This is a genomic window from Paenibacillus sp. y28, assembly GCF_037137075.1.
In the GTDB taxonomy this organism is placed as follows: Bacteria; Bacillota; Bacilli; order Paenibacillales; family NBRC-103111; genus JBBBNV01.
In genome coordinates this window covers 1-57671 of sequence record NZ_JBBBNV010000023.1, presented here as the reverse complement: position 1 = coordinate 57671, position 57671 = coordinate 1, and the positions used below count along the sequence as shown (strand labels likewise).

49 protein-coding genes, 1 pseudogene, 2 CRISPR repeat arrays and 2 riboswitches (1 of these 54 running past the window's edge) are annotated in these 57671 nt (G+C 54.8%); of the genes and pseudogenes, 35 read left to right on the top strand and 15 right to left on the bottom strand.

The features are described from left to right. From WBG83_RS17075 to WBG83_RS17065, 3 genes are all read left to right on the top strand, one after another. On the top strand, positions 1–570 hold the 3' end of the coding sequence (locus tag WBG83_RS17075; RefSeq protein WP_336746454.1) for a DUF2264 domain-containing protein. Its footprint begins 573 nt before the window's first position; 570 of the gene's 1143 nt are visible here — the last part of the coding sequence; its start codon lies off the left edge, out of view; its stop codon occupies positions 568–570. Positions 571–721: 151 nt separating this feature from the next. Further along, positions 722–3325 carry an Ig-like domain-containing protein gene (locus tag WBG83_RS17070; RefSeq protein WP_336746453.1) on the top strand — a complete coding sequence of 868 codons (2604 nt, stop codon included), beginning with the start codon at positions 722–724 and terminating at the stop codon, positions 3323–3325. A gap of 173 nt (positions 3326–3498) precedes the next feature. Further along, on the top strand, positions 3499–4401 hold the full coding sequence (locus WBG83_RS17065) for an alpha/beta hydrolase family protein (protein ID WP_336746452.1): 903 nt from the start codon (positions 3499–3501) through the stop codon (positions 4399–4401). A 174-nt stretch (positions 4402–4575) separates the two neighbouring features. Here WBG83_RS17065 and WBG83_RS17060 read toward each other — a convergent pair whose 3' ends face one another. Next, entirely contained in the window at positions 4576–5256 is a 681-nt protein-coding gene (locus WBG83_RS17060) for a hypothetical protein (protein ID WP_336746451.1), read from the bottom strand. Positions 5257–5586: 330 nt separating this feature from the next. On the opposite strand from WBG83_RS17060, the gene rocD reads away from it, so the two are divergent. The 6 genes from rocD to WBG83_RS17030 all read left to right on the top strand — a co-directional run bounded on the left by rocD (position 5587) and on the right by WBG83_RS17030 (position 12161). Further along, complete coding sequence (gene rocD, locus WBG83_RS17055) at positions 5587–6801, top strand: ornithine--oxo-acid transaminase (RefSeq protein ID WP_336746449.1); 1215 nt, start codon at positions 5587–5589, stop codon at positions 6799–6801. 35 nt (positions 6802–6836) lie between these two features. Further along, complete coding sequence (gene pruA, locus WBG83_RS17050) at positions 6837–8387, top strand: L-glutamate gamma-semialdehyde dehydrogenase (RefSeq protein WP_336746448.1); 1551 nt, start codon at positions 6837–6839, stop codon at positions 8385–8387. Between the two features lie 234 nt (positions 8388–8621). Then, a complete protein-coding gene (locus WBG83_RS17045; RefSeq protein WP_336746447.1) occupies positions 8622–9548 on the top strand; it encodes a proline dehydrogenase family protein in 927 nt (308 codons plus the stop codon). Between the two features lie 18 nt (positions 9549–9566). Next, on the top strand, positions 9567–10475 hold the full coding sequence (gene rocF / locus WBG83_RS17040; RefSeq protein ID WP_336746445.1) for an arginase: 909 nt from the start codon (positions 9567–9569) through the stop codon (positions 10473–10475). Positions 10476–10650: 175 nt separating this feature from the next. Continuing rightward, entirely contained in the window at positions 10651–11580 is a 930-nt protein-coding gene (locus WBG83_RS17035) for a cation diffusion facilitator family transporter (protein ID WP_336746444.1), read from the top strand. A gap of 320 nt (positions 11581–11900) precedes the next feature. Then, positions 11901–12161, top strand: a complete 261-nt coding sequence (locus WBG83_RS17030) for a YqkE family protein (RefSeq protein ID WP_336746443.1) — start codon at positions 11901–11903, stop codon at positions 12159–12161. 239 nt (positions 12162–12400) lie between these two features. On the opposite strand, the gene WBG83_RS17025 is transcribed toward WBG83_RS17030, so the two are convergent. From WBG83_RS17025 to WBG83_RS16995, 7 genes are all read right to left on the bottom strand, one after another. Further along, entirely contained in the window at positions 12401–13636 is a 1236-nt protein-coding gene (locus tag WBG83_RS17025; protein ID WP_336746442.1) for an aminopeptidase, read from the bottom strand. A 241-nt stretch (positions 13637–13877) separates the two neighbouring features. Then, complete coding sequence (locus WBG83_RS17020; RefSeq protein ID WP_336746440.1) at positions 13878–15617, bottom strand: sensor histidine kinase; 1740 nt, start codon at positions 15615–15617, stop codon at positions 13878–13880. Next, positions 15614–16327 (bottom strand): response regulator transcription factor, encoded by a 714-nt coding sequence (locus tag WBG83_RS17015; RefSeq protein WP_336746439.1) that lies wholly within the window; start codon positions 16325–16327, stop codon positions 15614–15616. Before WBG83_RS17015 ends, WBG83_RS17020 begins: the two co-directional genes overlap by 4 nt. Before the next feature lie 169 nt (positions 16328–16496). Beyond that, entirely contained in the window at positions 16497–17663 is a 1167-nt protein-coding gene (locus WBG83_RS17010) for a stalk domain-containing protein (RefSeq protein WP_336746438.1), read from the bottom strand. 548 nt (positions 17664–18211) lie between these two features. Further along, the gene (locus tag WBG83_RS17005; RefSeq protein WP_336746436.1) at positions 18212–19108 is read right to left on the bottom strand and encodes a fumarylacetoacetate hydrolase family protein; all 897 of its coding nucleotides are present in this window, start codon (positions 19106–19108) and stop codon (positions 18212–18214) included. A gap of 87 nt (positions 19109–19195) precedes the next feature. After that, complete coding sequence (locus tag WBG83_RS17000; RefSeq protein ID WP_336746434.1) at positions 19196–19969, bottom strand: SDR family NAD(P)-dependent oxidoreductase; 774 nt, start codon at positions 19967–19969, stop codon at positions 19196–19198. 68 nt (positions 19970–20037) lie between these two features. Continuing rightward, positions 20038–20814: an IclR family transcriptional regulator gene (locus tag WBG83_RS16995; RefSeq protein WP_336746433.1), complete on the bottom strand. Its 777-nt coding sequence runs from the start codon at positions 20812–20814 to the stop codon at positions 20038–20040. Positions 20815–21228: 414 nt separating this feature from the next. Between WBG83_RS16995 and WBG83_RS16990 the strand changes: the two genes are divergently transcribed. The 3 genes from WBG83_RS16990 to holA all read left to right on the top strand — a co-directional run bounded on the left by WBG83_RS16990 (position 21229) and on the right by holA (position 24489). Continuing rightward, positions 21229–21777, top strand: coding sequence for an RNA polymerase sigma factor (locus WBG83_RS16990; protein ID WP_336746432.1), 549 nt, complete (start codon positions 21229–21231; stop codon positions 21775–21777). Continuing rightward, positions 21774–23171: a zf-HC2 domain-containing protein gene (locus tag WBG83_RS16985; protein ID WP_336746430.1), complete on the top strand. Its 1398-nt coding sequence runs from the start codon at positions 21774–21776 to the stop codon at positions 23169–23171. The genes WBG83_RS16990 and WBG83_RS16985 overlap by 4 nt, the downstream gene beginning before the upstream one ends. Before the next feature lie 286 nt (positions 23172–23457). Next, positions 23458–24489, top strand: coding sequence for a DNA polymerase III subunit delta (holA, locus tag WBG83_RS16980; protein ID WP_336746429.1), 1032 nt, complete (start codon positions 23458–23460; stop codon positions 24487–24489). Positions 24490–24746: 257 nt separating this feature from the next. Here the strand turns inward: holA and WBG83_RS16975 are convergent, their stop codons facing one another. Further along, complete coding sequence (locus WBG83_RS16975; protein WP_336746428.1) at positions 24747–24920, bottom strand: hypothetical protein; 174 nt, start codon at positions 24918–24920, stop codon at positions 24747–24749. A 46-nt stretch (positions 24921–24966) separates the two neighbouring features. Beyond that, positions 24967–25233: a 30S ribosomal protein S20 gene (gene rpsT, locus WBG83_RS16970; protein ID WP_336746427.1), complete on the bottom strand. Its 267-nt coding sequence runs from the start codon at positions 25231–25233 to the stop codon at positions 24967–24969. Positions 25234–25437: 204 nt separating this feature from the next. Here rpsT and gpr point away from each other — a divergent pair, with 204 nt between their 5' ends. The 10 genes from gpr to WBG83_RS16920 all read left to right on the top strand — a co-directional run bounded on the left by gpr (position 25438) and on the right by WBG83_RS16920 (position 36568). After that, positions 25438–26466, top strand: a complete 1029-nt coding sequence (gpr, locus tag WBG83_RS16965; RefSeq protein ID WP_336746426.1) for a GPR endopeptidase — start codon at positions 25438–25440, stop codon at positions 26464–26466. 169 nt (positions 26467–26635) lie between these two features. Beyond that, positions 26636–27880: a stage II sporulation protein P gene (gene spoIIP / locus WBG83_RS16960; RefSeq protein WP_336746424.1), complete on the top strand. Its 1245-nt coding sequence runs from the start codon at positions 26636–26638 to the stop codon at positions 27878–27880. A gap of 79 nt (positions 27881–27959) precedes the next feature. Next, positions 27960–28361, top strand: coding sequence for a hypothetical protein (locus WBG83_RS16955; protein ID WP_336746423.1), 402 nt, complete (start codon positions 27960–27962; stop codon positions 28359–28361). A 230-nt stretch (positions 28362–28591) separates the two neighbouring features. Then, positions 28592–28782, top strand: a riboswitch (cobalamin riboswitch). 170 nt (positions 28783–28952) lie between these two features. Next, the gene (locus WBG83_RS16950; protein ID WP_336746422.1) at positions 28953–29720 is read left to right on the top strand and encodes an energy-coupling factor ABC transporter permease; all 768 of its coding nucleotides are present in this window, start codon (positions 28953–28955) and stop codon (positions 29718–29720) included. Continuing rightward, entirely contained in the window at positions 29717–30001 is a 285-nt protein-coding gene (locus tag WBG83_RS16945) for an energy-coupling factor ABC transporter substrate-binding protein (protein ID WP_336746421.1), read from the top strand. The genes WBG83_RS16950 and WBG83_RS16945 overlap by 4 nt, the downstream gene beginning before the upstream one ends. After that, positions 29998–30795: a cobalt ECF transporter T component CbiQ gene (gene cbiQ, locus WBG83_RS16940; protein ID WP_336746420.1), complete on the top strand. Its 798-nt coding sequence runs from the start codon at positions 29998–30000 to the stop codon at positions 30793–30795. The genes WBG83_RS16945 and cbiQ overlap by 4 nt, the downstream gene beginning before the upstream one ends. A 1-nt stretch (position 30796) precedes the next feature. Continuing rightward, positions 30797–31690, top strand: a complete 894-nt coding sequence (locus tag WBG83_RS16935; protein ID WP_336746418.1) for an energy-coupling factor ABC transporter ATP-binding protein — start codon at positions 30797–30799, stop codon at positions 31688–31690. A gap of 122 nt (positions 31691–31812) precedes the next feature. Then, a riboswitch (cobalamin riboswitch) is annotated at positions 31813–32008 on the top strand. Between the two features lie 173 nt (positions 32009–32181). Next, complete coding sequence (gene metE, locus WBG83_RS16930) at positions 32182–34458, top strand: 5-methyltetrahydropteroyltriglutamate--homocysteine S-methyltransferase (RefSeq protein WP_336746417.1); 2277 nt, start codon at positions 32182–32184, stop codon at positions 34456–34458. 392 nt (positions 34459–34850) lie between these two features. Next, positions 34851–35927 carry a rod shape-determining protein gene (locus tag WBG83_RS16925; RefSeq protein WP_336746415.1) on the top strand — a complete coding sequence of 359 codons (1077 nt, stop codon included), beginning with the start codon at positions 34851–34853 and terminating at the stop codon, positions 35925–35927. Positions 35928–36130: 203 nt separating this feature from the next. Beyond that, positions 36131–36568 carry a hypothetical protein gene (locus WBG83_RS16920; RefSeq protein WP_336746414.1) on the top strand — a complete coding sequence of 146 codons (438 nt, stop codon included), beginning with the start codon at positions 36131–36133 and terminating at the stop codon, positions 36566–36568. A 191-nt stretch (positions 36569–36759) separates the two neighbouring features. On the opposite strand, the gene WBG83_RS16915 is transcribed toward WBG83_RS16920, so the two are convergent. After that, a complete protein-coding gene (locus WBG83_RS16915) occupies positions 36760–37218 on the bottom strand; it encodes a DUF6630 family protein (protein WP_336746413.1) in 459 nt (152 codons plus the stop codon). 19 nt (positions 37219–37237) lie between these two features. Continuing rightward, complete coding sequence (locus WBG83_RS16910; protein WP_336746412.1) at positions 37238–38215, bottom strand: hypothetical protein; 978 nt, start codon at positions 38213–38215, stop codon at positions 37238–37240. Between the two features lie 302 nt (positions 38216–38517). Here WBG83_RS16910 and WBG83_RS16905 point away from each other — a divergent pair, with 302 nt between their 5' ends. The 3 genes and pseudogenes from WBG83_RS16905 (at position 38518) to WBG83_RS16895 (ending at position 41601) form a co-directional block, all read left to right on the top strand. Continuing rightward, positions 38518–39489, top strand: a complete 972-nt coding sequence (locus WBG83_RS16905; protein ID WP_336746410.1) for a serine hydrolase domain-containing protein — start codon at positions 38518–38520, stop codon at positions 39487–39489. Positions 39490–39749: 260 nt separating this feature from the next. Then, the gene (locus WBG83_RS16900; protein WP_336746408.1) at positions 39750–40538 is read left to right on the top strand and encodes a nucleotidyltransferase domain-containing protein; all 789 of its coding nucleotides are present in this window, start codon (positions 39750–39752) and stop codon (positions 40536–40538) included. 211 nt (positions 40539–40749) lie between these two features. Continuing rightward, a pseudogene (locus WBG83_RS16895) lies at positions 40750–41601 on the top strand (phosphotransferase enzyme family protein). A 265-nt stretch (positions 41602–41866) separates the two neighbouring features. Here the strand turns inward: WBG83_RS16895 and WBG83_RS16890 are convergent. Continuing rightward, positions 41867–42733, bottom strand: a complete 867-nt coding sequence (locus WBG83_RS16890) for a VOC family protein (protein ID WP_336746407.1) — start codon at positions 42731–42733, stop codon at positions 41867–41869. A gap of 310 nt (positions 42734–43043) precedes the next feature. Continuing rightward, on the bottom strand, positions 43044–43292 hold the full coding sequence (locus WBG83_RS16885; RefSeq protein WP_336746405.1) for a hypothetical protein: 249 nt from the start codon (positions 43290–43292) through the stop codon (positions 43044–43046). Positions 43293–43354: 62 nt separating this feature from the next. Here WBG83_RS16885 and WBG83_RS16880 point away from each other — a divergent pair, with 62 nt between their 5' ends. From WBG83_RS16880 to WBG83_RS16835, 10 genes are all read left to right on the top strand, one after another. Further along, positions 43355–43870, top strand: a complete 516-nt coding sequence (locus tag WBG83_RS16880) for a dioxygenase family protein (RefSeq protein WP_336746404.1) — start codon at positions 43355–43357, stop codon at positions 43868–43870. Positions 43871–43873: 3 nt separating this feature from the next. Continuing rightward, positions 43874–45136 carry an RCC1 domain-containing protein gene (locus WBG83_RS16875; RefSeq protein ID WP_336746403.1) on the top strand — a complete coding sequence of 421 codons (1263 nt, stop codon included), beginning with the start codon at positions 43874–43876 and terminating at the stop codon, positions 45134–45136. Positions 45137–45139: 3 nt separating this feature from the next. After that, positions 45140–46786: an MFS transporter gene (locus tag WBG83_RS16870; RefSeq protein WP_336746402.1), complete on the top strand. Its 1647-nt coding sequence runs from the start codon at positions 45140–45142 to the stop codon at positions 46784–46786. Positions 46787–47207: 421 nt separating this feature from the next. After that, positions 47208–47971: direct repeats of the CRISPR family, unit length 32 nt; unit sequence GTCGCACCCTGTATGGGTGCGTGGATTGAAAC. A 336-nt stretch (positions 47972–48307) separates the two neighbouring features. Beyond that, a complete protein-coding gene (gene cmr1, locus WBG83_RS16865; RefSeq protein WP_336746401.1) occupies positions 48308–49768 on the top strand; it encodes a type III-B CRISPR module RAMP protein Cmr1 in 1461 nt (486 codons plus the stop codon). Next, complete coding sequence (cas10, locus tag WBG83_RS16860; protein ID WP_336746400.1) at positions 49738–51741, top strand: type III-B CRISPR-associated protein Cas10/Cmr2; 2004 nt, start codon at positions 49738–49740, stop codon at positions 51739–51741. The genes cmr1 and cas10 overlap by 31 nt, the downstream gene beginning before the upstream one ends. Further along, the gene (locus WBG83_RS16855) at positions 51719–53077 is read left to right on the top strand and encodes a type III-B CRISPR module-associated protein Cmr3 (protein ID WP_336746398.1); all 1359 of its coding nucleotides are present in this window, start codon (positions 51719–51721) and stop codon (positions 53075–53077) included. Before cas10 ends, WBG83_RS16855 begins: the two co-directional genes overlap by 23 nt. Positions 53078–53079: 2 nt before the next feature. Beyond that, entirely contained in the window at positions 53080–54036 is a 957-nt protein-coding gene (gene cmr4 / locus WBG83_RS16850) for a type III-B CRISPR module RAMP protein Cmr4 (protein ID WP_336746396.1), read from the top strand. After that, positions 54033–54443, top strand: a complete 411-nt coding sequence (gene cmr5, locus WBG83_RS16845) for a type III-B CRISPR module-associated protein Cmr5 (RefSeq protein ID WP_336746394.1) — start codon at positions 54033–54035, stop codon at positions 54441–54443. The genes cmr4 and cmr5 overlap by 4 nt, the downstream gene beginning before the upstream one ends. Continuing rightward, entirely contained in the window at positions 54440–55252 is an 813-nt protein-coding gene (cmr6, locus tag WBG83_RS16840; protein ID WP_336746393.1) for a type III-B CRISPR module RAMP protein Cmr6, read from the top strand. The genes cmr5 and cmr6 overlap by 4 nt, the downstream gene beginning before the upstream one ends. Further along, positions 55249–56178 carry a DUF6602 domain-containing protein gene (locus WBG83_RS16835; protein WP_336746392.1) on the top strand — a complete coding sequence of 310 codons (930 nt, stop codon included), beginning with the start codon at positions 55249–55251 and terminating at the stop codon, positions 56176–56178. Before cmr6 ends, WBG83_RS16835 begins: the two co-directional genes overlap by 4 nt. A 232-nt stretch (positions 56179–56410) precedes the next feature. Further along, positions 56411–56706: a CRISPR direct-repeat array (repeat unit 32 nt; unit sequence GTCGCACCCTGTATGGGTGCGTGGATTGAAAC). A 94-nt stretch (positions 56707–56800) separates the two neighbouring features. On the opposite strand, the gene tnpC is transcribed toward WBG83_RS16835, so the two are convergent. Further along, the coding region (gene tnpC, locus WBG83_RS16830) for an IS66 family transposase (protein ID WP_336746391.1) at positions 56801–57671 on the bottom strand (871 nt) is incomplete at its 5' end.

The window sequence follows — 57671 nt, the reverse complement described above, 5'->3', positions numbered from 1 at the left end:
GGCTTTTATGGGGACGGCCCGGCATTTCACTGGGATTATTATAATAGCTATGTAATTCTCCCGATGCTGGTGGACGTGCTGGAAACCGTGGGCCAGGCCTTGCCGGAATGGCAGGCAACCAAGGAGAAGGTGCTGCGGAGAGCGCGGCGCCATGCAGTGATTCAAGAGCGGCTTATCGCACCGGACGGCACGTTTCCGGCTATCGGCCGTTCATTGACGTACCGGACGGGCGCGTTTCAGCTCCTTGCGCAAATGGCGCTGCGCAACGAGCTGGACGATTCGCTGCAGCCTGCCCAGGTACGCTGCGCGCTGACGGCAGTCATGCGCCGCACGCTTGAACCGGCCGGCACGTTTCATGCGCAGGGCTGGCTGCAAATCGGGCTCAGCGGGCATCAGCCTAGCCTGGGAGAAGGGTATATCAGCACCGGGAGCTTATACTTGTGCTCGGCCAGCCTGCTGCCGCTTGGACTGCCGGAGGATCATCCGTTTTGGCAGGGGAAAGCCGAGTGGACATCTCGTCAAATCTGGTCCGGCCGCCATGTTCATATTGACCATGCGCTTTACGATTAATAAGTTTATGAAAAAGCTAAATCTTTAAATCGCATTTGTCGATAAATGACTTAATAGCGTGTGTCCATTGGCCGGAGTCTGTCTGCATTCGACAAATTCCAATTCCCGGATGCCATTCAACAAGAAATGTAATGCTGGAGGAGATGAAACAATGCGGTTGAAGAAAGCAAGGCTGCTGCCAATACTGCTCATCATGACGCTGGTTGCAAGTTTATTCGGCGGAATGAGCGCATCGGCGGCGACGACAGAAACCATTTCCAAGCTGGTGTTAAGCAAGAACGAGGTTGCGCTGGAGGTCGGCTCTACCGCATCGTTGACGGCTACCGCAATTTACGAGAGCGGAACGACGGAGACCGCTACGATCAAGGCGGACTGGAGCTCTAGCGACACAACAGTAGCAACAGCTTATGCCGGGGTCATTACGGCCAAGGGCAAGGGCACGGCGGTGGTAACGGCGACTTACATGGGACAAACCGTGATTGTCAATGTTACCGTCAGCAAGAAGGTCCGCTCTTTGATTAAGGATAAGCAGTCGCTTGATTTGCGTAAGGATGACTCGGAGCAAATTACTGTAACCGCTTATTACGATGATGGCACTTCAGAGGATGTAACCGCCAAATCGACGTGGAACATTGACAACGGTTCTGTTGCAACCGTATTTGACGGAAAAGTGACCGGTCTTGCCTCCGGCTCCGCCAATGTCACGGCGACCTACAACAATCAAACGGTTACGGTTCCTGTCAACGTGGAAATTGCCAAACGGGTGGATGCCAGCCAAACGGAAATTTCGCTGCTGCTTAATGACCCGGTGGATGTTACCCTGGAAGCAACCTATCCGGACGGTACGAAGCAGGATGTAACGGCTAAGGCGGAATGGGAGTCCGAGGACCCCAGCATTGCCGATGTGCTGAACGGGAAAATCACAGGCTACAGCGCCGGGAAGACGACGATTTACGGTACTTACGGCACCAAAACGGCTGCAATTGCCGTTGAGGTAGATAACGCCATTAAGCTGGAGCTGAACAAGCAGAGCCTGCTGATTAAAAAAGGAAATACCGAGCAGCTGGTGCTGAATGCAAGCTATGCCAGCGGAGATCCGGAAGACATCACAGCCCGCGCGACATGGACCTCCAGCAATAACGATATTGTCAGTGTTGTAAAAGGAAAGCTGATTGCCAACGCAATCGGGGAAGCGACGGTTACAGCACAGTACGGCGATAAGACCGTAACGGTTAAAGTCGATGTGGATGTGCCTAGACGATTGGATGCAAGCAGCGACGTGCTGTATATGCAAACAGCGCAGTCCTCCCAAATTACATTGACCGCCACTTATGCGGATAATTCGGAAGCGGATGTAACGGCAGACGCCGAGTGGAGCGTCAATAATACGGATATTGCCTTTGTGAACAAAGGGAAGGTCACGGCGTACAAAGCCGGTGAAGCACTTGTTACGGCTAAATACGGCGATAAAACGGTCACAATCAAGATATCTGTTGATGTGCCAAGCACGCTTTCGGTAAACAAAAAAACGGTAAACCTGCAGGTCGGCGGCTACGAGCAGGCTGTTCTGAAGGCGCTGTATACGGACGGATCTGAAGTCGATGTAAGCAGCAAAGCCGAATGGACCAGCAGCGATTCGGCGGTTGTGGATGTCCGCAACGGACTTATCTCCGGGGTTGATACAGGCACCGCAACTGTTACCGCTAAATATGGAACCAGAACAACGACGATTAAGGTTTCTGTGGGTCTGCTCAAAAGTCTGACGACCACAAGCGATTTGACATTAGCCCTAAGCAAGGGCGATACGAAAACGATCAGCCTGACCGCTGTCTACATGGACGGCACCAGCAAGGATGTTGTCGCAGATGCCGAGTGGACAAGCTCCAATGCCACAGCGGTTACCGTTGACGCTGGTGTAATTACCGCTCTGGAATCGGGCGAAGCCACGATTACAGCGGCTTTCGGCGGTAAAACGGTGACGCTGGCTGTCAAGGTGGACATGGCGAATAAGCTCAAAGCCAGCACCGCCCTGGTCTCGTTTGATTTGGGCGACACGAAGTCGATTACGCTGACAGCGACGGATGCCAATGATAATGCGATTGATGTAACCAAGGAAGCGGAGTGGATCTCCAGCAATGAAAGCATGGTGCTGGTATCCAGCGAAGGCGTACTGACACCGGTCGCCCGGGGGAAAGCCACCATTACAGCCAAGTATGGCGGCAAATCTGTCACGATTTCGGTTGAAATCGGCGTAGTGCAGACACTGGAAGTGAGCAAAAAGTACATTAGCGCCAAAACAGGCGATACAGTACAGCTTACGCTGAGCGCAACCTTGTCCGATGGGACGAAGCGGGACGTTACAACGGATGCTGTCTGGAAATCCAACGCGTACAAGGTTGCCGATGTCTCAAACGGCCTGGTCACAGCAGTTTCGGCAGGCAGCACCAACATTTCCGCCACATTCGGCGGCAAGACGGTGACGGTTCCGATTGCGGTGGATACGTTGAAATATTTGAAAACGGATTTGATTCTTGTTCAAATGAAGGCGGGCTCTACGACACAAGTGACAGCTCTTGCCACGTTCGAGGATCAATCGGAGGCTGATGTGACGGTAGACGGCTTGTGGACAACGTCCAGCCTGAAGGTGGCCGATGTGAAGGACGGAACGATTCGGGCAATCGGCAAAGGCAAAGCAACGATAACAGTCACCTATGCGAAGAAGAAGACGTACGTGTATGTGACGGTAACTGAATAATCCTGCAAACATACGCTGGCTTCGGATTAAACCGGGGCCAGCTTTGTTGTTGTTATGGGAACCGGGGCGTTTGTTCCTGCCGCTGAACAGCATGGGATAAGCTTTGTGCTTTTTATACTATCTCGCACTATGTTACTATTGGTTTAATGATTCGTGGAAAGGAAGTGCAAGCCTTGGGCGGAGCACAGGAGCAGCAGGCGTCGGAAACCGGATTGCAGCAGCAGCTACGCATTGCGGAGGAAGCGTTTGAGCTGAGGCTGGGACCTGATTTATATGTGCGTGGAGAGGTTCGGCTTGTGCCGGAACAAAGACAGAAGCCGGTGCTCGTTATTGTACATGGATTTAAAGGATTTAAAGATTGGGGATTTAACCCTTACGTGGCAACACGGTTTGCGCAGCAGGGTTACGCGGTTGTGGTATTTAACTTTTCCTGCAATGGAGTACATAAGACGGATTTCGATGAGCTGGAGAAATTTGCGGTGAATACGTATTCCCGGGAGCAAGCCGACCTGCAAGAGCTGATGAAGCATGTGACGGAGCGGACGCTGCCGCTTGGCGGCTTGTTCGACACTGAACGGATTGCGCTGCTAGGCCACAGCAGGGGAGGGGCTAACAGCATTATACATGCTGCGGCCAACCCGTCCATCCGGGCGGTGGTCACCTGGAACAGTATTGCCGATTGCAATTTGTTTGACGAGGCCTTTCGGCAGGAGGTGCTTTCCGCTGGTGTAGGCTATGTGCCGAATGCGCGGACAAAGCAGCAAATGCCGATTCGCGCTGAATTTTTTGAGGATTTGGATGTAAATAAGGAGCGGTATGACATCCCGGCTGTTCTCGCCGGCCTTTCGGTTCCGGTGCTGCTTCTGCAGGGCGATCAGGATTCGGAACGTCTGGTGAAGGGGAACGCCCGGCTCCGCGAAGCGGCTCCGCAGCATACGTATATAACGATTGAAGGCGGCAGCCACACCTTCGGTGCTGTCCATCCGTTTGCCGGAACGACAGCGCAATTGGAGGAAGCGGTCCGGCTGACCGAGCAATTCGTACAGAAGCATGTTTCTGGAATGGAACTGCCGTAAGTAAACGGCTGCATCAAAGCTGAGCTGGATCAGGGCAAACGGCTGCCTTATCCGCTTGCACCGCAGTTATCGGCACAAATAGAACCTCCCGGCCCCTCCATGGTTGGAGCCGGGAGGTTCTATTTGTTTGTAAGGGCAATGGCCACCGGTAGCGCCTCGTAGTCCCTGAACTGCCTACAGATTGATGGTTGCCACTTGTTCCGCTGCGCCCGTTGAATCGGCCTGAAGGACCCGTATGCGGCCTTCCTTCTCCACCACCACGTAAGGATGCTTGTAATCGTACAGGATAAGGCCTCTTAACTGCCCGTCTGTACGGAAGGCTTCCCGGTAGCCTTTCTCCAGGTCACCGTAGTCGTTGGCGGAGTAGACGACAACCTTTTGCCCGTTTTTTTGTTCGGCATAATGCAGACCGGTTTTGCTGATGATTTTGTCTTGCGGGGTATAAAAGACCCGACCGCTATCATAAGCATCAATCGTATTGCTGGCAGAGGTATTGAGGCCGCTGGTGAGATGAGGCCACAGGTCGGTGAATGCGATCAGGCCGTTCTCTTCGTTATTGACCAGAATGAACGGAAGCTGCTTTGAGCCGTCGGGCAGCAGGAACAAATCGACAAGCGGGCCGATTTGATTAAGCTCCTGGGTATGGAAGATTTGTCCGTTCTCGTTATATACGTGCACTTTTTTGCCGATTTGCAAGGCGGTGAATGCGCCGTCGGTTTCTTTTTTAACGAAACCCGATGCAGGGATAGCCGTAGTGGCAGCAGCGCTTTCTTCTGCAGAATGGGCAAAGCCGGGCACTGTCAGCATGGCGGCCAAGGCAGCAGCGGATAACATTCGAATTGGCATTTTTTTCATCAGAAGCATTCCTTTCGTAATAAAGTGATTTCATAACCAATTATGAGCCAAGTAACCTGGCCCCATGACTTCAATTCATGTAAACCATTCGTTTCATTTTTTCATTTTTAGTCCCAATTCAGATCAAAAAGAACTAGAAGTTCATTCCAATCGAAGGTCGTTACATGTTGAGCGGTGCAAATAGGAACTGTCGGAGCACGCTAAGATGAAGTATCCGGCACATAAAATAAAATTCTGAATATTCAATTTATATATCGAAGAATACTGCTATAATGGGCTTAAAGGACAGTCAACGACATGCATCATCCTTGCGGAGGGAGGAGGGCTGGTATGCGCACATCCCCTGATGTCATCCGGCAAACGGCCAGATACGGTGCAAACAATTATTTTCCTCTGCCGATTGTTATTTCCCGGGCTGAAGGCGTCTGGGTGGAGGATTTGGAGGGAAAAAGGTACATCGATCTGCTAAGCGCGTATTCGGCGCTGAATCACGGGCACCGTCACCCGAAAATTATCCAGGCTTTGCTGGAGCAAGCCGGCAAAGTGACGCTCACCTCGCGGGCTTTTCATCATGAGCATCTGGGCGGCCTGTATGAGTGGCTGCACCAAATTACCGGGAAAGCCCGATTCCTGCCGATGAACACCGGTGCGGAGGCCGTTGAGACTGCCATTAAAGCGGCACGCCGGTGGGCTTACCGGGTGAAGGGGGTACCGTACCCGCAGGCTGAAATTATTGTCTGCGCAGACAACTTTCACGGGCGGACGATTACAGGAACCTCCTGCTCATCGCATGCGGAGTACAAGGAAGGCTTCGGCCCGTTTACCCCCGGGTTCGTGACTGTCCCCTTCGGAGATGCCGAAGCGCTTCGCAGCGTGATTACCCCGAACACGGCAGCGTTCCTCGTGGAGCCTGTTCAAGGGGAGGCGGGTATCCGTATTCCGCCGGACGGCTATCTTCAGGAAGCCGCCGGCATTTGCCGGCAGCAAGGGGTGCTGTTTATGGCCGACGAGATTCAGACAGGGCTTGGCCGGACCGGAGCCATGTTCGCGTGTGACTGGGAGAAGGTTGTTCCGGATGTGTACTTGATTGGCAAATCGTTGGGCGGAGGGGTAATCCCGGTATCGGCTGTAGCGGCAGATGAGGAGATTATGGGTGTATTCGGCCCGGGCTCGCACGGCTCTACCTTCGGCGGCAACCCGCTCGCCTGCAGTGTGGCTGCAGCAGCCCTGCAATGCTTGGTGGAAGAGAACCTGGCGGGCAATTCGAATACGATGGGGCGATATATGCTGGAAAAGCTGAAATCCCTGGAGAGGCCGGAGCTTCCCTGGGTGAAATCGGTCCGGGGAAGAGGGCTGTTCATCGGAATTGAATTGAATGTCCCTGCCCGTCCGTACTGCGAACGGCTGATGAAAAACGGCGTGCTCTGCAAGGAAACCCACGACACCGTCATTCGTATTGCCCCGCCGCTGATTATTACCCGGCAGGAGGCGGATGAGGCGCTGGGCCGCCTGCTTAACGTGCTTACCGGGGAAGCTGAAGCATAAATTTACAAATACCGATGCGATGGGAGGGCCAGAGGATGATCCGATATACACCGGAACCGCTGACCAATTTTGCAGAACCGAAGGAAGCCCAGCAGCTTGCTGCAGCACTGAATCAGGTCAAGGCTTTGCTGGGCCGGAATTACCCTATAATCGCAGCCGGCCAGGAGCGCTTTACCTCCCGCCATATCACTTCGGTCAATCCGTCCAGAAATGAAGAGGTGATCGGGAACGTGTCCAAGGCGGATGCGCGCCTTGCCGACGAGGCTGTAGAGGCCGCCCATGCCCGCTTTTTGACATGGTCCCGGGTCAAGCCGGAAATCCGGGCAGACTATTTGTTTAAGGCGGCGGCGATTTTACGCCGGAAGAAGCACGTTTTCTCCGCCTGGATGATGCTGGAGGCCGGGAAAACGCGCGCCGAGGCCGATGCCGATACGGCGGAGGCAATTGATTTTATGGAATATTACGCCCGCCAAATGCTCCAGCTTGTACAGCGGGGGGCGGAACAGCTGACACAGACGCCCGGCGAGCGCAACGATCTGATTTATTTGCCGCTTGGTGTCGGCATTATTATTCCGCCGTGGAACTTCCCGTTAGCCATCGTGGCCGGCATGACGACGGCGGCGATTGTCGCGGGAAATACGGTCGTTCTGAAGCCGTCCAGTTTGACGCCGGTTATTGCTTATCAGTTTATGGAGCTGCTTCGGGAGGCGGGGGTGCCGGATGGTATTGTGCAGTATGTGCCCGGCGGCGGCAGTGAAATCGGCGATGTGCTCGTTTCACATAAGCTGACCCGGTTCATTTCGTTTACCGGCTCCAAAGAGGTCGGCATTCATCTCCATGAAATTTCGGCCAAGGTCCAGCCGGGACAGCTGTGGCTGAAACGGTTTGTCGGGGAAATGGGCGGCAAGGACGCCATTGTCGTAGGAGAGGATGCCGATCCGGCGGCAGCGGCGGCCGGGATTGTTACGTCAGCCTTCGGCTATTCAGGTCAAAAATGCTCGGCCTGCTCCCGGGTCATCGTTCATCATCGGCTGTATGATGAAGTGCTGGAGCGGGTCAGGGAATTGACGGTACAGCTTAAGATGGGCGATGCTGCGGAGGCCGCCACTGATGTCGGCCCGGTTATTGACCGGCAGGCTTATTTAAAAATTGCCAATTACATCCGGGTCGGACAGCAGGAAGGGCAGCTTGTCGCAGGCGGCGGCTGTGATGATGGAACAGGCTATTTCATCGAGCCGACTATATTTGCCGGCGTAGACCCGGATGCCCGGCTCATGCAGGAGGAAATTTTCGGACCGGTCGTCGCCTTCACCGCAGTATCGTCATTTGAGGATGCGCTGCGTATTGCCAATCATTCGGAATATGGCTTGACGGGCTCCGTATATACGAATAACCGGCAGCACATCGAGCAGGCCAAGGCCGAGTTTCAGGCGGGAAACCTGTACATTAACCGCAAATGCACCGGGGCTATTGTCGGCGTTCATCCGTTTGGCGGCTTCAATATGTCGGGTACCGATTCGAAGGCAGGAGGGCCGGATTATTTGTTCCTGTTCACCCAGCCGAAGCTGATTTCCGAGCGGCTGTAAGCCGGGCGGCGGGCAGGCTTGCGACGTGCAGGGCACCACGAGCAGCGGGCTCTGCACACGGTGCCCAGTTCTAAGCTGCATCGCCCGCGTATTCGCAGCGTACGGGCGGAGCGCACATAATCGGCAGCCGACTGCATGTCCCCGTGCCGGTTCATGATTTTCATTTGCACTTTACTGCTGTCCTGATCGTCCTCTGATATATGCTGCTGCGATAACGAAGGGAGGGAAACATGGATGGGTGTGGATCTTTTGTTCCGCAAGGCGGTGCTGTCAACAGCACAGCGGCCCCGGGTCCGGCGCTGGTTTGAGAAGCACGGCATGAATTGGGGGGTACAGCGATTTGTTGCCGGCCGCACGCTGGAGGAAGCGATTGGCAGGGTACGCCGCATGAACCGGGACGGGTTGCTCGTGACGCTGGATTTCCTGGGCGAAAGCGTGGAGGATCGGGAGCAGGCCGCTGCGGTGGGGCAGGTCATTCTTGAAATGCTGGATGAGATGAATCGCAGGCGGCTGAAATGCAATATTTCGCTAAAGCTTTCCCAGCTTGGCCTGCTCGTGGATGAGCAGCTGTGCAGAGAACAGCTGGAGACCATTGTAGGACGGGCAAAGGACGAGGGCAATTTCGTCCGGATTGACATGGAGGATTCTATGCTGACGGATCGCACGCTGTCCTTGTTCAAGCATCTCCTGGAGTTATACGGGCCGATGCATGTCGGGACAGTGCTGCAGTCATATTTGTACCGCTCGGAACAGGATGCGGAGGAGCTTACGGCACTCGGAGCCAATCTCCGCATTGTGAAGGGGGCATACCGCGAGCCGAAGCAAATCGCCTATGCCAGCAAAGAGGCGGTTGATGCCAGCTATCTGCGGCTTGTAAACATGAGTCTGGACCGGGGGCGGTATGTCGCCGTAGCAACGCATGACAGCAAGCTGATTGACCGCGTCATCCGGTACACGCAGGAGCAGCATATCCCGTCGGACCGGTTTGAATTTCAAATGCTGTACGGCATTGCGGGAGGGCTCCAGCGGCAGCTGGCGGACGCGGGCTACCGGGTCCGGGTGTATACGCCTTTCGGAGAGCAGTGGTATCCGTACTTCTCCCGAAGAATTGCGGAGCGTCCGGCTAACCTGTGGTTCGTCGTCAAAAATTTGTGGCGCTAATGAAGGGAGAGGCGGCGAATGAATCCAAACCGTAACCCGAATGTGACAGTAGTGGGAGTTCCAATGGATTTGGGAGCAGATCGCCGCGGAGCAGAGCTGGGACCGGATGCAGTGCGCAGTGCGGGGCTTATGCAGTGTCTTGGCGGACTCGGTTACCACGTAACGGATGAGGGGAACGTAATCGTTCAGCGGGGGCGTCAGGGGGCTGTAAACACCCTGCTCAAGCACGTGGAGGAAATCGCCCGCGTCAGCGGCAAGCTGTGCGAGCAGGTATCCCGAATCCGGGAAGCGGGCCGGTTCCCGCTGGTGCTTGGCGGGGATCACAGCACTGCCATCGGCACTCTGGCCGGGCTTACACGCGGCAAGGAGAGACTGGGTCTGCTTTGGTTCGATGCGCATGGCGATGTGAATACAGCCGACACCTCCCCTTCGGGCAATATTCATGGAATGGCGCTGGCGGCTGCACTTGGATATGGGGATTCAAGACTGACCTCCATCGGTCATCCAAGGTCAGACATTCATCCCGGGAACGTCGCTCTGATTGGGACCCGCTCACTGGACCCCGGAGAAAAGCATTTTGTGAAGCAGCAGGGCATCACAGTATTCTCCATGCGCGATATTGACCGGCTCGGGATAACGGACGTGCTGGGACAGGCGCTGCAAATCGTATCTGCCGGTACGGACGGTGTTCATCTCAGCTTTGACTTGGATGTACTGGACCCGATCAGCGCCCCGGGCGTGAGCACTCCCGTTCCCGGCGGGTTGACACTTCGGGAGGGCCTGCTGGCCATGGAGCTTCTTTCCGAGGCGAATGTGCTGATAAGCGCTGAATTTGTGGAGATGAACCCGCTGGCGGATCAGGCCGATAGGACCGTACAAGCTGCAGCACGGCTTATTGCCGTACTGTTTGGAGAACGCACGATTTAATTTGCACATTGGCCAAGACACCGCGGGCATTTGGGTGTATACTGAAGATAATCAAATCTACATGTAACGTTCATTTGATTCAAGCTGTTTCGGCCGGAGGCCGAAGCAGCTTGTTGTATTTTAAGGGCAATAATAATGTTTTTCATTATCAGATTGGCAAAGGAGCGGATTGACGATGTACGATTTCCATCACTTGAATCACCGTAAGGCGCAGACGACCTCCCAGCGGGCGCTATGGATAACCCTTGGGCTGACGCTATTTTTTACCGTCGTTGAGATTGTCGGGGGCATTCGGAGTAATTCCTTGGCCTTGTTGTCGGACTCGGCGCATATGATTTCTGACGTAATCGCGCTTGGCTTGAGCATGACGGCTATTTATTTGTCGCGGCGGGAGCCGAATGCCCGGTATACCTTCGGTTATTTGCGGTTTGAAATTATTGCCTCGTTCTTGAACGGCCTGGCGCTGGCGATTATTGCGGCGGGTATTTTTGTCGAAGGGATTTCCCGGTTTATCCATCCGCAGGCTATCGATTTCGGCCTTATGCTGACGATTGCCGTCATCGGCCTGGTGGTCAACATTGTGACGACAATTGTATTAAGCCGCAGCATGAAGCAGGAGGACAATTTGAATGTCCAGAGCGCGCTGTGGCATTATATAGGGGATCTGCTCAGCTCCATCGGAGTCATCGTGTCGGCGGTTATCATTTATTTTACCGGCTGGCTGTTCTTTGATCCGCTGATTAGTATCGTGATTGGCGGCATTATTTTCCTCGGCGGCTGCCGAATTATTCGCGAATCGTATTTGATTTTGATGGAATCCGTGCCGGATAAATACAATCTGGATGAACTGCGCGCGGATTTGCTGGAGATCGAGGGCGTGGAGGATGTGCATGAGATGCATCTGTGGGCGATTTCAACCGAGCATTATTCCCTGACCGCTCATGTATTTATACAGGCGGAAATTCAGCCCTTCTGCGTGATTCTTGCCATCAATGAGCTTCTGGCTTCCAAATACGGCATTACCCATTCCACAATTCAAACCGAGCATGCCCTAATCCATCCGCACGGAGATTATGGGCGGCAGTTCCTCCTGAAGCATCCGTAATGCCGGGACAATGAGCCTGAACAGGATTGTTCTGGCCCATGGATTTGCTTCCTGATACGCGGCTTGATGCGCAAGGCTGCCCGGGCATTGTGGCGGCCCTGCTAATCCTGCTATACTATAAAAAGAGAGAAGACGTCTCCCGCTAAACGAAACATGCATCGGCGACAAAGAATAGCCGGATAAGCGGGCCTGCGGTCTGGCAATGAGCACAGTCAGCTATCCGAAATACGGAAGCTTGTGAAGCCCGAAGCCCGGGCAAGCAGTGTGTCAAGGTGCCGATCCTACACGAACAAGAACAGCAATCAACCGAGGTGGACAACATGGCCAAAAAAAATAGACCGGCTCCGGCGACTAAAGCTGATCCGGCGGATAAGCCTGCAACATTGAAGGATCTTCTCCATGCAGATGTGCTGGGCAAGCTGAAAGCCCAGGCGGATGAATGGAAAGCGGAAGAACAGCGGGTGAAGGAAGAGAAGCGGGCCAAGGAAGAGGCTGCCCGCAAGGCGGAGCAGAAGCGGCTGGATAACAACTTTGAGCATTTGCTCAACAACAGCAAGATGGACTGGAAGAAGTTCAAGTAAGCCGGTGTGTCCGGCTGCGGCATGAGGGCCATAAGCTTTTTTTATCAGGCGGCTTCCTTTGCAGGGAACTGCTTTAGTTCCAAAATAAAAACGTCCAATCTCCTGGGAAGTACAGGAATTGGACGTTTTTATTATTTTGCGGGGCAATAGGGCAGCAGCCCGGGCTGCTGCGGTGCACAAAGCCTGCTTCCAAACAGCAGGCGGAAGCAAGGCCGCATCTACATCAAGCCGGCGGTTTCTTAAAATGCCCAGTTGCCCTTCTGGAACACAGGCTCCTCCTTGCCATCGGCAGTTATTCCGTAGATGTCCATTTCAGCCGAGCCGATCATAAAATCGACATGGGTGATGCTGGTATTAAGCCCTTTGGCCTTCAACTCGTCCTGAGAGAGCCCCTTGCCGCCCTCCAGACAAAACGCATAGGCGCTGCCGATTGCCAGGTGGTTGGAGGCATTTTCATCAAACAGCGTATTGTAATACAGGATGCCGGACTCCGAAATCGGGGAACGGTGCGGAACCAAAGCCACTTCACCCAGATAGTGGGACCCTTCATCCATAGCGACCAGGCTCTTCAGCGCTTCTTCTCCTTGACGGGCCGAGACACTGACAATCCGGCCGTTCTCGAAGGTAAAGGAGAAGCCGTCGATAAGTGTGCCGCCATAGCTGAGCGGCTTCGTGCTCGACACCGTGCCGTTCACGCCGGTAGCCAGCGGAGCGGTGAAAACTTCTTCGGTCGGCATATTGGCTACGAACGCAGTGCCTTGTTCATTGATGCTGTCAGCGGCGACCCAAATATGGCCTTCCGGAAGCTCGATCGTCAAGTCTGTACCCGGAGCAGCATAGTGCAGCTTTTTGTATTTTTTTGCGTTCAAATAGTCGGATCTTTGATTCAGCGATTGAATATGGGTTTCCCACGCGGAAACCGGGTTCTCCTGATCGATACGAACCGTTTTTAGAATGGCTTCCCACAGCTTGCTGAGCTGCTCTTCTTCCGGCAAGCCCGGGAACACCTTGGCCGCCCATGCTTTGGATGGCGCTGCGACGACACACCAGCTGAATTTGTCCGACTGCATATACTGCCGGTATTTGGCCATCGCTTGGCCGTATGTTTTCTGATAATTCATAATCCGCTGCTGAGGCACGCCCTTGAGCAGATCGGGATCGGATGACACGATGCTCACGACCGCAAGAGTCCCGCCTTCGGCCCATTCAAGCATCTCGGCGGCGTACCACTTGGGCTCTTCCAGAAACGATTCGTCCGGAGCCAAATCATAACGGAGCCGCGAGACTGTATCATCGGTCCAATTCACCTTGACCAGGTACGCGCCTGCTTCATAAGCCTTCTGTACAATGGAGCGCACCAGCTCGGCCGCGTCAATCGTCGCGTTGACGACCAGCCGCTGTCCGGGCTGAACCTTGACCCCGACCTGGACGATCAGATCGGCATAGCTGTTTAAGGATTGCTGGAAAGTAGACATTCCGTTTCCTCCGCTTCTTAGCAAAATGGGTTTCCTTATATTGTATAGCATATCGGGCGGAAAGCAAAAATACGCTGCTAGACTTGGAAACCCAGTATATTCCAGCAGCACAAGGCGGGCTTTCGTGAACCGATATATCCTCCGCCCAAACAACGGCGGGCTCCGGTGCTTTGGATTGTCAGCCTTAAATCGACTGCGTTTTTAAGGGCTGGTTGGGAGCGAATGATGCCTGCTGCCCGCTTCAGGCGGACCTGGGCAGTCGTAAGGTGATGGTGGTGCCGGCGCCCTCCCGGGAGGTGACCTCAATGTCCCCCTGATGCGCCACAGCAATCGATTTGGCGATACTCATGCCCAGTCCGGCACCGTCTGTGCCTTGCTCGGTATTGGTCCCCCGGTAATAACGTTCAAACAAGTTCCGCCTTGTATGCTCATCCATGCCTACTCCGTTATCCTCCACCAGAATAAACGCGTGCTGGGCTGTTTTCTTGGTGGTCACCGTAATTTGTGTCCCTGGCGGGTTGTGCTTGATGGCGTTAGTGATTAAGTTATCGAGCAGCCGTTGAAGCCACTTGGTATTGACATGGACCATGATGCTTGCTTTTTCTCCTGCGAATGAAAAAGTGACGTGCTGCAGGGTGGCATCGTTTACATACCGAAGCACGGTACGCCGTACCAATTCGTTCAATTCTGTGGGTGTCAGTTCAAACGGGACATCCTTGTTTTTTAATTGAAAGGTTAAGGAGAAATCCTGCAGCAGCTCCAGCATATAATCCCCTTTTTCCCGTATCGTCCTCCCCATTTCCTTCAGCTCGGCATCCGTCCATTCGAAATCGCTGCTCTCCAGCAGATGCCCGTACCCGTGAATGGTCGATAGCGGGGTCCGAAGGTCATGCGAAATTCCGGTCATCCACTCCTCCCGGGTTTTCTCCAGCCTGACGCGCTCCTGTTCTGAGGCGTCCAGTCGCTCGGCCATGTGATAGAAGCCTGCAATAACCTCCTTGTACAGCCGGTAACGCAGCCGGATGGCGCCGTTTTTGCGGTAAACCTTTTTGCGGTCCTTGTCCGTCAACGCCTCCCGATACTGTCCTTTCCCCATACGTTCAAACCAGGCGGCGAACAGCAGCAGAGGCTGACCGTAGCGGTAGCCGTGCCAGAATGAGAAGCCCAGCGTCAGCAGCAGGGCAAAGCCTGCAGTGGCAGTCAGGGACACAATAACGCCGTGAAGGATCGGCTGCTGATTGAAGCTTTGCCCGTCCTTAATGGTGTGCAGCAGCCAGATATGCCCGGATGCTTCATCATAGTAAACCGCTGCGCTTGAGGCATAGATATCCGGCTCCGAGCGCATTTTGAGCAGCTCCAGCGGCTGATAAGGATCGCGCCGGTCCGCTTCCCCGATAGACTGGACAATTTGCCCTTCGGCATCAACAATCTGCACATATTCATTGGACTGCTCCAGCAGCCGCTCCAGGTCTTTGGCCGCATCCGGACGAACGATGCCGTTAGCTCCGAAGGCATGAAACCAGCTTTGCAGCCGTTCCGGGCCGGTGTCCTCAATGCCGAGCATAAACAGGTACTCCTGATCCCGGATGCTTTCCAGCTTTACCGTGACCCGGCATGTGTCCAGCCGCCCGGTTTCTCCGATCTGGAGCAGTTCAGGCGCGCCATAGACTGTTTTTAGGCCTTCGGGCACATTGAGCGAATACACCACACGTCCTTCGCTGTTCACTACCTGCAGCCAGTAGCCCCGTTCCGTCAATTGCTCCGTCCAGTGAGAGGGAAGCGCAATGCTCCCCTGACGTGCATCGGCCTCCAGCACCATCGATTCCAGGGCTCCGGCCGTGAAGTTTTTCTGAATCTCTTCCTTGTTTATCAGCTGAATAAGAAGAAACAGCCCTGTAAGCAGAACCATCAGAACGAATACCCACTGGAAAAAAAACTGGTATGTAAAATGAAAAATGAGTCTTCTGCGGATCCGAATCATAACGTTTTTTCCTTGACCAGCTTGTAGCCGAGACCCCGTACGGTAAGCAAATATTGGGGCATGCTCGGATCGGCCTCGATGCGCTCCCGGATTTTGCGGATATGCACCATCACCGTATTGTCATCGCCCATACCCTCGATTCCCCATACCGCTTCGTACAGCTGCGCTTTGGAAAATACGACATTCGGGTTCCGGCACAAAAACAGCAGCAGCTGATAAGCCAGCGCCGGACAAGGCACCGGCTGGCCCTCAACGAGAAGCTCGCCCCCGTATTCGTCAAGCGAAAACCGGCCGTAGTCATAGCGGGCTCGCGGCTCTTCGCCCCGTGCAGCCGGGAATTGGACGCCCCGCCGCAGACGGGCTTTGATTCTGGCCGAAATTTCAAGCGGGTTAAACGGCTTGGTGACGTAATCATCCCCGCCGATGGCAAAGCCGGTCAATATATCCAAATCGGACGTCCGCGCCGTCAAATAAATGATATGCGCAGCCGAAATTTCCCGGATTTTGGGACACAGCTCGAAGCCCGTCTGGTCCGGCAGCATCACATCCAGCAAAATGACATCGGCCCCGTGCTCCTCCAGCTTTTGCAGCGCCTCCCGCGCGGTATGGGCTGCATATATACGCCGGAAGCCTTCTTTGCGGAGCACCATTTCCAGCAGTTGAACAATCGCTTTTTCATCATCAACGAGCAATATTGTAGCGTTCAGCATGGAATCCCCTCCACGGCCTATTGTATCAAATGATCCTTAATTCGAGCTAAACTGCGGCAGCATTTGTTAAAAAAGGAGCCGCGTTTGAAGCTTCCCTTGGGCGACGATGCCGGGCCGGGAGCGGCAAAAAAACACAGGCGCTTTCCGCCTGTGTCAGCACTTGGATATGTTAATAATCCAGTCGTATTCGAATCTGTTGCGACGGGGCAATCCATTCCACCTCAGCGCCGAGCGCTTCACTGACAAAACGGAGCGGCACCATCAGTGTATCATGGGCAATGATTGGCGCCGTGCCCATTTGCAACGGGGTGCCGTTGACTGCCGCTGTTTCGGAGCCGGCCTGAATGACGATTTGCTTCGTCTGTTTGCGGGCGGTGACAGTCCGGGTTGTATCATCCCAGGCGACGGAAGCCCCCAGCTTCTCAAAAATAGCCCGCATCGGCACCAGCGTAACATCGTCCTGCAGCAACGGCTCAAACGGATATGGCTGTACCTCTCCGTTAACATACACTGTAATGGCATCCGTATCCAGCTTCACCTCCCCTTCTTGCTTCATGCGCCCAATCAGCTGCAGCGAATCGGCATTCACGGGATTATTTCGCACCTTGGCCTCATACAGCGAGGGGAAGCCCTGGAGGACGGACATATCTTCAATTTCGTTGTTTTGGACATCCAGTATCGTCAATTGGGACAGGCGGCGCAGGGGAGAAGGATCTTGAATCCGGTTGAAGCCTAGCTCCACCTGGCTCAGGAAGGGCAGCGGAGCGAGAGGGCGCAAATCCTCAATCTCATTATGACTGGCCAGCAGAAAGGTTAGTCGAGGCGTATGGCTTAACGGCTCCAGGCTCTGAATGCGGTTGCCTGTAAGATCACACGTCAGCAGATCCGGCAGTCCGGCCAGCGGGCTGAGATCACGAAGCTCATTATCCGGCACAAGCAGGACTTGAAGCTTGCCCAGACCCGAGGCGAAGCTGAGGTCGGCTAAGGAGGTATGCTGGATTGAGAGCGTTTCCAAATTAGACAGGCTGGCGATAGGGGTAAAGTCCTGAACGGGGGCGGCATCGACAGACAAGCTGCGCAGGTTCGCCGCATGCTCCAGACCGCCAAGGTCGCTGATACGGGTATCCAGGCTCAAGGAAAGCAGGCTGTTCATATGCCGGATGGTTACCGGGCCGTCAGCCAGCTGCAGCTGCCCCCGAACGGCTTGCTCCAAAGCAGCGTCGGCAAAAGTGACGGGCTCGGAAGCGGGAGCCGCTTCTTCTGCGTGCAGGGCGGGATGGAAGAACAATAAAAAGCAGATCAGCACAAGACGAACCATCCATGGTTGGATGTGCATCGGATCACGCTCCTTTTTTGAAATATTCCAACTATTTCTCGCCTGTACCTCCATGTTACCCCCGCTTCCGTGCTTCGTCAAGGAAAGGGAAGTCGTGTAACGTAAGCGGAAGTGTCCGAGGCGGCTAGCATGTGAGGGGCAATCGGCGGTAAAATATCGAATGCTGCCGGAGCCTGACGAAGGATGGGGGACGGCAGGAATACAGCATATAAAAATAAGGCCAAAGCAGCATAACCAAGCGGGAATGTGCTGTACTGCCCACTCCGGTATGCAGCAGCTCAAGCAGATATGCTCAGGAGGCTTGAAGGAGACAATTGCAGGATCGAGAGGCAGGACTCAAGGGCCGCAAAATGCAGAAAAAACCCATGTCCGGCTGTAAACACACCGGGATTGCTTTACTGCACGTCCGGCGCAGCAGCCTGGCATTCGTAACAAAAAAACAGCCGCCCGCTGCTGCGGGGGGCTGAGGAGCTTTAAATAAAAAGATGATGTTGAATCAGATGATATGCGGAGGAAGAACGAAAATTCCGGGAAGCCGGACAAGCCGTTTACGCTTCCGCAACCATCCGGTTCGTAATGGAGCCGAGCTTTTCAATCTCAATGGTGACGACATCCCCCGGCTGCAGGTAGACACGCTTCTCCGGCGGATAGCCAAGCACGACACCTTCCGGCGTCCCGGTCAAAATGATGTCTCCCGGTACAAGCGTCAGGTGCTGGGAGATGTAGCTGACAATTTCATCGCAGCGGAAAATCATGTCCGATGTGTTGGAGCTTTGGCGGACTTCGCCATTGACGATGCAGCGAATCGACAGCTCGTTCGGGTTGCCGACTTCATCGGCCGTAACCAGATACGGGCCAAGCGGGCTGAAGCTGTCGCAAATTTTGCCAAGCATCCACTGCGGCGTCCGCAGCTGCAAATCGCGGGCGGACAGGTCGTTTACGTTGCAGTAGCCAAACACATAATCCAGCGCGTTTTCCTTGCTGACGTATTTGGCTTCCTTGCCGATTACGATGACCAGCTCCGCTTCATAGTCGACCTCCTGAGATACTTTCGGCAGCGGCACATCCTTTCCGTGCCCGGTCAAGGTATTGTGGAACTTGTTGAACAAAATCGGGTATGACGGAATGGGCGCATTCGTTTCCTCGGCGTGCTTGCGGTAGTTCAGGCCGACGCAAATCATTTTTTTCGGCTCGGTGACGCATGGCGCATAATCAAGGCCTTCTTCCGCCAGAAACAGCGATTGCTCTCCAGCCGTGAGCGCCTTGTCCGCCAGTGCGAGCAGTGCAGATTGCGCCGGCGCGCCTTGGGCAATAACGTCCATTACGTTCAGCGGCACTGCCGAGCCCGGGAAGGCCTGAGCTGCCGCTGCAATATCCAGAACGCCCTTCTCTGTCACGAGTCCGAGGCGCTGACCGCCGTTTGTCTGAAATGTAACGAGTTTCATAAATGAAGTCCGCTCCTTTAGTATGAAATAAATGCAGGTAAATGGCTCGGACAAGCTCCGAACAAGAGCCGATCCGTGCCCGGAAAATCAAGCGTTTTTGCCGAAGACGACGCCTCCGTCAATATAAAGCGGCGATCCCATCATGAACTTGGCGTCGTCGGAAGCCAGGAACAGGGCGGCCTGCGCCACATCGTCCGGACGGCCTAGATCGCCGGACAGCTGGCGCGTTTTCAGGGAAGCGATTGCAGCTTCGGGATCGTCGTAGGAGGTGCGCAAATAATTCTCGACGAACGGGGTCAAAATGGTGCCCGGCAGCAGTGCGTTGACACGGATGCCGTACGGCGCGTAATCGACCTGCATCGATTTGGTCAGCGACAGGATGGCGCCTTTGGTTGCCGCGTAGGAAGCCCGGCGGGCCAGGCCGATTTCGGCGATGCAGGAGGACATATTAATGATGCTGCCGCTGCGCTGCTCCATCATATGGGGCAGCACGTATTTGCTCGGCAGATAAACCCCGCGAATATTGACGTTCATTACCTTGTCCCATGCCTCAGGCTCTACCTCATGCAGCATGCCGACTCCGCTGATGCCCGCATTGTTGAACAGCACGTCGATCCGGCCGTAGTGGGCCAGCGCTTCGCGCACCAGCTTCTCCACATCCTCGGGCTTCGTAACGTCAGCCTGGAGGAAGATGGCTTCACCTCCGGCCTGCCGAATTTCCTGAACGGTTTCTTCTCCCCGATCCGCCTGCAGATCGTTGACGATGACAGAAGCGCCTTCCTTTGCAAACAGCAGGGCGGTGCTTTTGCCAATCCCGGAGCCAGATCCGGTAATGAGCACGATTTTGTTCGATAACCGCATGATTTCATTTCCCCTTTGAGGTTAAATATAGTATCCCGGGCTGCGCGATATCCGGCGGACACGCCGGGTTAAGACGAGCCGGGGGATAAGCGCCGGGCAAGCCCGCGCAGCTCCTCGGTCGCCTGCTCCTGCTTGACCGCCCATTGATGGGCGGGCATTGAGAAGCTGACTGCTGCGGCAGCCCGTCCGGATGCATCATAAACGGCGGCCCCGACGCAGCAAAAGCCGATAACGGCCTCCTGATCGTCATAGGCCAGGCCTTCCTTGCGTATGCGGGCCAGCTCGGCCAGCAGGGCGGCAGCGTCCGGCACTGTCCGGGGGGTAAGCTGCGCGAGCCCGCTCTCCGGGTACAGCCGGAGAACCTCTGCATCCTCCAGCTCGGCCAGAAGCGCCTTGCCCATTGCCGTAGCGTAGGCAGGCAGCCGCATCCCCGGATCTGAAGCGAGCCGGACCGGAGAAGGGGCTTCCATTTTGGCCAGGTATAGAATATCCCGCCCATCCAGGCAAGCCAGCTGCACGGTTTCGCCGATTCGTGTGCGGGAGGCCGCCGCCTCCTGCTGAAAAGCCCTGCTGAGGTCGAACTGCTGCAGATACGCGCTGCCGAATTGGCCGATGCCGGGCCCGATGGCATAGGTATCCCCGGGCAGCCGGGTTACCCATTGCAGTGCTTCCAGCGTGTGCAGAAGGGAGAACATGGAGCTCTTGTTAATGTCCAGCCGCTTGGACAAGTCCATCAGCTTCAGGGCGGAGGGCTCGGCACGGATTAACCGGAGGATGCTGTCCGCGCGCTCAAGCGCGGGAACCCAATATTTTTTTTCTGCGGACGGCTTGTTGTCTGGTTCCATCAGGCTTCCTTTCTTCTATAAAAACAAGGTAATTTCAGTATGATGGTTTATTATAATAAACCAAGTTTATAAAATAAATTTTACCATGATTTCTCGCGTTTGGTCAAAACTTTTTGCACGGGTCCTCCGTATATAAATGATGGCGGATCGGATCTTGTTCACCGCGCTGCGGGGTGTGGTAAACTAGAGTAGACAGACTGATAGATAAGCGGAACCAGGCCTAAGCCCGATGAAAGGGAGAAAGGGAGGCTCTCTCGGAGCGATCAGGCTATTTTTCGCCCCGCTTGGATTTACTATGGCCCGGCCTGCCTGCTGACGTGCTTGGGGTAAAGCGGATATTTCGATTTACAATAAAAGTTTTGCAACTTTTTCGGACGCGGCTGCGTCTGGAAATTGCACGAGAGGGGGATCCTAGTGGTAGCCTTGGAATTGATTAAAGCTGCCCAATCCGGCGATCGCGACGCTCTGATAGCCCTGCTGCGTGAAGTGGAAGGACATGTGTACCGAACGGCGTATTATATGCTCGGCAACGAACAGGATGCGAAGGACGCTTCGCAGGAGGCACTCATTCGTATTTATACGAAAATCCACACCTATGAAGAAAAAGCGCTTTTTAAAACGTGGGTGCAGCGAATCGTCACCAATATATGTATCGATATGTTCCGACGCAAAAAATCAGCCGTTTCCATTGAGGAACACAACCTGGTGTTTACCGGTCCGAGTGATGTGGAAAAAGAAGTCGCCTCGGTGTACCTGGCCAAAGATATCGAAGAGGCAATCGGCAAGCTGCCCGATCATCACCGGATTGTTGTGGTGCTGAGGTATTTGCAAGACTTATCCTATAATGAAATCGCAGAATCGCTGGGACTGCCCTTGAACACGGTAAAATCGTATTTGTTCCGGGCCCGGGCGCAGCTTCAGAACTTATTACAAGATTATCAGAAGGGTGGTGTACGGGGATGATTTGTGAAGAGGTGGTGGAATTGATGCAGCGTGAGCTGGACGGCGATCTGAGCGATGCCGAGAAACTGGCTTTAACGGCCCACCTGGAGCAGTGCCCCGATTGTGCCGCCATGTTTCGCCGAATGCAGCAGCTTCACAGCGGGCTGGTGAGCCTGCCGAAGGTGGAGCCGCCATTTTCACTGGTTGACGCGCTTTTGCCGCGGCTGGATGAGCTTGACCGTCTGCGTGAGCAGGGCCGGGGTCTTGAGGAAAACGTGGAGCACGGTGCGGAGCAATTCATTGCTTTGGCCGCCAAGGAGTGGGGAACGCAGGAGGCTGCGGGCTCTGTGACGGAAGCTTCGGCAAGCAAAGTGTTGAAGACAAGCGGCGGTGAGCGGCTTGCCGCAGTGGAAGGCGGCAAGTCCAGCCGGGGCCCGGGGGCTGCGGCGCAGCTGGAGCCTGTCAAACGGAAAGGCTGGATGCGAGGCGGCGCGGCATGGGGCGGTGCGCTGGCCGCTGCTGCCTTGTTCGGGGTTATTGTACTGACGAGCAGCGGCGGGCTTGGCCTGGATGAGAAGGAAGTCGCCGAGATGTCTCCTCAATTCAGCTCATCGGGTTCATCTGGGGAGGCAGGAAGCACCGCAGCCCAAGATAAGCAGGCCGGTAGCGGGGCCGGTGAGGCTGTGGGCACGGAGGCAGCTTCCGCCGCCAAGCAGGATGAGCTTGCGGCTGCGAAGCAGAGTGCGGCTGAGAGTGAAGCGCAGGCAGCGCCGGGCGCGGGGGCGGCCAGTGCCAACGAGCCGGCTCCAATCCAGGCTGGGAGCGGAGCGGAGCAGCCGGCGCCGGAAGCGAAGCAGCCGCAAGCGAAATTGCCGGCGGCCAGCGCCTCCGAGCCGGCTTCGCAGCCGGCGCCCCGCGAGACGGTGACGGCGCCGTCCGCCACGCCGCAGCCGGCTTCGCAGCCGGATACGAGCGGCGACGCGTCCAAGAAGCTGGCGGAGCCTGCGCCGATGCCGGAGAGCCAAACGTCGAATGCGGACCAGTCGGCTGCGGCATCGACACCTGCTGCTCCGGGGGCCGAGGAAAGCGCTCCGGCGGCAGACTCGCGCGGGCTGGCCTCCAAGGATTACAGCTATAAGGCGCAAAGCTTTGTCTATGAAGCGGCGGGCATGGAGCTGTCCTCCAAGGACGGGACACTGCTTGCAGTCGTTCAGGATCAGCGGATTGTCGTGAAGAAAATCGGCAGCGGTGAGGTCTTGTATACATCGCCAAGACAATGGAAGGCGACCGACAAGCTGACCCTGCTGTCCTGGGACAGCGAAACCCAACTGACCTACCAAGTGGTCAGCGGGGAGGTCAAGCAGCTCATCAGCATGGATCTAGTCAAGAAAACAGAGACAGTTAAACCGGGCTAAAACGCGGATTTTGTGCACCAATGGCACGCTTCCGGCGTATAGTATAGCAAAGTCGTATAACCATGCGGCGCGGGGAATCCTGGGGCCTGTGCCGGGTGTTTATATAGATGATGTGCTGGGGCAAAGGGATGACGGCAAGGCGGGCGATCGCTGTGTCGTGATCCCTTTGTTTTTTTATATCATCAAGGGGGCTTAGGCCGGCTAGCGGATTGTTTTCTGGACGAAATCTGTAAACTATGATAAACAAGAATAGAGCGCAAGTACGACGAGCTGGGAGGTGCCGGGGATGGATTACCGGCTGGCGAAGCGGGAATTAAGACAAGGCCGCATTCAGCCTATTTATGTATGCTACGGAACGGAAAAATATTTGCTCGATGAGTTTATCGCGGAGCTGACAGCGAAGCTGATTGAGCCGGGGCATCAGGATTTCGCCCTGGCGAAGCTGGATTTGACCGAAGCAAGCCTGGAATCGGCAATCGATGAGGCTCAGGAGCCGCCCTTTATTGTGCCGCGCAAGCTGATTGTAGCCAAAAACGCCCTATTCTTGACCGGTGCCAAGGATCAAGGAAAGCTGGAGCATCCGGTGGACAAGCTTCAGCAGTATATGGTGCATCCGAGTGATTTTGCGGTGCTCGTTCTGACGGTGGAGGCGGAGAAGCTGGACGAGCGCAAAAAAATCGTCAAGCTGCTAAAGGAAAAGGATGTGCTTATTCCGTTCCTGCCGATGACCGAGGAGGAGCTGCGCCAGTGGGTGGCGCGGCAGGCGGAGAAGGAGCAGGTGCAGCTCGGCCCGGGCGCGGGAGAAGAGCTGCTGCTGTACACGGGAGGAAGCCTGCAGTCGGTTGCGGGAGAAATCCGCAAGCTGGCAACCTTTGCCGGTCCTGGGGGCACGGTAGGGGCTGAGGATGTGCGGCGCTTGGTCGTACCGGGTACGGAGCAAAACGTGTTTCTCCTTATTGAAAACATCGTTCAACTGAAGCTGGAGCGGGCGTTTGCGATATTTTACGACCTGCTGAAGCAAAAGGAGGAGCCGATTAAAATATTGCTGCTGATCGCCCGCCAGTTTCGCATTATTTTGCAGGTGAAGGAATATGGGCGACAAGGGTTCGCGCCGCAGCAAATCGCGGGCTATCTCAGCCTGCACCCTTATGCGGTGAAGCTGGCCGCGGAGCAGGGCAAGCGCTATGACGGCGCACGGCTCAGCAGCATTTTGTCCCAGCTGGCGGAGCTGGATTACAAGATGAAAACGGGCACTATGGACAAGGTGCTCGGGCTGGAGCTGTTTCTGCTTCGTCTGGCTCCGGAAGCTGGACGCTGAGGCGAGCAGACTGATTTGAATCATGGCATTCTAATCAGGTCATGCATCGCGTGGTTTAAGCACAACATCCCCGGCAAGGTCAGCTCCAAGGCTGGCCTTGTACGGGGATGTTTGTATGATTTGATAAACACATTTCAAGCTGCGCTGCATGACGGTTTGGCTGCATTATTGCATGACGCATGACTGTATGACTGTATGACTGTATGAACTGCATGAACTGCATGACTGTATGAACTGCATGAACTGCATGAACTGCATTAGCGTCCGGTCGGCCGCTTGTTATGGCTAATCCAGACCCCAGCTGTGGTTCCGGTTCCTGTAACGGATGCGTCATTGTGTTTCGCTGCATGACGGCGGTCGGTCGACCACTCAAGCCGTGAATCCATGAACGCCAAAAAGGCCGTCCCGACAACAGAATAATCTGCTATCATGGAACAGCCCCTTGATTGTAAGTTTAAAGCATGTAAAGGCTTCTGCTTACGCTTGAAGTCCGTTCAGCTGTTTCGCCAAGCGGGATTTTTTGCGAGCAGCAGCGTTTTTATGAATAAGCCCTTTGGTTGCGGCTTTATCCAGCTTCTTGGAAGCAAGCACGAGGGCTTCTTTTGCGGACTCAAGGTTACCGGAGCCTGCTGCTGTTTCGAACGACTTCACGGCCGTACGGAGCGCGGATTTCTGCGAAGCGTTACGAAGACGACGGGATTCGTTCGTTTTCGTCCGTTTAATCGCGGATTTAATGTTTGGCATTGCATTCACCTCCTACTAGCAAGTACATACACGGTCTTACGACAACTTTAAATATTCTAACATGCGCCCTACCAAAATGCAATACCGGAAACCTTTTGTTTCGGCGGATAAGCCTTGGAATAGCGGCCCCCCTTTTTTGGCACAATACGGGAAGACGAACGATTCGCCAAGTCTGACCATTTCAGTTGAAAAGGGGAGCGAGCAATGACGGATTTAACGATGTACTCCGTGCGTACCGATTTGGCGCTGGAAGCGCGCGATATGGCGGTGGCATCCCGCAGCAAGGCGGGTATGCCCGGGAATGCAATGCCAAACCAGCTGCCGGGCGTTGACAGTGAGACATCCGAAGAGGACGGCATTCTGATTACCCGTCTCCATGTGAAGGATGAAGAGGGAGCGCGCGCGATCGGGAAGCTGATGGGCCGCTATATTACGATCGAGGTGCCGGGCCTGCGCATCAAGGATAGCGATTTGCAGGATCGGGTCGCCACCCGGCTGGCGCAGGAATTCTCGTCGTTTCTGGAAAGAATCGGAACGAAGGCGGATGCCAAGGTGCTTATTATCGGGCTGGGCAACTGGAATGTAACCCCCGATGCGCTGGGGCCGATGGTGGTGGAGAATGTGATGGTTACCCGCCACTACTTCGAGCTGATGCCGGATCAGGTTTCCGACGGCTACCGTCAGGTAAGCGCCGTTGCGCCGGGAGTGCTGGGAACGACGGGGATTGAGACCAGTGAAATCGTACAGGGCATTGTGGATCGGACGAAGCCGGATTTGGTCATCGCCATCGATGCCCTGGCTTCCAAGGCGCTGGAGCGTGTCAACACGACCATTCAGATTGCCGACACGGGCATCCATCCGGGCTCAGGGGTTGGAAACAAGCGCAAGGGGCTAACGCTGCAGGCGCTGGGCGTGCCTGTTATTGCGATTGGCGTGCCTACCGTGGTGTACGCTTCCACGATCGTGGGCAGCACGATTGATCTGATGAAGCGGCATTTGCAGCAGCATACGCAAAATACCGGCGCCATTCTCGGTTTACTGGATGGCATGTCGGAGCAGGAGCGGCTGGGGATGGTCAAAGAGGTGCTTGACCCGCTCGGGCATGATTTGCTGGTGACGCCCAAGGATATCGATCAGTTCATTGAGGATATGGCCAACATCATTGCCAGCGGATTGAATGCGGCCCTTCATCAGGCCGTGGATCAGGATAACGTGGCGGCCTATACCCATTAGACGCTACTCGCGCAGCGTATAGTGAAACCGAATGGTCAAGCGCTCCCGGCCGGGAGCGGGCTTGGCCTCTTTTTTCTCTATAGCTGTTCTAGCGAACTCCGCAAGTTCATAGAGTAGAACTAGATAGAATGCTGCTCTACTTTACGACACAAACGGCGGAGGATAGCCTATGAAATGGTTCGAGAATGACGATGCGGCACATGACGGGTTCCGGCTTGGCGAGATGACCAAGCTGCTGCGCTTGTTCGTCACGGTGACAGCGGGAACGATGATGTTTATGACGGTTCTGGGCATGGCCGGGGTGCTGCAGCGGCAAATCCCGGAGAAACGGATGCCGTCGATGCAGGGGATGGCGGCGGTGATGTCCAGCCGCATGTTTATGGATATTTTGGCGATGGAGGTGCCTCATTTGGGACAGGCGCCCGAAGCATCGGTGTTTTCCTTCCGCAATACGGCGCACTTCCTGCTGCAGCTGTCCACCGGCATGCGGCCGGGTGACCCCAAAAGCTGGCTGGCAGGCGAAATGACCGGCCTGCGATCGGACAGCTCCGTGCTGCTGTATCCGGGCAAAGGCACGGTGATGGGGGAGGACCCCGCTGACTATACGCCGCCCTCGCAGGTGCTGCAGCCGGAAGGGCTTCCGCCGACGGCAACAGCGGAAATTAACGGCAGGGCAACGGCAGTAGACGCGGCAGGAGCCCAGGCCGGGGAAGCCACGTCCAAGCCCGGAGCGGCGGAGGCTGGCAAGGGGCCTGCCATTTTTATCTACCACTCCCACAACCGGGAATCCTTCCTGCCGGAGCTGAAGGATCAGGGGATTACGAGCCCGGATTTGGCCTTCGATCCGAAAATCAACGTAACACAGGTCGGCAAGCGGCTGAGCGACAAGCTGAACGAGCTCGGAATTGGAACCTTGCATTCGGATGCAGACTATCCGACGCTGGAAAAAGGGTTCAATTACGCCAAATCCTACGCCTACTCCTACAAAACGGTGAAGGAGGCTTTTGCCCAGCATCCGGACCTGCAGATGGTGTTTGATCTTCATCGTGACTCGCTTGGACGTAAACAGACGACGGTTCATATTGACGGCAAGGATTATGCCCAGGTATATTTTGTGGTCGGCAAACGAAATCCGAATTGGGAGAAAAACTCTGAATTCGCGTCCCAGCTTCACAAGCGGCTGGAGGAGACGCACCCCGGCATCTCGAAGGGAATTTACGGGAAAGCGTCTAACGGGAATGCGGAGTACAACCAGTCGATGTCGCCAAACAGCATTCTGATAGAAGTGGGCGGGCCGTACAGCACGATGGAGGAAATGAACCGGACTGCCGATGTGCTGGCCGAAGTGATTGCCGAGCTGTACCGGAACGCCCGGAAGGTGTCCGCCCCGGGGGATGGCGCGGCAAAGCGGTAGCTTTTGGTGGAGATTCCGAGCGGCATGGTCCAGTTGTGAACAAATGGTATATAGCGTCCTATGATGGAGGGTACATCCTATGAGCAGGTTTTATTGGCGGTTCGCCGGCGCAGTGCTGCTGCTGGCCTTTGGCATCGCTTTCGGTGTGGAGCTGGCTTCACGAGGCACCGAGCGTATTCACGGACCGCTGCCCGCAGCGGCGGGCAGTACCGGAGCTTTGGATGCCCGCTCAGGCGGGGCCCAGGCGGCTGCCGTCCGGACCGCAGCAGGGGAGCAGGCCGGAGCAGGGCGAACAAAGGCGGCAGAGCAGGGGAAAGCCAAGGCAGCCGATTCGAAGTCCGATGCGGCATCCTCCGCCCGCCCCAGAGTGACCGAGGACCCGCTCATTAACCGCATCACGAACAAGATTGGCGAGCTGCTGCAAATGGCAGCCTATCACGGAGTGCGGCTCGTTGTGTCCTGGCTGGAAGGGCTGCTGTAACATCGTGCGGGCATGTTTTTGATGTACCCGGGACATGCTGCGGCAGCGTGCTGCTTTTATCCGCTCGGGCAAGGCCGGACTACATCCGCATCGCCCGTCACTTCACCGCATTCCACATGCCCGGCTTCAGCAGGCGGAGGCCGAATTGGTTCTTGAATTTTGACAGGCTTTATGTTTCAATTGGGCATGTAAGCATTAAGCATGTGCAGGAACTTATTCTTCAATACTTAAATATGGACAACAAATCAGGTGCCCTTGCTTAGGCAAGGGGTAACAGGGAATCGGGTGAGAATCCCGAACGGTCCCGCCACTGTAATTGGGGAGCTTGCTTTTTAACATGGTCACTCGGGGAAAGCCCGGGGAAGACGAAGCATAGCGCTGATCCACAAGTCAGGAGACCTACCTGGTTTGAAGCACCCACGTGCCTTCGCGGAAAAGGAGAGGTGTACAAGCATGAAGCGGCCATCTACGAAGGATGGGGCCGTCTTCTATTTGTGCGTATCCTGAACCAATCCAAGCCGCGGATTGGTTTTTTGCTATGTCCCGCCTGTCTATGCCGCAGTCATTTTTATTCATTCAGGAGGTTAGAGCATGTCATTGAAAAAAGCAATGCACACGCTGCTGCTCGTTTCAGGCTTCACCCTGTACTTCATGCTGAACGAGCCGCAGTCCGCCCGCGCCATGCATATTATGGAAGGCTTTCTTCCGGTAGGCTGGGCGATTTTTTGGTGGGTCGTCTTTATCCCGTTTTTTATTCTCGGCTTGCGCGCGATCGCTAGAATTACAAAGGAAACGCCGGAGCTCAAAATGATGCTCGGGCTGGCAGGCGCCTTCACGTTTGTGTTGTCCGCGCTGAAAATTCCGTCGGTTACCGGCAGCAGCTCGCATCCGACCGGAACCGGGCTTGGAGCTGTGATGTTCGGTCCGCTGCCGATGAGCGTGCTCGGCTCCATCGTTCTGCTGTTCCAAGCGGTGCTGCTCGCCCATGGCGGAGTGACCACGCTGGGCGCCAATGCATTTTCTATGGCGGTCGCGGGTCCTGTGGCCGGCTTCTTTGTATATAAAACGCTGATGAAAGCTACGGGCAAGCAGCTTCTTGCGATTTTTGCGGCGGCGATGCTCGCGGATTTGTCCACTTACGTTGTGACCTCGGTTCAGCTTGCGCTTGCTTTTCCTGCTGAGGTGGGCGGCTTTGCGGCATCCTTTGCCAAGTTTGGCGGCATCTTCGCGATTACGCAGATTCCGCTGGCGATTAGTGAAGGGCTGCTGACGGTCCTGATCTGGAACTGGCTGCAATCCTTCAGCACACAGGAATTGTCGCTGCTGCAGCGCAAAATGAAAGGGGCCGATCAATCATGAAACGAAGCACCCAAAATGTGCTGATTCTTCTCGGGGTTATCCTGCTGGCGGTGCTGCCGCTGCTGCTGGTGGATGCGGAATTCGGCGGGGCCGACGGCGCTGCGGAGGAAATGATTCAGACGCTTCATCCGTCCTATGAGCCGTGGTTTTCGCCCTTTTTTGAGCTGCCGTCGGAGACGGAAAGTATGCTGTTTGCGCTGCAGGCGGCGCTTGGGGCCGGCTTTATCGGCTACGTGCTGGGGCTGTTCAGAGGCAGATCGGGCAAAACGAAGCCCCAATGATGCAGCGCATCGATACGATATCGTACACCAACAAGCTGCGAGCCGTTTCTCCTTTGTGGAAAAGCGGGCTCGCAGCGCTGTTGTTTGTGCTGGCTTATGCGGCGCACCCGGTGGTGCAGCTGGCGATTGGCGCATGGATGTCCCTCTGGATTATCGGATATGCCCGTATCCCGGCGCGGTTTTATTTGATGCTTCTGGGAAGCTCCTGCTTGTTCTATATGGCCAGTCTGCCGGCGCTGCTTGTGCAGCTGACTCCGGCCGGGCAGGCCGCGGACGGGGCTTCCCTGCTGATTCAGTACACCGCAGGCGGCTGGACGGCTTATGTTACGGAGTCCGGGCTGGAGACTGCGCTGACGCTGCTTGTCCGGATTGCGGCCTGCCTGTCCTGTATGTTCTTCGTTACGCTGACAACGCCGATGCCGGATCTGTTTCAAGTGATGGGCAAGCTGAAGCTGCCGCCGCTGCTGCTGGAGCTGATGCTGATTATGTACCGCTTTATATTCCTGCTGTCGCAGACGGCGAGGGATATGTATACGGCCCAGCGGGCCCGGGGCGGCCAAGCCGGGTTTAAAGGCAGGCTGAACGATACGGCGCTGCTTATTGTGCGAATATTCGGCAAGACGATGCAGCGGTACCGGGGCTTGTCCTTCGGCTTAATGGCCAGGGGCTTCACAGGCGACATCCGGATGGCACCGTACGAGCCGAAGGGGATTTCCTTCCGCTATAAGGCGGAAAGCGGCGCAGGCGTCTTGCTTTTGCTCCTGCTGGAGCTGTGGTTGCGATGGAGGGGATAAGATGAATGAACGCGCGAAGGCGGACAACATGGATTTTTTGACGGAGGGCACTCATCCGATTGTGGAGGCGGAGTCTGTCGTCTTCAGCTATCCCGGCGCCGCGAACGCGGCGTTAAACGGGTTGACGCTGCGTATCCCGGCCGGCTGCAGAACGGCCATTTGCGGCCATAACGGATCGGGCAAATCAACATTTTTCCTGCACGCCCTCGGCCTGCACCGGCCATCCTCCGGCCGTCTGCTGTGGAAGGGGACGGAGCTGTCCTACCAGGCCAAGCAGCTTAAGAAGCTGCGCCAGCAGGTGGGGCTTGTGTTCCAGGACCCGGAGCAGCAGTTAATTTTGAACACGCCCGGGGAAGATGTTTCTTATGGTCTGCGTAATGCCGGCGTGGCGGAGGCGGATATTCGGCACAGGGTGAAGCAGGTGCTCAATGCCATGGGGCTGGACCGCCTGACGGATACGCCGCTGCACCACTTAAGCCTCGGCCAGAAAAAAAGAGTCGCCCTGGCCGGTGTTTTGGCGCTGGAGCCGGAGCTGCTGCTGCTGGACGAGCCGACGGCTTACTTGGATCGGGGCTCGGAGCGCCAGCTAATGGAGGAGCTGGATCGGGTACACAAGAGCGGCATTACCGTCGTGATGGCGACCCATGACATGAATTTGGCCTATGCCTGGGCAGACTGGATCCTGGTTATGGATCAGGGGCGGTGCGTCATGGCGGGCACGCCGGAGCAGGTGTTTCGGAATGAGGCTGCGATTACGGCGCTGGGGCTGGAGCTGCCGATGCTGCTTGAGCTGTGGCAGGCGCTGCCCGAACAGGTGAGAGAGCATTCGGCTCCACCCCGGACGGTGGAGGAAATGAAGCGGTATTTGAACCGCCTTCCCTTTGCCGGGACATAGAGGATGATCATTGCCTGGCATGCTTATCCGGCTGCATGGAGCAAAGGCAGCAATACTAGGTGTTGCATAAAAATATAAATATGTGTATTATTATTCATTGTAACCTAGATAGACCAAAACAACCGCATAGCGTGGAAATAGGTGCTTTGGCGCAGCAGCCAAGGCTTAAAAGGGAAGTCCGGTGCAACACCGGCGCGGTCCCGCCACTGTAACAGAGGAGCTTGCCGCAAGGAAATGCCACTGGTCCGTCGGACTGGGAAGGTTTGCGACATGCGAGGATTCTGGAGCCAGGAGACCTGCCTATTTTGACAACACTGCAGTACCTACGGGAGATAGGGAGGTGTTAAAGATGGGAGCTACTGATCGACAGACCAGCAGGCATCTTTACCTTTATTTTCTATGGGGTAAATGATGTCTTTTTTTGTTTTCTATTTTAGATTTAGGCAATAGATGACAAGAAACTGAACCAATCCATGGGAGGCTGGGTAAAAATGAAAAGCAGTCATTTGGGGTATCCGCGCATTGGCGCAAACAGACAGTGGAAAAAGGCGCTGGAGCAGTTCTGGGCAGGCAAGCTGCCGGAGGATGAATTCGTCCGGGAGGTTACGGCCATTCGGCTGGACAATCTGAAGGTGCAGCAGGACAAAGGCATCGAGCTTATTCCGGTCGGAGATTTCTCTTTGTATGACCATGTGCTGGACACGGCCGTCATGTTCGGTATCGTTCCGAAGCGCTTTGCCTATGAGGGCGGTCCGGTTCCGCTGGCCACCTATTTTGCCATGGCCCGCGGGAACAAGGAGGCGGCTGCCTGCGAGATGACCAAATGGTTCAACACCAACTATCACTATATCGTTCCCGAGCTGAATGATACGGTACCGGTCTTGACCGAGAACCGCCCGCTGGCGGCCTACCGGGAAGCCAGGCAGCAGCTTGGCATTGAAGGCAAGCCGGTTATCCTCGGGCCGCTGACGTTTGTGAAGCTGTCCAAAGGCTACGGCAGCACGCCGGTGGCTGAGGTGGTTGCCACATTCATCCCGCTGTATGCACAGCTGCTGCAGGAGCTGGAATCGGAGGGCGTTCAGTGGGTTCAGGTGGATGAACCGATTTTATCCACAACCGTCACAGCCGGGGATGTGGAGCTGCTGAATAAAGTGTACACGGAGCTGAAGCAGGCGGCACCGAAGCTGAGCTTGCTGCTGCAAACATACTTTGATGCGGTCGATTATTACGAGCAGGTCATCGCTCTTCCGGTACAGGGAATCGGACTGGATTTCCTGCATGATCGCGGGCGGAACCTGAAGCAGCTTCAAAAGCACGGCTTCCCGCAGGATAAGGTTCTGGCAGCCGGGCTGATTGACGGAAGAAACATTTGGCGGGCCGATTTGGATGAGGCGATCAGGCTTGCCGGTCGTTTGGCGGCGTTCGTTCCAGCTGACCGGCTCATTGTGCAGCCGTCCTCCAGCCTGCTTCATGTCCCGGTCTCGACCCGGTCGGAGACCGATTTGGACCCTGTCTTGAAGGATGCGCTTGCCTTCGCGGAAGAAAAGCTGGAGGAGCTTGCGGTATTGAAGCAGGCCTTGGAGAACGGGCCGGAAGCCGTATCCGGACAGCTGGCCTCAAGCCGGGAAGCCCGCAGGCAGCTTAATGCATCTCCGGAGCGGAACCGGACCGCGATTCAGCAGGCGATTGCACAAATTACGAAGCAGAAGTTCGGCCGCGCGCTTCCGTTTGCCGACCGCCGACCGCTGCAGCAGGCCCAATGGCAGCTCCCGCTGCTGCCGACAACCACTATCGGCAGCTTCCCGCAAACCGCAGAGGTGCGTCAGGCTCGCCAAAAATGGAGAAAAGGCGAATGGAGCGAATCGCAGTACAGCGAGTTCATTGAAGCCCAAATCCGGACCTGGATTGAATTACAGGAACAGCTCGGTATTGACGTGCTCGTCCACGGCGAATTCGAGCGGACGGACATGGTGGAGTTTTTCGGGGAGAAGCTGGCGGGCTTTGCTTTTACAAGAAACGGCTGGGTACAGTCCTACGGCTCCCGCTGCGTCAAGCCGCCTGTCATTTATGGGGATGTGGCTTTTACCGCCCCGATGACGGTCACGGAAAGCGTATTTGCGCAGTCCTTGACCAAGAAGCCGGTGAAGGGCATGCTGACCGGTCCGGTGACGATTCTGAACTGGTCGTTCGTGCGGGATGACTTGTCCCGCGAGCAGGTGGCCTACCAGATTGCCTTGGCGCTGCGCGCCGAGGTGGAAGCGCTGGAGCAGGCAGGCATCGAAATGATTCAGGTCGATGAGCCGGCCGTCCGCGAAGGGCTGCCGCTGAAGCAGCAGGATAAGGAGGCTTACATTCAGTGGGCTGTCGATGCTTTCCGTCTGTCTACCTCCACCGTCAAGGATACGACACAAATTCACACTCACATGTGCTATTGCGAGTTCCATGACATGATTGGGGCTATCTCGGACATGGATGCCGACGTCATTTCCATTGAAACCTCGCGCAGCCATGGAGAGCTGATTCACAGCTTTGAGGAAACGGTGTACGGCAAAGGCATTGGCCTTGGCGTATATGATATCCACAGCCCGCGCGTGCCTGCTGTCGAAGAAATGGTCTCGATGATCGACCGTTCCCTTCGCGTGCTGGACCCGAGCCTGTTCTGGATTAACCCGGACTGCGGCCTGAAAACACGCGGCATGGACGAAACCGTCAAATCCTTGCGCAACATGGTGCAGGCTGCCGAAGCGGTCAGGGCGAAGCTGCAATAAGCAACAGTGCATTACCGCAGATGTCCGCGCCATACGCCGGAAGCTGCTTCATTATGAAGTTGAACGACAAATGAGGCGACCGCGGGCGGTTATTCTTGCCGCAGCCGGTCTTTACCAAACGCTGCAGGGCGCTCATCCTTTCCAAAAATAGTACAGCAACCCCCGGGACTGCGATAAAATCGCGTTTCCGGAGAGGTTGCTTTTTTTGATTTGCGGAAATGACAGGAGATAGGGAGAAGACGGAAAGCCCTATTTCGAGTTTGAACTCCAAAAATGGAACATTCCACCTATTCCCGTTTGACCCCCAAAGCGCAGCGGTCTATCCCGAATGGTATGAAAGATACCGTACCGCATCCAGGCACAGACCGGGAACAGCGAGAAGGAGCGTGTGTATGTTTAAAAGGTTTGAACAACGATACGGGGTAGATTTGGGCACATCCAATACACTTATTTATCAGCACGGCCAGGGCATTGTGCTGGCGGAGCCGTCTGTGGTGGCTATCCGCCGGGATACCGGGGAGCTGCAGGCATTTGGCGAGGAAGCGTATGCGATGATCGGAAGAACTCCTGCGAACATAGAGGTGATGTACCCGTTAAAGGACGGCGTCGTTGCTAATTTCGACATCGCGTCCGCCATGCTGAAGCATTTTATCGGCAAAATACAAGGACGGGCCAGCTGGTTCGGCAGCTCCCAGGTGTTCGTCTCCGTCCGCTGCGGCATGACCAATGTGCAGAAACGCGCCGTCGAGGAAATGGTCGTGCACAAGAAAGTCAAGAAGCTGACCACGGTGGAGGAGCCGCTCGCGGCTGCGATTGGAGCAGGGCTGCCTGTCGCAGATCCTATCGGGAGCATGGTGGTGGATATCGGCGGCGGGACGAGCCAGGTGGCCCTGATAGCCTTGGGCGGCATTGTGGTCAGCCAATATATTCCGGTTGGCGGCATGTCTCTGGATCAGGACATCATCGAATATGTGAAGCGGACCTATAATCTGGTCATTGGCGAGCGTACTGCGGAGGAGATCAAGAAAAATATGGCTTCGGCGATTTGGCCGGAAGCGGAGGTGCGGATGGATGTCCGCGGGAATGATCTGGTTGAAGGCTTGCCGAAGACGATATCGATTACGGCTTTGGAGATTTACGAGATACTCAATCACTTTACGATTGCGATTGTAGAGAGTGTCCGGCGTACGATGGAGCAGTGCCCCCCGGAGCTGGCGGGGGATGTGATGGAGCAGGGAATTTTGCTGTGCGGCGGCGGGGCGCTGCTGTACGGGCTGGATCAGCGGCTGCAAAGTGAACTCGGTGTCCCGGTTCTTGTTGCCGAGCAGCCGATGGAATGCATTGCGCAAGGGGCCGGGAAAATGCTCGGCTACAAGGCGGAACGAGCCGCATCCGCCGGCTCTGCAAGAAAATCCTCCTATCCGCCGGAGGCGAATGACGTTTTGGAGCAAGCCGGAGCCAATTCCTAGAAGGCCGGTATCAGCAAAAATAGAAGCGAAAAGGCAGGAACAGTATGGAGCGGGGAAAAAAGCCGCATCCCTGCCGGACACTTTAAGAGACAGCAGCTGCAACCTTAAGTAGAGGTAGCACGTTATGTAAAGAGAGTGCTTTTTCTAGATTTTTCTTGCAAATTTATTATATTATTCCACAAGTCAGGCGTAAGGAGGACAGCATGGTGAAAAAAGCAGTGCTTGCTGCACTTTTGCTTATCCTGAGCATTGCGGCCGGGTGCAGTCCGAAAGAAGCTTTACAGCAGGATTCCGCTGCGCCTAACATCAATCTTCAAATCAGCAAGCCGGACGGTCGGGATGACAAAAGTGTTCAGCTGCTCAAGGAGCCGAAGGTGGTGGAGGCGGTTATGAATATGCTGCAGCAGGTTCCCTGGGAAAACACAAAAATTTTAATGTCCCGGCTGCCGGATTACAAAATTACAACCGTCGGCACCGAGCATCCCGACTCCTACGAGTCGTTGACAATTGGCGTATGGGTCTCTTCCGGCCAGGCTGCAATTGAGGTATTGATCGAGGGGCATAACAAGTACGGGAAAATGAGCAAATTGGACAGCGAGAAGCTGCTCGCAATTCTTTCGGCCGCAGGAAGCCGTGAATAAAGAAACCGGCCGGCTTAGTAATAATCAAAGGTAATTTCACAAATCATCCTTGAGCTTGGTCTATAAAAATTGGAAAATGAGCCGGACATCAGCTGCCCGGCATCTTCTTGTATTTAGCAGCGAGCTGAGAGAAAGCAAATCTATCACACTGCTTCTATTTTTATAGTTCAACCATTCAAGCATTCAATCATTCAGTCATAATACTGTATGAATCTTTCCTGCTCGGGGATATCATCATCCAGAAGCAGATCCACCCGCAGCAATTCTGCTTTATGCTCGAGCTTGGCGATGAAGAGGGCGTAGTAGTCGCTAAAGGTCGGGTAAGTGAACAATCCGTACCCCCGTGTCGCTATGATTTTGTTGACCGCCTTGATTTTCTCGGGTAAATATTCATAGTCGTCATGATCCCCTAATTCCTCAAGCTCATCCTGAGCAGCTAATTCAACGTTATGCAGGGATTCATAATCCAACATATAGTGGACGATTTCGTTCCCTTCCTCGCCTTTATAATCAAGATAGAGGAGCTTTTTTGTGGACAGTCCGTAGTCCAACACGGCCTCGTGTATGTCGAACGTCTTTGAATCGCCTAGAATGGCTTCTACATCTTTTTTATCTTCAAATATGAAGGGGACGATATGTTTAGCAGACATGTGGATGTCCTCCATTCCTTTATGCTTGAAACAAAGCCCCGTGTCGGTTCGGAATATAATCGGGATAGTGTTTGCGGTAAAAGTTATCGATGAGACGCAGCGAAGGGTCCCATTCCGGATAAGGCTCAGGAGCTTGGAATTCCATACACGCTTCCGGCGTATTCAACAGGAAATCGTCAGCGAGCCTAGGGACCGGCAGCCCCAGCTTTTTTCTTATATGGAGCAGGAACAGCATTTCATAAGGGTAGAATGCAAATCTGAAGTCGCCGAATTCCAGAGAATTGCCTAATTCCGAGGCTAAATCGGAATGGAACCGCGACATGCTGCGAAGCAATTGCTCCGTCTCTGCAGGATCAGTGGTGTTCCACCGCTCCAGCACGTCCTCATAAATATCCAAATCATCCGGGATTAAGTCGCACTTCAGCCCGTTTTTCTGAAAGGCCTGCCTCAGAGCGAGCTTCACATTTTGACGGGTCCCTGCTATCGTTTTATTTCGGTATTGCAGGTATAGCTCCAGTAAAAACCAGACGTGCCTTTTGTATTCATTGGCATCCATAATGTGCCTGCCGAGGTGTTGGTCGATGAAATCGAATAATAGGGCTTCTTCCTTCTCCCAACCAAACATGGTGAAATGAATTAAGGCTGCGACAACCTCCCCGAAGTTGTACTCCACCCACATTTTTGGATAACGGATTTGATAGAGCTCTTGCGCCATACACTGGTAAAATACGACCATATGCATCGTCTTTAACGGTTCCGTATGCTTCCCGCCATGAAGCAGGACATCGTTTTTCCATTTAGACAAGTAATAGGAGGAAACAGGATTCAGGTCTATCAATAAAATGTGATCTCTCTCTACGTCATTCGATTCGACAATCGTCACAATTTCACGATGGTTCTTTTCATATTTCGCCTGGACCGTTTCAAATTTGATGCCGTCTACAAAGTTTTTGCTGTAGCGTCTGTACGCCACTTGTAATTTCTTAAGGTTTAGCATTGCACTCTCCTTGAAAGGCTGGATACGGAACATCGATAGGTTCTATCCCTTCCTTTATCGGTTTAAAAAAATAAACTTTTGTTATTTTTATAACATTTTCCATATTGGAGCGTCGGCGCTTTGAATTTTTATCCCCCAAATTATATTTTTTTGTAAAGTCTATGAAATCTATACTTTTCATTCTATTAAAAAAGGAATATTATGAAATGTATATGAGAAATAACCATAATTTAGGTAAAATCATTGTTTGTCTTTCTTGAACAGGATGCATGAGATAGAGAGAATGAAACGGGGGATTTGATGTGAAGTTTAGTTCCGTACGCCTGAATCAATTGGAACAAGCCATGAAGCGGGAGAAGATTACGTCTTGTTTAGTGTATCAGCGCAACGGGATTGCACTGGAATATTTCAAAAACAAAAAAAACGCCAACAAATTATTCCAGGTCCACTCCGTAACCAAAAGTGTGCTGTCCATTGCGCTTGGCATTGCGATGGAGGAAGGGGTAGTCGGCGGGACTCAGACACCGATTTCACGTTACTTGCCAGAGGTCGAGTCTGCAAAGGAACAGGTGACGATCGGGCATCTGCTGACCATGACACCGGGATTTCACTGGCCGGAGTGGGAGGCGTGGGGCGGCAGGCCGTTCCCGATGATCAGCAGTACGGACTGGGTGAAATTCGTTCTGGAGCGGAAGATGGATCTTCAACCGGGGCATAAAATGATCTACAATTCCGGAGCCTCGCATGTGTTAAGCGCCATACTCCAGTCGGTTACCGGGCAGAAGACGTCGGCTTATGCAGAAGAAAAGCTGTTTGCCCCGCTAGGCATACAGGAGTACCGCTGGTATGAAGATTCGAAGCGGATTTCTATTGGCGGCTTCGGCCTATGCCTGCGAACGGAGGATATGCTGAAGCTTGGGCTGCTGATGATGAAGAATGGCGTTTGGGACGGCAAACCGATCGTTTCCGGTTCCTGGGTGGACCGTTCAACAGCGGCCTACTACCACACCTATGACAAATGGGGCTCCTACGGCTACCATTGGTGGGTGCTGGCGGATGAGATGAGACGGCCGTACGATCCGAAGATTTTCTTTGCTATGGGCTATGGCGGACAATACATTATCGTCTGCCCGGAGCTTCAGATCGTTGTCGTGTTCACAAGCGAGCTGTGCCGCGATACGACCCGGCCGCTCCAGCTGTTTAAAGCGCATCTTCTGGACAGTATGCTGGAGGCGGCGGGTACATACCGAGGTCCCTTGTACCGTTATTCATAGTCCCGGCATGAACGGGCAGCGTTGTGAGCTTGGCGCCGAAGCCGGCCTTTCGTCTTGAAAGCACAGACGCGGGCCGGCTCTGTTCTTGTCTTCGGCGCAATCGGCACGGTCATGCGGTGCCGCGCTGCGCGCCGGGAGCCGGGTGCGGTCCCGGATGGCCGGGCTCGCGCGAGCCGCAAACATCGCGCGAACGCCTGTGGTTTGCCGTAATTTTGACTGGCTACGATAAAAAAATGGGAATAAGGAAGGGAGTGTAGCTCATGTACGTTCATCATGTAGAAGCGCTGGAGAAGCTGGTGGAATGGGTGGATTCGGACCCGGCAATCCTGGCTGTTATTACCACCGGATCGATTGCGCAGGGGACTGCGAAGGAAACCTCCGATATAGATGTATACATGGTCGTCACGGAGGAGTGCTACCGGAAGCGCGAGCAAGAGCATCAGCTCGCATATGTCATGCGTGACTTCAGCGATGCGCCGGGCTGCTATATCGACATCAAATATATTCCGCTGGAATTTGTGGAGCTGGCCGCCGAACAGGGCAGTGAGCCGACAAGAGCCTCCTTCAGCGGCTCCAGGGCCATATTCTCCCGCATTCCGAAGCTGAACGAGCTGCTTGCCCGCATTCCCGCGTATCCGGAGCAGAACCGGGAGCGGAACCTGAAGGACTTTTACGCCCAAGTGTATTTATACGGCCATTATTTTGCAGGCGAAGGCGAGAAAAAGGACAACCCGTATTTGCTGGCCCATGCCGCAAGCAGTCTGGTTTTATTCGGCGGACGAATCATTTTGGCCCATAACCGGCTCCTTTTCCCGTGTCACAAAGGTCTGCTGGCCGCCGTGGAGGCGGCGCCGGAGAAGCCGGACCAATTTGCGGAGCTGGCGACGGATTTGCTGACCTCCCCTACGCATGAGAAGTGCAAAGCGTTTACAGAGCTGCTGCTGACATTCCGTGATCCGCAGATTTCCATAGAGCAGGCGGTAAGTGTATTTATTCAAAATAATGAATGGAACTGGATGGACGGGCTGCCTCCGCTGCAGGACAGGTAATGGATTGGAATGTTTGATTAAAATGAAACTGGGCAGCGCCTGAACCAGCCTGATTACGGTACGATAATACCTGCAACGGTGTTTTTAGATGAAGGTGGAAGGATTGATTTATTTTGAACGGGACTGGATGTCAAAATAACATGCTGAAGAGAGGGCCAGCTTCTGCGGGTTAGTATAGTGCCCTCTCCGGCTCAGAGAGGAACAGGGTACGATGATGAATTTGAGAACGATGGTCAACGGGCTTGCGTCGAACAAGGCGGCTTTGAAGCTGATCCGGCATTGGCCGCATGATGAGGGAAGCTTGCGGTTTTGGCGGGCCAGCTCCAACTTTGTGTATGTGTTTGCCTGGAAGGGCGAGAACTATTATTTGAGATTTGCCTTCGAGGCGGAGAACAAGCCGGGACAGATTGCCGCTGAGCTTGCGTTTATGCAGTACCTGCAGAATCGCGGTTATCCCTGTGTCGCTCCAGTTCATTCCGTTGCGGGGAATCTGGTTGAAACAGTCACGACAGAGCAGGGCGCGTATTTCGCGGCTGTTTTTCGGGCGGATGAGGGGACTGTCTTGGAGGGGCCTTTAACGGACAGGCAGCTGGAGCAGTGAGGGCAATCCTTGGCGTCACTGCATGTGCTCTCTCAGGACTATGAGCCGGCGGTGGAGAAGCGCAGGAGCTGGCAGGATGTGCTGGATTTTGTCCGCAGTGTGCTGGATCAGCATCCGCAGGAGCAGGAAGCGGGCGAAGAGCTGGAGCGCATGACGGCCTGGCTTCAAGAAATGCCGCTGTCCGGGGAACGGTACGGTCTCGTCCATTACGATTTTCAATTGGATCATCTTTTTTATGACGAGCAGCGTGCGCGATTTCATGTTATCGATTTCGATGATGCCGAGATGGTCGGCCAGTTCCCAAGGTTGATCCGTTTCGCGAAATTGTACAGCTTTGCCAGAGTGCTGCGGTCGCTGGACGACTGCGATCTGGATAAGGCCCCTTCCTGGTACGAAGGGCTGCGTCTCAAGCTGCTGCGGCTGTGCGGCGAGCGTAGAGAAGGCTTTCGCCAGCCTTGGTGAAGCCACGGAATAAGCCGGCAGCAACCATCGTTTCTCGCTTGTTGCTTATTGTATTTGTCAGCATCCGTACGCAAAGACGACGACTGCTGCTGCCAGGCTCGAACATGTTCATCACCTTATAAGTCCGGCTTATTCTCTCACTCAGTAAAGCTGAAAAAAGCACCGCAATCCTGAAAAAAGGAGGCGGTGCCGTTTGCATTTTGTGGGGAAGTTCAGTTTTTTAAATCGGGAATGCGTTATGAAGCTGTGACTGCTCATGACTGCTCTAGGACGCTGTGCACAGCAGCCGGATTTCAATTCCCCACGGGTCTTTTACGGTATGGGCATCATTCTGCACCGTTATGATGTGCCCTGCGTCCTTCAGGCGAGAAATCAGGGCCTGCAGCGCAGTCTTATCCGGCACCGTAATTGTGTAGTACGCGAGTCCCGTTGAGTTGGCCGGCGCCGCGGCGGCACCCGGTCCGGCCCACAGGTTCATGCCGATGTGGTGGTGATAGCCTCCGGCTGAGATGAACAGGGCGCCCATGTTGGCATAATTGCCGACGACTTCGAACCCCAGCAGGTCACAATAAAAGGCCTGTGAATCCGGGAGATTGCCCACATGCAAATGAATGTGGCCGATCCTTGTACCGGCGGGCAGCCCGGTCCAGCTCTCATCCCCGGCTTCGGCCAGCAGTCCGTCCCAGTCGATTGGGTTCGTCGCCATAACATAATTGCCTTCCGCATCCTGCTTCCAGGTGTCACGCGGCCGGTCGGCGTAAATTTCAATGCCGTTCAAATCGGGATCTGTAATATACAGCGCTTCGCTGATCAGATGATCCGCCTGACCGATATGAATGCCGGCCTGAATGAGATTGCGCAGAGCAAGGCCAAGCGCCTTCCGGGTCGGCAGCAGAATGGCAAAGTGATACAGCCCGGTTACCGAGCGGCGGGGCGGAATAATAGCATCCGGAATATGCTCCAGAACAACAAGCGGGGTGCTGCCGTCTGCCGTCAAGCTTGCTGTGGATGAGGTCTCCTCCAGCACCTGGAGACCGATCACCTTGGTGTAAAAAGCAATGGAACGCGTCAAGTCGCTGACCTTCAGCTTGACCTCGCCGAGTACGGTTCCGGCATGAATAACAGTGGACATAATCGATGCGCCTCCAATGTATCAAATTATTTTTGCATAGATACTTACGATTTGTAACTAAGTGTAGTTGGGCATCGGTCTTATGTCAAGCGGGCGGAAGACCGGCTTCATGATCAGGGAGGGCTGTACCGCAGACGGTGTGCGCTGCAAGCAGAGCTCTTCGGTATGCCGGCTATTTCTTTCAGAAAATTTTCAGGTACAGGTCCATGAAACTATGCTATATTTTAAAGGCAAATGGAAAAGAAAGGGATGTTCTAAATGAAACCAACGAAATCATTACTAATCTTGGCAATCGCAGCTTGTATCGCGACTAGCGGCTGTACGTCGTCCAATACGGCGAATAACGGCGGCTCCTCACAGCAAGCTGATTCCGGTAGCTCCTCAGCGCCTCAGGGCGGTCCAGCAGGCGGTAATGCACCAGCGCCTGGCGGTCCAGCAGGTGGTAATGCACCAGCGCCTGGCGGTCAAGCACCCGGCAATGCTCCGGCGCCGTCCAGCAGTCCAGCGCCGTCCAGCAGTCCAGCGCCGTCCAGCAGCCCGGCGGCAGGCGGCAGTTCATCTGGCACTACCTCATCCTCCGGCGCAAGCACAAGCGTCAGCGATGAAGGGCTGACTCAGCAGGTGACGCAGGGCCCTTATTATGTCACAGGCACCTCCCAACTGACCAGCGGCAATCTGAACTACGACAATCTCACAGGCACCAAAATCAAGGTCAAAGGCTATGTTTATGCAGGCGCTACGGGTACAACACCGGTTCCGGGGGCCAAAGTCGAGGTTTGGCAAGCCGATGACACCGGCAATTATCACCCGAACAGCAACGGGGCGGCCAGCAGCTACAGCAAGGATCAGCTGTCGCTGCGCGGCTATGTCGTAGCCGATGACAAAGGTTACTACGAATATACGACGATTTATCCGGGCGAATATACGGGCCGTACCCGCCATATTCATACCAATACTACGGCATCGGGCTTCAAAGGCGTTATTACCCAGTTGATCATTCCGAGCAAATCCGGGGATAAAATGTTGGCGTCTCAAGATAACATTGCACAAAGTCTGCCGGCTTACAATCAAGTGTCCTTCACGACGGTTGACGGCGTGCCGACCACGACCTTTAATTACCGTCTTGCGGCGAACTAATTCATGAGCAGGACACGTTCTACTCGGCTTTTGTTTGTGTTACTCGCTTCCCTTGTCGTCGCCGGCGTTCTGTACAGCCTGCTTCCCAAGCGTGTTGCAAGTGAAACGGTCATCTCGGGCAGTGGCAAAAACGCGCACGGTCAGCTTGCCAATTTCTCCACCAGCGGCACGACCAGCACGATTGACATTCCCGAGAAGGTATCGCAGGTCGCGGCAGGCTTCGACCACTCGCTGGCGCTTACCGCCGAAGGCGCAGTGTATGCATGGGGCGACAATACTTATGGGCAGGTTGGCATCAACAGCGCCAAGGGTGTAGTGAGCGGCCCGCAAAAGCTTAGCTCGCTTCCTCTAATCACGGCTGTGGCGGCCGGATTCCGCCACAGCATGGCGCTGGATGAGGGCGGTCGCGTCTGGGTATGGGGCAACAATATTGCCGGACAGCTTGGCACGGGCGACCGGATCGATGTGCGGAAGCCGACCCTCATCGATCTGCCGGGCAAGGCCGTCCGCATCTCCGCTGGACATCGCTTCTCACTGGTAACACTGGATAACGGCAAAGTATACGGCTGGGGTGCCAAGTGTGAGAAGGACACCAAGCGCACGTTCGCGGAGCTTATGCAGCTTATCGGTCAATCGGCTACAGGCATCAGCTATTATGTCGATGCGAATGCTGATCCGAGCAGCAGCGACACGCAGGAGCTGTGCGAGTTTCAGGGCTTTGTTGCCGTGAGCAGCCTGATTCCTGTCGAGATTCCCGAGCTTGCAGGCAGCCTCCAGATTGTGGCGGGCTTTGGCCATTTGCTTGCGCTGCAGCCCGACGGCACGGTCAAGTCTAAGGGCTGCAATGCCTATGGACAACTAGGCTATCCCACGGCGGATATTGTTCCAGCCGAGACGATACCCGGGCTGACGAATATTGTGGAGCTGGCCGCCAGCACACGCCATTCCATAGCGCTGGATAAGGATGGGCGGGTATGGGCCTGGGGAGCCAACAATACCGGACAGCTTGGTAAAAACCTGGGCAATCTCGAAGGGGTGTTTGACCCTGAGGTAGTGAAAGGGCTGCCTGCGATTGCCAGTATTTCCGCCGGGCATGATTTTTCCCTGGCCCTCGATCGGGATGGGAAAATATGGGCCTGGGGGATCAACACGAGCAGCCAGGCACCCGGAATTGAGGCTGCAAGCTACAACTCTGTCCCGAAGCTGACGAGCTTATTCAATACGACGACTATTGCAGCAGGAGGAGCCTTTGTACTGGCGTACTAAACAATGAACACAACCGTCAAACGAAAAACAGCCTCCTTTTTATCCAGAAACCTGGTTATTTTATCCATTGTCAGCTTCTTTACGGATATTGCCACGGAGATGCTCTATCCGATCATGCCGCTGTACCTGAGCGATATCGGGTACGGCGTCATCCTGATTGGTCTCATTGAGGGCATTACGCAGCTGGCCGCCGGCGTCATCAAGCTGCTTAGCGGCATCTACTCCGACCGCTTGCAGCGGCGTAAAGGGCTGGTGAATCTAGGCTATAACATTTCGGCGTTAGCCAAGCCGCTTATGGCCCTATTCCCGACTTACTGGGCGATCTTCGGCTTCCGCCTGCTGGATCGTTTCGGCAAAGGGATACGCAGCGCCCCGCGCGATGCTCTGCTCGCTGATGTATCCACTCCTGCCAGTCGAGGACGGGTATTCGGCTTCCACCGCGCGGCGGATACGCTGGGTGCGACGCTCGGTCCGCTTATTACGCTGGCGATCCTGTATTTCTATAGTGAGAACATTCCGCTCATTATCGGACTTACTGTCATTCCCGGTGTCGCTGCGATGATTGCGGGCTGGTTCATTCTTGAGCCCAAGCGCAAGACGGAGCTGCCGACTGGCGAAAAAGGCGGATTGAAGCAGGTATATCGCCGTCTGAAGACCTATTATCAGTCGGCCCCTGCTCATTACAAGCGTGTGCTTTATTTGATTGCGGTGATTACCTTGATCAAAAGCACGGATATTTACCTGCTGCTGCGCGCCCGCGAGCTGGGTCTGAGCGATCTGCTCATTATTAGCGCTTATGTTGCGTACAACCTGACTGGCACCTTGCTCATCTATTACCTGGGCTCACTGAGCGACCGGATCGGCTTTGCCAAGACATTCGCGGTCGGCGGGCTGGCGCTTGGGGCCACGTATATGCTGCTGAGCCAGAATGAGCTGCCGTTGCTCCTGGTTTTCGCCGCCTTCATGATTTATGCGGTATTCCAGAGTATCTACGAGGGCCTGGCCAGCGCATGGATGTCGCTGCATATCAAGCAGGAGGACCGGGCCACCGGCCTTGGCGTCATGATGGGCTTTCAGGCGGTTGCTACCCTGCTCGGAACGCTTGCGATTGGCTTGGCCTGGTCAGAGTTCGGCGCGAAGCTGGTTTTTGCGCTAACCGGTCTGCTGGCGGTCGGGCTGGCGATCTATTTGTTTTTTACCGAGCAGCGTGACTATGACAGTTCAACCGATTTCGGCCGTAAGCCGTACGTCGTCGATATCAAGAAGCTGACGATGGACAACGAGAATTTCCGCATGGCCATCTGGACCGGCCAGCAGCTGCAAGTGACCGTCATGTCGGTCCCGGTCGGCGGCGAGGTGGGGCTGGAGGTGCATAAGCAGATTGACCAGTTCCTGCGGATTGAGGAAGGCGAGGGACTGGTGCAGATGGGGCCGGACGAGAACGACCTGCCCTTCCGGCAGGAGGCCAGCACCGACAGCGCTATTATGGTCCCCGCAGGCATGTACCACAATATCATCAACACCGGCCGCAAGCCGCTCAAAATCTACAGCATTTACGCCCCGGCCGAGCACCCTTACGGCACCGTGCACAAAACGGCTGATCAGGCCGACCGCGAGGAGCTGGCTGAGCTGCTGAATGACGATGATTGAGAGTGAGGGAGATTTATTTCAAGCAAGCATGAATCCCCGGACATTCGCCGCCTGCACATAACGCAAAACGCATAACCGAAAACCGAAAACCGAAAACCGAAAACCGAAAACCGAAAACCGAAAACCAACATCGGGTCAGCTAAGCCAGTATCCCGGTGTTGGTTTTCGCCATGCTGCTTCTCTTCCGCACGCGCGCAGTGTTTCGCTGCATGACGGCGGTCGGCCGACCACATGCATCTGGTGCGAATGTGAAGCTCCCATGAAATTCCCGGGTCCTTCGCACCTCAGATTGTGTCGAATGAAGTCGAAATTGATTTACTTGCCAAAAAGTCAAGGTTTGATTTATACTTTTGAGGAATGGAAACGAGTGGAAATGGGACGGATTCATGCTTAAACGGTATGAATCATGCTTGTTTTCGCCGTCGCACCCTGTATGGGTGCGTGGATTGAAACTCGCGGTAATGGGTAATCCGCTTTTCCAAGCGCTGCCGTCGCACCCTGTATGGGTGCGTGGATTGAAACGTTGCTCAGCTACGATATTTTCTTGATCTACTATTGTCGCACCCTGTATGGGTGCGTGGATTGAAACCTGATACAAATATATCATCTATGCATCAGGAAGTCGTCGCACCCTGTATGGGTGCGTGGATTGAAACGGTTATGAATGGGCGGTTGGTGAAGTGTTGAACAGTCGCACCCTGTATGGGTGCGTGGATTGAAACGACCCGTACGCCCAGGCAGACGCAGAGAGCCTGCTGGTCGCACCCTGTATGGGTGCGTGGATTGAAACTCGCCCAGTGCAAGGTTAAAGAAGTCTCCTGCTGTCGCACCCTGTATGGGTGCGTGGATTGAAACGGCGCATGGGCATCGGCACTTTCACATTTTTCTAGTCGCACCCTGTATGGGTGCGTGGATTGAAACTCTAAGAAGTCGAACGGAACGCACTCGTCATGGAAGTCGCACCCTGTATGGGTGCGTGGATTGAAACGGATGCTTACCGAGACAATAACTCGGCAGTGTTTGTCGCACCCTGTATGGGTGCGTGGATTGAAACGCTGGTTGCCAAATGATGATGTGCGGGATAACCTGTCGCACCCTGTATGGGTGCGTGGATTGAAACGAAGCGGGAACAATAGCCTTGCCTTTTTCCTTTGTCGCACCCTGTACGGGTGCATGGATTGAAACAATTCCAAATAGCGTATCATCGAATGGAGTATCATAGTCGGCATCCTACATGGATGCGAATCTTCACAACTTCGTTATACGTCACAAGAATAATACCGCTTTCTCAATGCCAACGAGCATGGTTGAGAAGGCGGTATTTTTGCTATTTTTTTGTAAAGATTTAATAAAATTACATTACTTCATATTTCATTTCATTATTTCCTGTTAAACGAAGCACTTTTCATGTATAATCTGGGAATAAAGTGGTTCTTTTTGCATAACTATGTCGATTTTTAGGTGATTTATTAGGAGTGAAAGACTGGGTCTGAAGCCTACTTAAGAACAGAGGTGAGCAGGATGGAGAAGACAGGGCAAGAGCCTGAAATCAGCTTGAGTCATTTCAAGAACATTCTCGAAGCTGGTGTAAAGGCAAAGAAGGCCTTAACGGAGCAGGAGCGGATTGAGATTCAGATTGTGACGCCAATGTTCGGGGGCGGCCATAAATCCGGCGAGGTGGATCAAGCAATCCCGGTTCGGGCATCCGCGATTCGCGGTCATTTGCGATTCTGGTGGCGTGCGACTAGGGGGGCTGCTTATGAAAATGTATCCGCTCTGCGCCGCCGTGAGGTCGCCATTTTCGGGGACACCAACAATCCAAGCCGGGTCAGGGTGTGGATTGATAAGAAGAAAACAGCGCAGCCGAAGCCAGCCATGGAAGAGTACTTGGATCGAATGAATCGCAGAAAGAAGAGATTTGTTAGGCAACTTGTTACTTATGCCGTATTTCCTTATCGAGATACAAAAAATTCAGAGAATAAAGCCCGGACGTTCAGCTATCTCCCTTCCTATGATTTTACACTATGCCTACGAATTGAGGAGGCTTCTTCATCTGGCAATAATGAAAGCAATCAGGATGATTTGACTGTGGATGATGTGAAAAAAGAAGTGTACGCCGCGATCTGGGCCTGGATTAACTTCGGCGGACTGGGCAGCCGGACGCGCAGAGGATGCGGCAGCTTGTACTGCGCCGAGTTCTCGCCGGGGGCATCCGATATGGCGGACCTGAAGCAGTGGTTCGAAAAGCAGCTAAAAAAACATAATCTGATGCTGCCTCCACGTGGTATCTTGCGGGGATGGCCTACGCTTTGTTCCGAATTCTATGTCAAATCCGTTTCTTCAGATTATCCTGATAGAGCATGGAAAGGTGCGATAGACACCTACCAGAGATTTAGAAGTCTTTCCAACACGAAATCCGGAGAGAAGAAGCGAAGCCACTGGCCTGAGGCGGACTCGCTGCGCAAAATGATGGGGATGGCTGAGCCTGACCACGAGAATCCGAATACATTGTCCTCTGGTGATCTGGAATATGCCTTCCCGCGGGCCCAGTTCGGGATGCCAATCATCTTTGAATTCAAGCAGGACATCCATCTAAAGTCCAGAACAGACGGCAAGCGGGAGCCATACAAATCGCAGCTTGTTCCCAAAGAAAGGGAGCGTCTGGCATCGCCGCTCATTGTCAAGGCGCTCGCTGTAGGTAATTCGAAAAAAATTACGGGAATCAGCATGTTCGCAATTTTGAATCAACCCGAATTGGACGAAGTGGAGCTGCAGATTCAGGAACAAGGTGGAAATACAGATATTGTCGAGAAACGGCTGAAACGAAAACCGATCGAAAAAAAACACATCTACCCGACATTAAAATACGAAAAAAGCCCAATGAAAGATTTGAACGGCAATCCCGTACAGTCTGCGATTGATGCTTTTCTGGACAGCGAGGAGGTGCGAACGTGGCTGAAAATCAAAACAGATCGTGGATGATGCAGTTCTCCATCGGACCGGTGCAAGAGTTTATTGCGCAGGCGAGGAAGACGCGCGACCTGTGGTTTGGCTCGTTCTTGCTGGCGGAGCTCGGCAAGGCGGCTGCCCGCCGGTTTCAGGAGCAGACGCACGATCCGGGGGATGGACTCATTGTCCCGCATCCTCAGGTTCTTGAAGCTCCGCCATCCGGTGAAGGCGAGCGCAGCTCGTCCAAGGTTTCCAGTGTGGCCAACAAGCTGCTCGGCATTGTGACTACGGGCGATCCGAAGCATGTGGCGCTGGAGGTGCGCAAGGCGGTGGAGCGCGAATGGCAAGCGTATGCGATGAATGCTAAGCGGCTGCTGCAAGGCTGCATCAATGAGAATCTCTGGGACCGCCAAATCAAGGACGTCGTGGAGTTCTATGCAGTCTGGACGCCCCTTGACGGCAAGTATGATCACGTTCGAAGCCGGGCGGAAGAGCTGATGGCGGCCCGTAAAACGCTGCGGGACTTCAAACAAAATGAGCCGGGACGGTTGTTCGGCGAGAAGAAATCCAGCCTGGACGGCGGGCGGGAGTCGGTGCTATGGCCGGATCAGTATGCCGCGTATGCGCGGTTTGGCATCAAGAAGAATGAATCGCTCGACGCGATCTCGCTGGTGAAGCGTTTGTCCCGCTGTATGCAGGAGAAGCGGGAGTTTCCGTCGGTGTGTGACGTCACCTTCCTGCATTTTCAGGAGCAGCTGCTCCAGCCGGACAAGGCGGCGCAGCGGGAACGGGTGCTGGCGTATTATGGAAGGATGAAGGAACGTTACGGAGATCAGCTACACTTTGCGGAAAAGACTTCATCAGGAGTGGTTCAACAGGGTTCGGTCCCGATTCCGGCTGAAGAGGTCCATGCAGTCGAAGCGTTAGATTCCCGGCTTTTTTATGAAAACCGCATTCATGAGTTTGTGGCTGAAGGACATAAGCATCTGGAGAAGCTGTCTAGCGACGAGTTGAAGCGTTCTATGGACGACAAGACCGAAGCGATCAAGCGATCGCTGCGGGAGTTGTATGTTGGCGCGGGCCGCGGAGCGGTGCGGGAGCCTAATGCGTACTATGCGTTCGTTATGGGGGACGGAGACCGGATGGGGCAGTTCCTGAAATCGCTGAAAACCCGGGAGGAGCATCTGGAGTTCACATTGCGAATGTCCGAGTTTGCCGCCAGAGCCGAGCATATTGTCAAGCAGCATAGCGGACAGCTTGTGTATAGCGGCGGGGACGATGTGATGGCTTATTTGCCTCTGCATCGTTGCTTGGAGGCAGTTAAGCAACTTCGTAAAGCCTTCGGGGAAACGATGGAGCGGATGGCTGCGGGAGTAGCCGCTCTGAGCGAAGAAGGAACGGGAAATGTAAACGAGGAGCCTGTGCTGCCGACGCTTTCGATCGGCATTGCGATTGTCCATATGATGGAGCCGCTAGGGGAGACGCGCCGTCTGGCGATGCAAACCGAGCGTGCCGCCAAGCAGCACCCGGGCAAAAATGCGCTGGCGCTGCACTTTCAGAAGCGCAGCGGCGGCGATGCGATGAAGTTTTGTGTGTCGTTTGACAAGGAGCCGATCGAATGGATTCAGGGGATACAAGATGCATTCTTGGATCAGAACCATGCCAGGTCGTTATTCTCCTCCGGCTTTGCCTATGCGCTGCGCGACCTGCACCGGGAATACGAATCGCTCATACGGAACCATTCGTCCTGGAACAGGCCGGATGGAGAGCTTCAGGAGGTGCTCCGGCAGGAGATTACCCGAATCGCCCGCAAGAAGCTGGGGGCGGAGCGTGCTGCTGAGCTGCTGGGGGGCGAGCCGGTAGGCAAACTGGGAAAGCTGCTTGAGACGGTGCGCGGCCGGGATAAGGAAGCCTTGGAGCAGCTGGGGCTGGTGGCCGAGCTGTTTATTGTTGCCATTACCTTGAAGAAAGCGGGGGACGCCGATGTGGAAGACGATTCGAATTGAGCCGCTGGACCCGCTGATGCTGCGTGACGGGCGTCCGTTCGAGACGGAGCCGGGGGTCGTGGCCCGTAGCATGGACATGGTGTCCTCAACCACAGTAGCCGGTACGGTGCGAACGATGCTGGGCAAAGCGATAGCCGGCAGCTGCAGCCGGCGTGAGATTTATGACTCGGACTTGATGAAGAAGCTGGTCAAATCCGAGCTGCGCGGTCCATTGTACCAGTTGGGGGACCAGCTATTTTTTCCATTCCCGCAGGATGTGGAATTGTATGAAGAGGCGGAGGGCATTCGGATCTGCATCAGGCGGCCCTGCTCGCCAAAGAAAACAGATGGCTTCCTCGGCTCTGGCAGATCGGGGCAGTTTGAGGACGTGCTGTGTCCGCCGGTTATGACGCTGCCCGAGAGCAAGCCGCTCGGCGAGTCGCGCCGTCCGGCCCTGGTCTCGGCGAGTCTGATGCTGAGCTGGCTGTGCGGCGATGAAGCAGCGCAGGAAGCGTGGCAGCGGGCGCTCAACCATTGGTGCAGCGGCAACAAACAAGGACTGGAAGCCGGCAAACCGGATTTTCTGGCTGCTCTGCCGAGGGAGGTCCGGCTGCATACGGCTATCGACCCGGTAACCTACGGTCCTCAGCGTGAGAAGCTGTTCGGCACGGAGTCGCTGGTGTTCCCGCAGGATGTGTCGCTGGTAACTCGTATTGAGGTTCAGTCGCAGCAGCTGGCGAGCCAGTGGCCCGAGCAGCTGTCCGGGGTTCATCCGCTGGGCGGAGAGCGGCGGCTTGTTCATTTCAGCGAGCTTCGGGATGAAGGCGTGATTTGGAGCTGCCCGGATCAGCTCAGAAGGACGCTCGCGGAAGAGGATAAGCAAAAGGAGAAGTATATTCGCATGGTGCTGGCGACACCGGCTTATTTTGCCAAGGGCTGGCGGCCGGGCTGGCTGGATGACAAGCTGGAGAGCACGTCGGCCTTGCTTAATGGGGTCAAGCTCAAGCTGTTGTGGGCGTGTGTGCCGCGTTGGCAGCCTGTCTCCGGCTGGAGCTACACCCCGGTGTGGCCGTCTCCGGCGCGTGCTGCGGACGGGAAGAAGAAGCAGGAGAAGCAGGAGAAGCCGGTCAATGGCGCGGAGAAAGCAGTTCGTCGGCTCGTTCCGGCGGGGAGCGTTTATTTTTTTGAAGTGATGGAAGGCAGCCTGAGTCACCTGGTCGAGCAAAAATGGCTCGTCTCCGTATCTGATCAGAACCGGCGCAAAGGCTCTTTCGACCGGGAGGACGGGTTCGGCCTGGCTTTGTGGGGAAGATGGAGTCCGAATGGCGATTCTGGGAAAACGGAAGGGGATACATAGAAATGAATGCATGGTTATATTTTGTTCATTGCCTGACACCCGTGCATGTCGGCACGGGGCAGGGGGTTGGTATTATTGACATGCCGCTGATGCGGGAGAAAATTACCCAGTGGCCAATGCTGCCCGGCTCCAGCATCAAAGGCGTACACCGGGAGCATCTTCGCCAAACGCCGGGGATAGACGAAGCATGGCTTGACGCCGCGTTCGGCAGGGCGGAGAGCTCCGGCGAGGAAGGGGCCGCAGGGTCCCTGGTGCTGAGCGACAGCCGTCTGCTTGCCTTCCCTGTCGCCAGCCTGTACGGGACATTTGCCTATGTCACCTGCCCGATGGCGCTAAGGCGGATGCTCCGGGACATGGCAGCAGCGGGAATGATGCCGACGGAGGCGCTGTTTGTGGACGATCTGGACAAGCTTCTTACCGCTGAAAGCGACCAGAAGCCATCCGGCCAGCAGAAAGAGGGCGATGTACCGAAGGACAGAGCGCTTGTCGTCTCCGGGGGGAGTGCGCTAACGTCTGGCGATATGCTGTATTTGGATGAATTTGAATGTAAGGCGATTGAGTCTGATGCACTTGAAAAATGGGCGAGCTGGCTGGAAGCAGCGCTGTTTGCCCATGATGAATCTTTCGGGCGTTTGTTCAGGGAGCGGCTGACGGTCGTATCCGATGAGGCGTTCCAGTATTTCGTCACCGTGTGCTGCGAGGTGGTGCCGCGTATTCGGCTGGAGCAGGAGCGGAAGACCGTACAGCGGGGCGCGCTATGGTACGAGGAATATTTGCCGGCGGAGGCGATTCTGTACGGCATCTCCTGGTGCGATAACATTCATGGAAGAAGCGGAGGTACAAGCCGCGACGATTTGCTTAAGCAGCTTCCGGAGAAGCTCTGGGTTCAGGTCGGCGCCAATGCAACGGTTGGCAAAGGGCGGGTTTGCCTAAGCCACTATAAGGGAGGGCGCTCATGAATTCAGTCAATCACGGTTACGCAACTGGGGCCCTTGAATGTGTGAAGCATGTGGAGGAAAAGAACAAGAAGGCCTATGGCAGCCAATGCCACAGGTTTCCGGCCATGGTGCTGACGAATGGACTGGAGCTGACGGTCGCATTTTTTAAGGCTAAGTCCAAAGCCAAGAATAAGATGAAGACCCCATCAACGGGTGAAGCCGGGCAGCAGATATTTATAGACGATTTAATGGAGGTTGCCGGAATTAAAGATTTTCTTGTCAAAAAGAACTGCACCATGAGCGAGTACCGTCTGGCGACGCACCGTGCGCTGGCAGCCTCCGTCTGGTTCAAGCGGTATGCGGAAGCGATTCTCGGCGTGGATCAGTCTGAAGCACAGGAGGAGAGCGGAGCGGGAGGCGGGTTATGAATCTGCAGCTAATGTTGACGAAGAAGCTCGTACCTGGTAGCAAGGCTCCGGACTTGAGCATGGTGATACTAGACGGCAAGCATCGGCAGTCGTTTTATGAACATGTGATACAGCAATATAAGAAAGGCTGGGATACGCAGGGCGATTGGTACAAGCAGATGTTCGACCGGTATTATACAGCGAACGTGCAGGAGCACGGCGTGTATCGGTCGATCGAGGCGCAGACGCAGTCTCCGCTCTTGATTGGCGGCGGGCAGCAGACGGTGCTGGAGGCCCATATTACGCTACACAAGACGTATGGCGTTCCGTATATTCCCGGCACCGCGCTGAAGGGCGTTAGCGCCCGACTGTGCCGCACCTATCTGGGGGAGCAGGATCAAGGGTTTGCCGAGGACGGCGCGTATTACAAGTGGCTGTTCGGGGCCCAGGAGCAGGCGGGGCATATTCATTATTATGATGCATTCTTGACGCCTGGAACGGTGAGTGGAGCGCTTCGGATAGACGTGCTTACGCCGCATCATCAAGCGTACAATCAGCTTGCGGCGCAAGGGCCGGGGAACACGGCTGGCCGAACTGCGGAGGAGGCGGCGGCTCCGAGGGACGACGATTCGCCGGAGCCGGTGCATTTTTTAACTGTGCAAGGCTGCTTCAGGCTGATGTGGAGTTATACGGGTCCTGACGATTCTGTCGAAAAATGGCTGACGATGGCAGAAAAGCTGCTCTGCACCGCGCTGGGTGAGGAAGGGCTTGGCGGCAAAACGAATGCGGGCTATGGGCGATTGGTAGCATCGGAGGAGGGGAGCAGATGAGCAAGGAAGAGCCGGATCATGGTAAGGTGTTAAAAAAAATTGTTCAGAACTACAATCTGCTGGAACAGACGATAGTGGATCAGCTTCAATTCAGTGTCGCTCACCATTTAACAACTGGAATTTACCGTGAGGGCATCTGGAAATCATTATTTGAGCAGATTGTTCCCAAGAAGTTCTCCATTGAACAGTCGGTGTTTATCGTCGACTCCCAGGGAAATGTCTCGAAAGAAGTCGATCTGGTCATCTTCGACGAGCAGTACACGCCATACATTTTCCGCTATGGGAACATTAAGTATATCCCGATTGAAGCGGTGGCCGTTGTGGTACAGTGCAAGAGCACGAATGTCAACGGAGACGAATTGCAAAAATGGGCGGTCAGCATCGACAGGTTGAAAACTTCCCTGATGTCTGTTGTTCGGACACAAGGGTCTCTAGCCTGCGGGCTGGATGAAATAACAAAACCGAGCACACAAACCTCAACCCGACCGATCAAGATTTTATGTCATACAGATAAGAAAACGTCGGAACAGGTTCAGAAGCTGTTCGATATTATACTACATCCTGTTGGTAATAAGCTGACAATTACGATTCCGAATGAAAATGAGCGACATTTGGGACAATGGCATGCTACGTTGAATCATGCAGGGGAAGACGATCCGGTTAATAAACAAGAGTGTCTTACCGTGACGAGCGGGAAAGCAACCGAAGTTACCCTGGATGCTTATCGGGTCCGCCAGAAGGAAGAGCCGCGAGAAGAACGTTCGCTGCTTTCGCTCACATTTCAGTTGAATCAATTGCTGATGCTGATTAACAACCCGATATTTTTTCCGCATCTTGCTTATGTCGAGATGTTTCAAAAATACATCGTCGAGGAAAAGCAGCAAAAGGGCAAATCAGCCGGAGCAAAACGAAGGTCAAGTAAATAAGCCTTAGCCAGTATCCCGGTGTTGGTTTTTGCGATCCTGCTTCTACATCTGGTGCGAATGTGAAGCTCCCATGAAATTCCCGGGTCCTTCGCACCTCAGATTGTGTCGAATGAAGTCGAATTTGATTTACTTGCCAAAAAGTCAAGGTTTGATTTATACTTTTGAGGAATGGAAATGGGTGGAAATGGGACGGATTCATGCTTAAACGGTATGAATCATGCTTGTTTTCGCTGTCGCACCCTGTATGGGTGCGTGGATTGAAACTACTGCCATTTGCAATTAGGCGAATTATTCCTGGTCGCACCCTGTATGGGTGCGTGGATTGAAACCGATGGACGCCGCGCTGGAGCCGACCCGTACAAAGGTCGCACCCTGTATGGGTGCGTGGATTGAAACAAACTCCTCCAACGTGCCCCGGAAGCAGCCGCGGTCGCACCCTGTATGGGTGCGTGGATTGAAACACGTACCTTGTTGTAATACACATCAAAGTCAGCATGTCGCACCCTGTATGGGTGCGTGGATTGAAACTACTCCGGGATAGCACATTGACTGACAAAGAGCGTGAGCGTCAAATAGCCCCCACCTAGCAGTCAGATGGGAGCAAGTGTATGATGGATTAAGATTACGCGAGGCGGCAAGAGTCCGGAAGTGAAGGTGACCACGGCATAAAGGGTTCTAATGCCTGGGCGTCTCGAGGATTCGCAAGCTGAGGCAGTTCCTCGAACAGGTACATGAGATACCGGAACGGATGCAACCCGTTTTCTTTTGCCGTCTCGATCACGCTGTAGATCGCTGCGCTGGCGGCAGCTCCCCGCGGGGTATTCGCAAACAGCCAATTTTTGCGCCCGATCACAAACGGCTTGATCGAACGCTCGCTGCGATTGTTGTCGATCTCTAGTCGTCCGTCCTTTAGGAATGCCGTGAGCTTCTCCCATTGGTTCAAGCTGTAGGCAATCGCTTGGCCAATCAGACTTTTGGGCATCGTCCGGGATTTCTGCTGGCGCAGCCACGCATAGTAAGTATCCAGCACCGGACGGCTTCGCTCTGTACGTGCCTTGTGACGTTCTTCCGGCGTAGCCTCCTGCAATTGTCGTTCTATGGCAAAGAGCTGGTTGCAATACGCTAGCCCTTGGGCAGCTACTGTTTCCGGATTGCTTTTGGCTTCCGGCGCAGCTTTCAGCGCTTCGTCATACTTGCGACGCGCATGCGCCCAGCATCCCACCAACGTGACGCCTGTCACCTTGTGGTAACCCGGATAACCGTCTACATGCAGGTAGCCTTTGAAGCCCGAGAGGAAGTTCCGCGGATGTTCCCCGCCGCGTGTCCGCTGGTAGTCGTAGATGACCGCTGGCTGTGCACCGCGCCCCGTCCGATACAACCACAAATACGAGGCAGATTCCGCCGACTTCCCCGGCTCCCGCAGTACCTGTAGCGTCGTCTCGTCCGCATGCAGTGCTTCTTGCTTCAGCAAATATCTCTTCATTTCCGACACA

Coding starts and splice junctions, on each gene's coding strand:
- gpr (WP_336746426.1), top strand. CDS start 25,438: ATGACGGATTTAACGATGTACTCCGTGCGTACCGATTTGGCGCTGGAA.
- metE (WP_336746417.1), top strand. CDS start 32,182: ATGAAAAGCAGTCATTTGGGGTATCCGCGCATTGGCGCAAACAGACAG.
- WBG83_RS16920 (WP_336746414.1), top strand. CDS start 36,131: ATGGTGAAAAAAGCAGTGCTTGCTGCACTTTTGCTTATCCTGAGCATT.
- WBG83_RS16875 (WP_336746403.1), top strand. CDS start 43,874: ATGAGCAGGACACGTTCTACTCGGCTTTTGTTTGTGTTACTCGCTTCC.
- WBG83_RS16995 (WP_336746433.1), bottom strand. CDS start 20,814: ATGGAACCAGACAACAAGCCGTCCGCAGAAAAAAAATATTGGGTTCCC.
- WBG83_RS17005 (WP_336746436.1), bottom strand. CDS start 19,108: ATGAAACTCGTTACATTTCAGACAAACGGCGGTCAGCGCCTCGGACTC.
- rocF (WP_336746445.1), top strand. CDS start 9,567: ATGAATCCAAACCGTAACCCGAATGTGACAGTAGTGGGAGTTCCAATG.
- WBG83_RS16955 (WP_336746423.1), top strand. CDS start 27,960: ATGAGCAGGTTTTATTGGCGGTTCGCCGGCGCAGTGCTGCTGCTGGCC.
- WBG83_RS17025 (WP_336746442.1), bottom strand. CDS start 13,636: ATGTCTACTTTCCAGCAATCCTTAAACAGCTATGCCGATCTGATCGTC.
- cmr6 (WP_336746393.1), top strand. CDS start 54,440: ATGAATCTGCAGCTAATGTTGACGAAGAAGCTCGTACCTGGTAGCAAG.
- pruA (WP_336746448.1), top strand. CDS start 6,837: ATGATCCGATATACACCGGAACCGCTGACCAATTTTGCAGAACCGAAG.
- WBG83_RS17020 (WP_336746440.1), bottom strand. CDS start 15,617: ATGATTCGGATCCGCAGAAGACTCATTTTTCATTTTACATACCAGTTT.
- holA (WP_336746429.1), top strand. CDS start 23,458: ATGGATTACCGGCTGGCGAAGCGGGAATTAAGACAAGGCCGCATTCAG.
- cbiQ (WP_336746420.1), top strand. CDS start 29,998: ATGATGCAGCGCATCGATACGATATCGTACACCAACAAGCTGCGAGCC.
- WBG83_RS16835 (WP_336746392.1), top strand. CDS start 55,249: ATGAGCAAGGAAGAGCCGGATCATGGTAAGGTGTTAAAAAAAATTGTT.
- spoIIP (WP_336746424.1), top strand. CDS start 26,636: ATGAAATGGTTCGAGAATGACGATGCGGCACATGACGGGTTCCGGCTT.
- WBG83_RS17015 (WP_336746439.1), bottom strand. CDS start 16,327: ATGCTGAACGCTACAATATTGCTCGTTGATGATGAAAAAGCGATTGTT.
- rpsT (WP_336746427.1), bottom strand. CDS start 25,233: ATGCCAAACATTAAATCCGCGATTAAACGGACGAAAACGAACGAATCC.
- WBG83_RS17035 (WP_336746444.1), top strand. CDS start 10,651: ATGTACGATTTCCATCACTTGAATCACCGTAAGGCGCAGACGACCTCC.
- WBG83_RS16890 (WP_336746407.1), bottom strand. CDS start 42,733: ATGTCCACTGTTATTCATGCCGGAACCGTACTCGGCGAGGTCAAGCTG.
- cmr5 (WP_336746394.1), top strand. CDS start 54,033: ATGAATTCAGTCAATCACGGTTACGCAACTGGGGCCCTTGAATGTGTG.
- WBG83_RS16985 (WP_336746430.1), top strand. CDS start 21,774: ATGATTTGTGAAGAGGTGGTGGAATTGATGCAGCGTGAGCTGGACGGC.
- cmr4 (WP_336746396.1), top strand. CDS start 53,080: ATGAATGCATGGTTATATTTTGTTCATTGCCTGACACCCGTGCATGTC.
- WBG83_RS16935 (WP_336746418.1), top strand. CDS start 30,797: ATGAATGAACGCGCGAAGGCGGACAACATGGATTTTTTGACGGAGGGC.
- WBG83_RS16855 (WP_336746398.1), top strand. CDS start 51,719: ATGTGGAAGACGATTCGAATTGAGCCGCTGGACCCGCTGATGCTGCGT.
- cmr1 (WP_336746401.1), top strand. CDS start 48,308: ATGGAGAAGACAGGGCAAGAGCCTGAAATCAGCTTGAGTCATTTCAAG.
- WBG83_RS16900 (WP_336746408.1), top strand. CDS start 39,750: ATGTACGTTCATCATGTAGAAGCGCTGGAGAAGCTGGTGGAATGGGTG.
- WBG83_RS16950 (WP_336746422.1), top strand. CDS start 28,953: ATGTCATTGAAAAAAGCAATGCACACGCTGCTGCTCGTTTCAGGCTTC.
- WBG83_RS16910 (WP_336746412.1), bottom strand. CDS start 38,215: ATGCTAAACCTTAAGAAATTACAAGTGGCGTACAGACGCTACAGCAAA.
- WBG83_RS16925 (WP_336746415.1), top strand. CDS start 34,851: ATGTTTAAAAGGTTTGAACAACGATACGGGGTAGATTTGGGCACATCC.
- WBG83_RS17045 (WP_336746447.1), top strand. CDS start 8,622: ATGGGTGTGGATCTTTTGTTCCGCAAGGCGGTGCTGTCAACAGCACAG.
- WBG83_RS17010 (WP_336746438.1), bottom strand. CDS start 17,663: ATGCACATCCAACCATGGATGGTTCGTCTTGTGCTGATCTGCTTTTTA.
- WBG83_RS17030 (WP_336746443.1), top strand. CDS start 11,901: ATGGCCAAAAAAAATAGACCGGCTCCGGCGACTAAAGCTGATCCGGCG.
- WBG83_RS16915 (WP_336746413.1), bottom strand. CDS start 37,218: ATGTCTGCTAAACATATCGTCCCCTTCATATTTGAAGATAAAAAAGAT.
- rocD (WP_336746449.1), top strand. CDS start 5,587: ATGCGCACATCCCCTGATGTCATCCGGCAAACGGCCAGATACGGTGCA.
- WBG83_RS16975 (WP_336746428.1), bottom strand. CDS start 24,920: ATGATAGCAGATTATTCTGTTGTCGGGACGGCCTTTTTGGCGTTCATG.
- WBG83_RS17060 (WP_336746451.1), bottom strand. CDS start 5,256: ATGAAAAAAATGCCAATTCGAATGTTATCCGCTGCTGCCTTGGCCGCC.
- WBG83_RS17000 (WP_336746434.1), bottom strand. CDS start 19,969: ATGCGGTTATCGAACAAAATCGTGCTCATTACCGGATCTGGCTCCGGG.
- WBG83_RS16945 (WP_336746421.1), top strand. CDS start 29,717: ATGAAACGAAGCACCCAAAATGTGCTGATTCTTCTCGGGGTTATCCTG.
- WBG83_RS16885 (WP_336746405.1), bottom strand. CDS start 43,292: ATGAACTGCCGCCTGCCGCCGGGCTGCTGGACGGCGCTGGACTGCTGG.
- WBG83_RS17070 (WP_336746453.1), top strand. CDS start 722: ATGCGGTTGAAGAAAGCAAGGCTGCTGCCAATACTGCTCATCATGACG.
- WBG83_RS16870 (WP_336746402.1), top strand. CDS start 45,140: ATGAACACAACCGTCAAACGAAAAACAGCCTCCTTTTTATCCAGAAAC.